This is a genomic window from Caballeronia sp. Sq4a, assembly GCF_023170545.1.
Classification (GTDB): Bacteria; Pseudomonadota; Gammaproteobacteria; order Burkholderiales; family Burkholderiaceae; genus Caballeronia.
In genome coordinates this window covers 2,656,123-2,710,245 of sequence record NZ_CP084250.1, presented here as the reverse complement: position 1 = coordinate 2,710,245, position 54,123 = coordinate 2,656,123, and the positions used below count along the sequence as shown (strand labels likewise).

Below are 54,123 nucleotides of genomic sequence, written 5' to 3'. Positions count from 1 at the left end.
GGCGGCATTCTGATGATCGCGACGCTCGTGATCGTCGTGAATCTGGTCGTCGATCTGTTGTACGGCGTGTTGAATCCGCGCATTCGCCATACTCGCTGAGGAAACATGATCCCCTACGCTCACACTTGTTCGCTGCCCCCCAAGGGGGCGCATGCCTCATTTGAGGCGGTTCGGCGCGAGGCATAACGAATGGCTGACGTTCAAAACAATATCCCGCCCGGCGCATTGACGCCGCCGTCCGGCCGCATGGTCGCGGCGCGCGAGTTCTGGGCGAACTTCTCGCGCAATCGCGGCGCGGTCGCGGCCGGCATCATCGTGCTCGTGCTGCTGTTCATCGCGATTTTCGCGCCGTTGATCGCGCCGCATAGCCCGATCGAGCAGTATCGCGACTACGTGAAAATCCCGCCCGCATGGCTCGACGGCGGCAACCGCATGTTCCTGCTCGGCACCGACGAAGCGGGCCGCGACATTCTCTCGCGCCTCATGTACGGCGCGCGGCTGTCGTTCTGGATCGGCTTCGTGTCGGTGGTGCTCGCGCTCATTCCGGGCGTCGTGCTCGGGCTGATGGCCGCGTTCTTCCACTGGCTCGACACGCCGATCATGCGCGTGATGGACGTGCTGCTCGCGCTGCCGTCGCTGCTGCTGGCGGTGGCTGTCGTCGCGATCATCGGGCCGGGGCTCGTCAACACGATGCTCGCCATCGCCATCGTCGCGCTGCCGGGTTACGTGCGTCTCACGCGTGCGTCCGCGCTCGGCGAATTGCAGAAGGAATACGTGACGGCATCGCGCGTGGCGGGCGCGAGCACCGCGCGGCTCATGTTCTCGCAAGTGCTGCCGAACTGCGCCGCGCCGCTCATCGTGCAGGCGACGCTCGGTTTTTCATCGGCGATTCTGGATGCCGCCGCGCTCGGCTTTCTAGGCCTCGGCGTGCAACCGCCCGCGGCGGAATGGGGCGCCATGCTCGCCTCGGCGCGCGATTACATCGAAAGCGCATGGTGGATCGTGACGATGCCCGGCCTCTCGATTCTCGTCTCGGTGCTCGTCATCAACCTGCTCGGCGACGGGCTGCGCGACGCGCTCGATCCGAAACTGAAACGGATGGCATGACATGACCGATCTACTGACTATCCGTAACCTGCAGGTGACGTTCGGCGGCACGCAAGCGGTCGATCGCATCAATTTATCCGTGAAGCCGGGCGAAGTGGTCGGCGTCGTGGGCGAATCCGGCTCGGGCAAGAGCGTCACGATGATGGCGCTGATGGGCCTCATCGATCATCCCGGCAAAGTCACCGCCGATCAGATCACCTTCGACGGCCACGACCTGCTGAAGGCATCGGCGCGGGCTCGCCGCAAGATCATCGGCAAGGATATTGCGATGGTCTTTCAGGACGCGCTCACGAGCCTGAACCCGAGCTACACCGTCGGCTATCAGATCAAGGAAGTGCTGCGACTGCACGAAGGCTTGCGCGGCGATGCGCTGAACAAGCGCGCTCTCGAACTGCTCGATCAGGTCGGCATTCCTGACGCGAAGAACCGCATCGACACGTTCCCGCATCAGATGTCGGGCGGCATGAATCAGCGCGTGATGATCGCGATGGCGGTCGCGTGCAATCCGAAGCTCCTGATCGCGGACGAACCGACCACCGCGCTCGACGTGACCATTCAGGCGCAGATCATGGAACTGCTCGTGCGCTTGCAGAAGGAACGCGGCATGGCGCTCGTGCTGATTTCGCACGATCTGGCGGTCGTGTCCGAGGTCGCGCAGCGCGTCGCGGTCATGTACGCGGGCGAGATCATCGAGACGAACCACGTGCCGGCCATTTTCAGCGAGCCGCATCATCCGTACACGGAGGCGTTGCTCGCCGCGATTCCCGAGCACAGCCGCGGCGCGGCGCGGCTCGCTGCGCTGCCGGGCATGGTGCCGGGCCGCGACGACCGGCCGAGCGGCTGTCTGTTCGCGCCCCGCTGCAAGTATGTGGTCGATGACTGCTGGAAGGGCAGGCCGCATCTGTATCAGCTCGACGCGCGCGATGCCGCCGTGCGCGCGCGCTGCATCAAGCCGCTGAATGTGGCGCAGGAAGTCGCGCAGGCGGTGCGCGCCGAACGCGAGGCGCAGATTGTCGAGGAGGGCGCGCGATGAACGCCGTACCGAAGGAGAAGACGCAGGACATCGTGCTCGCCGCCGACCGGCTCACGAAGCACTACACCGTAAAGCGCAGCATGTTCACGCAAGGCACGGTGAAGGCGCTCAACGGCGTGTCGTTCGAATTGCAGCGCGGTCGCACGCTCGCGGTCGTCGGCGAATCCGGCTGCGGCAAGTCCACGCTCGCGCGCCAATTAACGATGATCGAAGCGCCCACGTCCGGCCGGCTGCTGATCGAAGGCGAAGACGTCGCGGGCGCGAGCAAGGCGAAAATTGCGGAACTGCGTCAGCGCGTGCAGATGGTGTTTCAGAACCCGTTTGCCTCGCTGAATCCGCGCAAGACCGTCGAGCAGACGCTCGGCGAGCCGCTCGCGATCAACACGAAGCTCTCGTCGACGGAGCGCGCCGAGCGCATCGCGCAGATGATGCGCACGGTCGGCTTGCGGCCCGAGCACGCGTCGCGCTATCCGCACATGTTTTCGGGCGGGCAGCGTCAGCGCGTGGCGATCGCGCGGGCGATGATTCTCGATCCGCAGATCGTGGTCGCGGACGAACCCGTGTCGGCGCTCGATGTGTCGATTCAGGCGCAGATTCTCAATCTGTTCATGGATCTGCAGCAGCAGTTCGGCACGAGCTACGTGTTCATTTCGCACAACTTGTCGGTGGTCGAGCACATTGCCGACGATGTGATGGTGATGTATTTCGGCGGCATTGCTGAACTGGGCGACAAGAAGACGATCTTCGCGAATCCGCGACATCCGTACACGCGCTCGCTGATGTCCGCGACGCCCGCGATCTTCGAGGAAGACCGGCGCATCAAGATCAAGCTGCAAGGCGAGATGCCGTCGCCGCTCAATCCGCCGTCGGGCTGCACGTTCCATCAGCGTTGCCCGTATGCGATCGAGCGGTGCCGCGTCGAGGAGCCGGCGCTGCGGGTGGTCGATGGCCGTCAGGTCTCGTGCCATCGCGCCGAGGAGGTCGGTGAAGGCGACGCCTGAATCGCAGGCGGCGCGGCCGGTCGCTGACCGGGCGCGCCGCGTTGCATCGAGTGCGGCGGCGCTCGCGGTCTGCGCGGCGCTGTGGGTCGCGGCGTTGTTTGCTCGCGCGCGATGCATGGTTCTGGCATGGACGATGGCGGCCGCAATCTGCGCCGTCGTTTCACCCGCGAGTTTCGCCGTCACGGGATCGCGTGCGCCGCCGGGCGGCACGCCGCAACCCGCAGGCGAAGCCAGCGCGACCGACGTTCCGGATCCGCCCGCGCAGCCGTCGCGCGTGGATCGCAGCAACGGCACCACGGCGAGCGGCCCCGTGCGCGCGCAGCCGCCGCACATGCCGTTCTACGTCGCGACGAAGGGCGCGACGACGCTCTACGTGCTCGGCACGCTGCACGTCGGTTTCGCGAGCGACTATCCGCCCGAGCAGCCTTTCCGCCAGCCCATTCTCGCGGCGCTCTATGCGTCGCCGACCCTCGCGCTCGAAATCTCCCCGGACGAACTGCTGTCGTCGCAAGACGACGTGAACCGCTATGGCATGTGCCATAGCGAATGCCTGATCGACTATCTGCCGGATTCCATGTGGAAGAAAGTCGAAGCGCGCATGCGCAGCAATCCGGCGGCGCTCAAGGAACTGCGGCATACGCGGCCGTGGCTCGCGTCGATGCTCATCGAAACCTACGACACGCTGAAGGCCGGCTTCCAGAGCGAGTACGGCACCGAGGCGCAATTGCAGAACGTCTATCTGCGCGTGCGCGGGAAGATCGTCGGATTGGAAACGTTGAACGAGCAGATTTCGACGTTCACGCGACTCAGCTCCGCGCAGCAACGCGAGATGCTCGCGGAAGATCTGGTGCAGACGCCAGCCGAGAACATCGCCGACGTGAAGGAGCTGCATCGGCTATGGCGTATTGGCGATGCCGACGCGCTCAAAGCCTGGGACGACGCGAAAAGCAGCAAGCTCGCGCGGTCGAAGGCGCTCGCCGCGCAAGTGGACAACCGCGTGGTCTACGAGCGCAACCGGCGCTTCGTCGCGCGGATGGTGCAGCTCGCCGCGCCCGACAAGCCGGTGTTCGTGGCCATCGGCGCGCTGCATCTCGGTGGGCCGCGCGGCGTGCTCGAGTTGCTGAGAAAGCGCGGGTTCGTGGTCGCGCCTTCCTGACACCCAAGCGCGACCGCCGCATCAGATGAACATCAGCCAGTTCAGCAAGAAGATGTTCACGATCAGCAACGTCAGCGCGGTGGGCACCTGCACCTTGATGACCGCGTTCTTGTCCGGCAACTCCAAAAGCGCGGCCGGCACGATGTTGAAGTTCGCGGCCATCGGCGTCATGAGCGTGCCGCAGTAGCCCGAGAACATGCCGATGGCGACCATCGTCGCGGGATTGCCGTGGAACACGCCGACGAGAATCGGCACGCCGACGCCGCCCGTCATCACCGGAAATGCGGCGAAGCCATTGCCCATCACCATCGTGAAAAGCGCCATGCCGATGCAGTACACCGCCACCGCGACGAGCCGGTAATCCATGTTTACGTAAGCCGTCGTGACGTGCGCGACCGCCTTGCCGACGCCCGCATCCGAGAACACCAGCCCGAGCATGCCGAGCATCTGCGGCAGCACGGCGGCCCATGAAAGCGCGTCGATCAGGCGGCGCGTTTCGCGCATCGACTGGCCGACGGTATCGCGCGTCATCACGCACGCCACCGCCAGCGCGATCACGCAGCCGATGCCGAAGCCGATCAGCGTCACGTTCTTCAGTTCGATCAGCGGCTTGCCGCCGAACACGAGATGGCTCGCGCCGAGCGTGAGGATCACGGTGACGACGGGAATCGTCAGCGCGGGCACGAAGAGCTTGTTGCCGAGACGCATGGCGCTCTGGCGGCGCGTTTCCTCGGAGAGCATCTTGGGCTTCGCGCCGGTGACGCCGCCGAAGCCCGCGATCAGCGCCATCGCCACGACCAGCACGCCGACGACCGACACCGGCAGCCAGTCGCCGATCAGAAAGATGAGCGCATAGACGAGCCAGAACGTGCCCGCCGACAGCCGCCGCGGATGCGACTTGTCCGTGAGAATCATGCCCGCGACGACCACGAGCACGATGCCGACGAGATAGAACAGATAGTTGATGGTGAGCGTCATGCCTTTTCTCCCGCGACGTTGCGCGTCAGTGCGTCGAGTTCGCGCGTCAGTCGGCGGTCGAGCAGCCACAGCCGGAAACCGTGGATCAGGAACGCGCAGATGGCCGTCGGGATGCCCCAGACGGCGACGTGCATCGGTTCGACGACGATGCCCGCTTCCTTCAGGAACGTGACCATCAGCACGATCGCGCCGAACGCCACGAAGATGTCTTCGCCGAAGAAGAGGCCCACGTTGTCGGTCGCCGCCGCGTACGCGCGCAGCTTGAAGCGCACGGCGTCCGAGAGCTTGCCGTGACGCGCTTCGGTCGCGCCTTCGGCCATCGGCGCGAGAAGCGGCCGCACCATCTGCGGATGACCGCCCAGGCCCGTCAGCCCGACCGCCGCCGTCAGCTCACGCACGAGCAGATAGACGATCAGGAGACGCCCGGCCGTCGCCGCGCGAATGCTCGAAATCCAGATCTGCGCGCGCTCGCGCAGCCCGTGGCGTTCGAGCAGGCCGATCACCGCGAGCGGCAGCAAAATGATGAGCGGAATGTTGCGCGTCTTCAGAAAGCCGCTGCCGATGGCCGTGAGAATGCGCTCGGGCGGAAAGTGCGCCGCCAGGCCGGTGACGATCGCGGCGGCGGCCACGATCAGCATCGGATTGAAACGCAGCACGAAGCCCACGATGATGACGGCCACGCCGATGAGCGGCCATAAGTTGACTGCGGTTGCCATGAGATCTCCAAACGGTTTGTCGATTCAAACATCGCGCCTCGATGCGGGCGCGTGGTGACAGCGAACGACTATCGGCTCTTGCGGCCGCTTGCTAAAACGCCCCGGCAAGGCGGGGCGTTCGATGCTTCAATGAAGCTCAGGCGGCTTGAGCGGCGCGAACGCCGATGCCCGCATCCGCCAGCGCGCCGCGAATGCGCCGGGCGAATGCCAGCGCGTGCTCGCCGTCGCCGTGCAGGCAGATGGTCTGCGCGTTGAGCGGCACCCAGTCGCCCGAGACGGCCTGCACGCGCTGGTCGCGGACCATCGAGAGCGTGCGTTCGAGCACGGCGTCTTCGTCGTCGAGCAGCGCGCCCGGCTCCTTGCGCGGCACCAGCGAACCGTCCGCGCGATAACCGCGATCCGCGAACACTTCTTCGATGGCGACGAGCCCCGCGCGCCGGGCCGCATCGATCAGGCCGCTGTTCGCGAGACCGAAGACGAGCAGCGACGGATCGAAGTCGCGCACGGCGGCGGCGATGGCATCCGCGATGTCCGGCGTCCTGGCCGCCTGGTTGTAGAGCGCGCCGTGCGGCTTTACGTGCGCGATGCGCCCGCCTTCCGCCTTCGCGATAGCCGCGAGCGCGCCGAGTTGATACAGCACGCCCGCGTAGATTTCGTCGGGCGGCAGGTCCATTTCCTTGCGGCCGAAGTTCTCCGGATCGTGAAAGCTCGGATGCGCGCCGATCGCGACGCCCTTTTGCACCGCCCAGCGCACGCAGTCGCGCATGGCAGTCGCGCCACCCGCATGCCAGCCGCACGCGATGTTCGCGGAGCTGACGAGGTCGAGCAGGGCTTCATCGGAGCCGCAGCCTTCGCCGAGATCGGCGTTCAGATCGATCTGCATGATGATGTCGTTTGAAGTAGTCGTTGCGTTGGGTTGTCCTTCATCGCCCGATGCGTTCTTCGTGCATCGCGATGGCCGTTTCCACCTGGCTCACGTACTGGCGTTCTTCGGCGAGCGCGTGGCGCGCTTCCTCCACCGATGTCTCGACGAAGCGCACGCCGCCGTTCAGCCGCACTTGGGCGAGCTTCCACAAGTCGGCCTTGATGACCGCGCCGATCTTCGGATAGCCGCCCGTGGTCTGCGCGTCGCCCATCAGAATGATCGGCTGGCCGTTCGGCGGAACCTGAATCGTGCCGGGCAGCACCGCGTGCGAAAGCAGTTCCGTCTTCGCGCGGCGTTCCAGCGGCGTGCCCGCGAGCCGGAAGCCCATGCGGTTGCTGTTCGGCGTGATGGTCCATTCGTCGTCCCAGAAGTCGCGCTGCGAATCGTCGGTGAAGCTCGCGTACTCCGGGCCGCGCAGCACGCGGATCGGCGCGGCCCACGCGAGGCCGGGCGCGTGGCGGCCGCGACGCGCGGGTTCATCGACGAGAACGAACTTGCACCACGCGGGCGCTTTCACGCCGAACGCGGGTTCTTCCGGCGAGAACGCGATGCCTTTGTGCGGCTGCGGCACGCCCACCGGCAAGCGGTCGCCGTCGCGCAGCGCGCGTCCGCCGAGTCCGCCGAAGCAGGCGCCGAGATCGGTGCTGCGCGAGCCGAGCATCGGCAACACGTCGATGCCACCCGCGATGCACACGTAGCAGCGCATGCCGCGCTTGGCCGCCCGCAGCGTCAGTTCCTGGCCCGCGCGAACAGGCAGGCTCCACCACGAATAGACCGGCACGTCGTCGAGCGTCGCGCCGAAGTCCGTGCCCGTGATGGCGATGCGCGTCGCGCGCTTGAAGCGCAGCACGGTCGGCCCGAACGTCACTTCGATGCCCGCCGCATCCGGCCGGTTGCCGACGATGCGATTGCCGATTTCGAGCGACAGCGCATCGAGCGCACCGCCCGAACTGACGCCGAGATGCCGATAACCGGGGCGGCCGAGATCCTGCACCGACGAGAGCACGCCCGCGCGAATCACGTCGATCATGCGCGCACCTCCACGGCGATAAAGCGCACGCGGTCGCCGGGCTGCATCAGCGTCGGCGGATTGCGAGTCGGGTCGAAGAGCTTCACGTCCGTGCGGCCGAGCAGTTGCCAGCCTCCCGGCGAGGTCGCCGGATAGATGCCCGTCTGCGCCCCGCCGATGCCGACCGATCCCGCCGGCACTTCGAGGCGCGGCTCGCGGCGGCGCGGCATGTGCAGCGCGGGATCGAGCCCGCCGAGATAGGCGAAGCCCGGCTGGAAGCCGAGAAAGAACACGATGTATTCGGCTTGCGTGTGACGCTTCACCACTTCATCGACCGACAAGCCGACGTGCTCGGCCAGCGCCGCGAGGTCGGGGCCGTCGTCGCCGCCGTAGCGCACCGGAATGTCGATCTGCGTGCCTTCGGTGTCGGCGTGGCCCGCGACGTCCCATTGCGCGTCGAGTTGCGCCGCGAGGCTGTCGTAGTCGGCCTCGAGCGGATCGAACACGATCGTCAGATTGTTCATGCCCGGCACGACTTCCACGACATGCGGCAGCAGGCGCGCGTAATCCGCGAGCGTCCAGATGCGGCGCTGGCAGTCGATCGTGGCGGGCGGCGCGACGTCGCAGACGAGCGCGCTTTCGCCGAGCGGATAGATTCGTGGTCTGGTCATGCGTTCGAGTGTGTCCTTCGAGCACGGCGGCGTTTTCGTGGGAGACCGCTTTCGCCACGCCGTCTCGGAATGTTACATTGTCAATAAATTATCAAGAAATTATCAATACGCGTTTGTCTGGAGTGTGGCGCGAACGCATTGCGCTACACTGCGACGCACTTTTCTACGGTCATCGCCATGTCGCGTCAGCCAACCAAGATCGTGTCGTCCGAGCACCTCGTCTCCGAAACCAGCGCGGAACTGTCCGAATTCGAGTACGCGCTCATCATGGCGAGCAACGCGTTCAACCGATGGATGGTGCGCTGCATGTCGGCGGCGGGCGCGAAGGACATGACGGCGGTGGAAGTGTCGCTGCTGCATCACGTGAACCATCGCGACCGCAAGAAGAAGCTCGCGGATATCTGCTTCGTGCTGAATATCGAGGACACGCATGTGGCGACCTACGCGCTCAAGAAACTCGTGACGCGCGGCTATGTGACGAGCGAAAAGGCCGGCAAGGAAGTGTTCTTCACGACGACGCCGGCGGGGCGCGAGTTGTGCGGCAAGTACCGCGAAGTGCGGGAAAGCTGCCTGATTTCCGCGCTGCGCGAAAGCCGGCTGACCAACGAACAGATCGGCGAGGCGGCGCAACTGATGCGCAACGCATCCGGCCTTTACGACACCGCCGCGCGCGCGGCGGCGTCGCTCTAGGCGCGACTCAGTAACGCGCCGCTTCGGTGACGATCGCATCGAGCGGCATGTCGTGCGATTCGCGCGGCAGGGCGCCGAGCTTGCCCATTTCGTACGCTATGCCGATGGTCGCGGGCTTCTTCGCGACCGGCCACGCGGCGAGCGTGCGGTCGTAATAGCCGCCGCCGTAGCCGAGGCGGTATCGGTCCGAATCGAACCCGACGCACGGCACGAGCAGCAATTCGGGCACCACGACTTTCTCTTCTTCCGGCACCGGAATGCGATAGCGGCCCGGCTTCATCGGCGATTGCGCGTGCCATGCGTGAAAGGCCATCGGCGCATGCGGCTGCACGACGACGGGCAGCGCGGCCTCGCGATCATCGTCCGATGCGAGCCAATCCGCGATGACCGCGCGTGCGTCGAATTCGCCCGCCACCGGCCAGTAAAAACCGATGCAGCGGACCGCGCGCTCATCGAGCAGCGCGCGCAACCGCTCGGCCAGCGCCGCGTTGCGCGCCGCTTGCGCCGGGTCTTCGGCCTGCGCTTCTCGGCGCGCGAGCAGCGTGGCACGCAGGGCGCTTTTCGGCTCCGCGCGGACAGGTTCCGCGCAAACGTTGCGTGCTATGCTTTCAACCGATCTTTGGACCACCTCGCGCTCCAGTAATAACGATGTCAAAACGCTTCAACCGAGTATATCTTGCGGTCGGTTACGCCCTTGCCGCCGCGACGCTCGTCGCCTGCGGAACGGCCTCGGCCGTGCGCCCGGACGCCGACTTTTCGCCGTCCTCCGACGACCGCGTCTTCATGCAGTTGCGCGAGGCGGCCCGGGCGAACGACGCCGGCCGTGCCGCCGCGCTCGCCGCGCAAATTCCGAATTATCCGGCGCCGGGTTACGTCGAATACTTCACGATCAAGCCGCAGCTTTTCGATGCGCAAGGCCACGCGCGCCCGGACGCGCCCGACGCGCCGGTGCTCTCGTTCCTGCAACGCTACGACGGTCAAGCCATTGCCGACCGCATGCGCAACGACTACCTCGTGGTGCTCGGCGGCCGGCACGACTGGCGCAACTTCGAGCAGCAATATTCCCGCTTCGTGCTCAACGACGACACGCAGGTCAAATGCTATGGGCTCGAAGCGCGGCAGTCGCGCGGCGAGAACATCGCCGAGGCGGCGCGCGCGCTGCTCGTCGATCCGAAATGGTACGGCGACGGCTGCGTCGATCTGATCGCGGCGCTCGCGGAGTCCGGCCAGTTCACGAGCGACGACATCTGGCAGCAGATCCGCCTCGCCTACGAGCAGAACTACACGACGACCGGCGCGAATATCGTCGATGCGCTCGGCCAGGAACGGCCGAAGCCCGAACTGCTCGACAACGCCGTCAACAAGCCGCCGCTGTATCTCGCGCGCGGCGTCATGCCGAACACGCCGGCGCATCAACTGACGCTGCTCGCGATCACGCGCCTCGCACGCAACGATCCGGCGATGGCCGCGGCCACGTTCAGCTCCGTCGCGCCGAGTCTCACGCCGGCCGAGCGCGCGATCGGCTGGGGCACCATCGGCTATCAGGCGGCGTTGAAGCGCATGCCGTCGGCGGCGGACTGGTATCGGCTGTCGGCGAATGCGCCTTTGTCGAATCCGGCGTACGAATGGCGCACGCGCAGCGCGCTGCTCGCGGGCGACTGGAACATGGTCCGCTGGTCCGTCGAGCAGATGCCGCCGACGCTGCGCAGTCAGCCCGCGTGGGTCTACTGGCATGCGCGCGCCGTCAAGCAGGCGGGCGACGCGGCCACGGCCAATCAGGAATTCCAGAGCATCGCGGATCAATACAACTTCTACGGCCAGCTCGCGCTGGAAGAACTCGGCCAGAAGATCACGCTGCCGCCGCGCACGACCGTCTCGGACGCCGAGATCGCGCAGATGCAGTCGGTGCCGGGCTTCGCGCTGTCGCAGCGTTTCTATGCGCTCAACATGCGGCTCGAAGGCAATCGCGAATGGAACTGGCCGCTGCGCAGCATGACTGACCGTCAGTTGCTTGCCGCCGCGCAATATGCGAAGCGCATCGAGCTGTACGACCGCACGGTGAACACCGCCGACAAGACGAAGACCGAGCACGATTTCACGCTGCGGTATCTGTCGCCGTTCCGCGAGATCGTCGAGCGCGACGCGCAAAGCACCGGGCTCGACACCGAATGGGCCTACGGTCTGATTCGCCAGGAATCGCGCTTCATCATCAACGCGCGCTCGGAAGTGGGCGCGGGCGGCCTCATGCAGTTGATGCCCGGCACGGCGCAACTCGTCGCGAAGAAGATCGGTCTCGGCTCGCTGTCGCGCGCGCAAATGAACGACATCGACACCAACATTCTGCTCGGCACGAACTACCTGTCGATGATCTACAATCAGTTCGACAACTCGCCGGTGCTCGCCACCGCCGGCTACAACGCCGGTCCAGGCAGGCCGCGCCAATGGCGGCAGGATTTGCGCGCGCCGGTCGAGGGCGCGGTTTTTGCTGAAACCATTCCGTTTTCCGAGACGCGCGATTACGTGAAGAACGTGCTGTCGAACACCGTGTATTACGCGGCGCTGTTCGAAGGCCGTCCGCAATCGCTGAAGGCGCGGCTGGGTTATATCGCGCCGTAAGCGCGCTTCACGCCACGCCGCGCTCGGCCATCCGTTCATCGGAAGCACGCGCGGCGGCTCGTCCTTACCTCGTAGCCCCGCATTCGTCAGCGCAAGCGGACAGCCGCGACACAAGAGGCGAACATGCAACATCAGAACGTGGCGATCATCGGCGGCTCCGGCTTTATCGGCAGCCATCTCGTCAACGCGCTGGTCGATCTCGGCAAGAACGTGCGAATTGCGACACGGCGTCGCTCGAACGCCGCGCATCTCACGTTATTGCCGGTGGACGTGCTCGAAACCGATGTCCACGATCCCATCAAGCTCGCCGCGTTCGTCGCGGAAGCCGATGCGGTCATCAATCTCGTCGGCGTGCTTCAAGGGCGGCGCGGCGATCCGTACGGCCCCGAGTTCGCGCGAGCGCATGTCGAACTGCCGCGCAAGATCGTCGCGGCGTGCGCGGCGAAGGGCGTGCGCAGACTCATTCATATGAGCGCGATCGGCGCGGACTCCGAAGGTCCGAGCATGTATCTGCGCTCGAAGGGCGACGGCGAGAAGCAGGTCCGCGAGTCCGGCCTCGACTGGACCATTTTCCGCAGTTCGGTGGTCTTCGGTCCCGAGGACAATCTGCTCAACCAGTTTGCGTTTCTGGAACGGCTCTTTCCGGTGATTCCGCTCGCCTGCGCGGACGCGGAATTCCAGCCGGTTTTCGTCGGCGATGTCGCGAAGGCCATCGTCAACGTGCTCGACCTCGACGCCGCGAACCGCATGGTCTACGAACTGGCGGGCCCCGCCGTCTATACGCTCGCGGAACTGGTGCGCTTCGCGGGCGCGACCATCGGCAAGCGTGCGCGCATCGTCAAGCTGCCGGAGAGTCTCGGCCGTCTCCAGGCGATGACGCTGGAAATGGCGCCCGGCGAACCGCTGATGTCGCGCGACAACCTCGACTCGATGAAAACGCCGAGCATCGCGAGCGGGCCGCTCGCGCCGGAACTGGGCATCGGCGAGCCGGCGAGCATCGAGGCCATCGCGCCGCTGTATCTGACCGGCATGTCGCCGCGTTCGCGCTTCAATACTTTCCGCGCCACGGCGCACCGTTGATTTCGGACCGCATGAAACTCGTTATCGGCGACAAGAATTCGTCTTCCTGGTCCATGCGTCCCTGGGTGCTGCTCAGGCATTTCGGCATTCCGTTCGATGAAGCGCTCATCCGGCTCGGCCAGCCCGGCACCAAGGCGAAGATTCTCGATGTGACGCCGTCGGGCAAAGTGCCGTGCCTCATCACCGATAGCGGCGAGACCGTGTGGGATTCGCTCGCGATCATGGAAACGCTTGCCGAGCGATATCCGCAGCATGCGCTCTGGCCACGCGATGCCGCCGCCCGCGCGCATGCGCGCAGCATCAGCGCGGAGATGCATGCGGGCTTCGCCGACCTGCGCCAGAACATGCCGATGCAGATCGCGACGCGCGAGCCCGGCATCGGCGCGACGCCCGGCACGCTCGCGGATATCGCGCGGATCGATGCCATCTGGACCGGCTGTCTCGCGCAATCGGGCGGGCCGTTCCTGTTCGGCGATTTCTGCATAGCGGACGCGATGTTCGCGCCCGTCGTCATGCGCTTCAACTCGTATGCGCCCGCCATCAGCGAAGGCGCGCGCGAGTACGCGGCTCGCGTGACGGCGCTGCCCGCCGTGGCCGCCTGGATCGATGATGCAAGGAAGGACAACGCGCGATGAATATTTACGCGGTAGGCGGCGCGATTCGCGACGCGTTGCTGGGCGTGCCGGTGGTGGACCGCGATTACGTGGTCGTCGGCGCGACGCCCGAGCAAATGGTCGCGCAAGGGTACAAGCCCGTCGGCAAGGACTTTCCGGTATTTCTACATCCGGTGACGCACGAGGAATACGCGCTCGCCCGGACCGAGCGCAAGACGGCGGCGGGCTATCACGGCTTTCAGTTCTACTATTCGCCGGATGTGACGCTGGAGGAAGACCTGGCGCGCCGCGATCTGACGATCAACGCGATGGCGCGCGAGGTCAACGCGGCAGGCGAGTTGACCGGTCCGGTGATCGACCCATTCGACGGACAGAGCGACCTGAGCGCAAAGCGTTTCCGGCATGTGGGCGATGCGTTCATCGAAGATCCGGTGCGCATACTTCGGCTCGCGCGATTTGCGGCGCGCTTCGCGGATTTCACCATCGCGCCGGACACGGAAGCGTTGATGGAGAAGATGGTCGAAGCCGGCGAAGTCGATGCGCTCGTTCCCGAGCGCGTGTGGCAGGAGATTTCGCGCGGGCTGATGGAAAAGCGGCCGTCGCGCATGTTCGAGGTGCTGCGCGGTTGTGGCGCGCTCGCGCGGATTCTGCCGGAAGTGGATGCGCTCTGGGGCGTGCCGCAACGCGCCGATTATCACCCGGAAGTCGACACGGGCGTGCATGTGATGATGGTGGTCGACTATGCGGCATCGCAGGGCTATGCGCTGCCGGTGCGCTTCGCCGCGCTCACGCACGATCTGGGCAAGGCGACCACACCGGACGATATCTTGCCGCGGCATCTCGGGCATGAGGGACGCAGTGTCGATTTATTGAAGCCGTTGTGCGAACGCTTGCGCGTGCCGAACGAATGCCGCGATTTGGCGCTGCTCGTTGCGCGGGAGCACGGCAATATTCATCGCGTGATGGACATGGGCGCGGCGGCGCTGGTGCGGCTTTTCGAACGCACCGATGCGCTGCGCAAGCCGGCGCGCTTTGCCGAGGCGCTACAGGCGTGCGTCGCGGATGCGCGTGGGCGGCTGGGGCTCGAGCAGAAGGAGTATCCGCAGGCGGAGCGGCTGCGGGAGGCGCTTGTCGCGGCGCGGTCGGTCGATGCGGGGGCTGTGGCGCAGCGGTTCGCGCATGAGCCTTCAAGGATCAAGGATGCGGTGCATGAGGCGCGGGTGGAGGCGGTCGGGAGCGTGTTGAGCGGGGGCCGCTCGGGGGCGCTTTCTTCTTCTTGAACGTTGGGTTTGTGTTGGGGATCGGTGCGCTTCTTTCTTTGTGGAACGAAAGGAAGCGGCAGAAGACCACAAGCGCCATTGCGGAGCTAGCCCCGCCGCGCCGCGCCGAAACGCAAACAATCAAAGCGCCCGCGCAATCAAAGAAAGCAGAATAGAAATCACGACCGTGGACATAAACGGAAACGAATACTCCCGCCCAAAAATCCGCAAAGTAAAATCCCCGGGCAACCGCCCGATGCCAAACTTCCTAAGCCAAGGCATCGACCCGGAAAGAATGGCAAGCGCGATAAACGTCGTGACTACCCAGCGAATCATGACCGCAGCCTCATAACGCGTGCGAACGATCGCCCGCAGCGAATGCATCGAGCGTCCCTTCGATGCCGCGCGAAAACGCGATCACCTTGAACAGCTCGCCCATCTCCGCCTCCGAAAGCAGCTTCTGCACCGCGTTCGCCGCAGGAAGAAATCGCTTCACATCCGCAGGATCGAGCGCGCTGAGAACATCGGTAATGCCGGCATTCATCAGAAACCGCGCCTGCGACGTGAATCCAAGCAAATCCGCGCCCGTTTCCACGCCGGCCTCCGCGATGCCCGTGAACTCGACGTGCGCCGTCAAATCCTGCAATCCAGGATAAAGGAACGGGTCCGCATGCGCGCGATGCCGGTAATGACACATCAACGTGCCCGTCGCGCGCTGGGCGTGATAGAACTCGCGCCGCGGAAAGCCGTAGTCGATGAAAAACGCCGCGCCGCGCGTGAGCATCGTGCAAACCGTCCTCGTGAACGCGAGCGCCGCCTCGTGCGTCTCCGTCAGATATTCGGTGAACGGCTCGTCGTCGTTCGCTTCGTCGATGGCCGCGTCGATCAACTCGATCTGTGCATCCGGCGTGACCGCGCGATCATCGAAAGCGAAGCCTTCGTTCTGAACCACCACGCCGCGCTCGTGCCACGCGCCCAGCTTGCGCACGACGAGGCGCACCGGCATCGCGTCCAGCACTTCGTTGCCGACCACCACGCCTTCGAACGCATCGGGCAGCGCGTCCAGCCATTCGACCTTCGCGGCCTGAGCAGGCGCTTGCGCTTCAATCGTCGCGCGCTGACGCTCGCGCAGTTCGCCGGAGAGATCGACGATCGCGTAACCGTCGATCTCCACGCCGAGGTCGGGGAGCGCCGTCAGCAAACCCGCCGCGAGCTTGCCCGTGCCCGCGCCGAATTCCATCACGCGCCGCGTGCCGCTCTCCTGCAAAGCCTGCGCGATGGGGCGCGCAAGCGTCGTCGCAAAGAGCGGCGACAACTCGGGCGCGGTGATGAAGTCGCTGCCATCGTCGGCGCGGCGGCCGAATTTCATGGCGCCGCCGCTGTAGTAGCCGAGGCCGGGCGCGTAAAGCGCGAGTTCCATGTACTGGTCGAACGGCAGCCAGCCGCCCGCCGCCGCGATGCGTTCGCGGATCACTTCGGTCAGCGCGGCCGATTGCGCGAGCGCGTCCGGGCCGGGAGCAGGTAAACTATCGGTTGGTCGATTCGGATTCATCCCAGTATTGTAAATGAGCGCCTCCACGCCGCTTTCTCCCGCCAATTCGCCGTCTTCGGGCGTGAATGCGCCGCTCTCGTCGGCGTCATCCACGCAGCGCAAGCGCGCCGTGCTCGTGACGGGCGCGGGAAAGCGCATCGGGCGGGGCATCGCGCTGGAATTCGCGCGGCAAGGCTGGGACGTCGGCGTGCATTACGGCCGCTCCGAGCAGGAAGCGCGTGAAACCGTGGCGCACATCGAATCGCTCGGGCGGCGCGCGGTCGCGCTAAACGCAGATCTCGGCATCGAAGCCGAAGTCGCGCGGCTCGTGCCAGCGTGCGTCGAAACTTTCGGCGCTTTGCATTGCGTCGTGAACTGCGCATCGCGTTTCGATGAAGACACCGCCGCCGACTTCGGCTACGCGAAGCTCATGCAGATGACCGCCGTCAACGTCGCCGCGCCGCTCACGCTCGCGCGCACGCTGCACGAAGCCACGCCCGATGCCGCCGAAGACGACGAATCGCTACGCGCCGTCGTCATCAACGTGCTCGACCAGAAGCTCTACAACATGAACCCGGATTACCTGTCGTACACGCTGACGAAGGCGGCGCTCGACACGGCCACCGTCGCGCTCGCGCAGGCGCTCGCGCCAAAACTGCGCGTGGTCGGACTCGCGCCGGGCCTCACGCTGATCTCCGCCGCGCAGACGCCCGAATCGTTCGAAGCGGCGCATCGCGTGACGCCGCTCAGGCGCGCATCGACGGTTGCGGACGTGGCGCAGGCGGCGTGCTATCTGGCGAACGCGCACGGCGTGACGGGCACGACGCTCGTCGTCGATGGCGGCCAGCATCTCGTGCCGAGCCCGCGCGACGTGATGTACATGATCGGCGCCGAGAAATCCTGAAACGCGCCACGTATAACTATTGGATAACGCCATGCTTGCCGCACTTTCTCATCCCCGGCTGACCGATTGCCGGCGGCTCTTTCTGCGCAACTACGAAGTGCGCATCAATATCGGCGTGCATGACTTCGAAAAGCGCGGCGAGCAGCGCGTGGTGTTCAACGTCGAGCTGTTCGTGCCGCTCGCGCTGTCCACGCCCGTCGCGGACAAGCTCTCCGAAGTCGTCGACTACGACTTCATGCGCTCGACCATCGCGGCGCGCGTGAATCGCGGCCACATTCACCTTCAGGAAACGCTGTGCGACGACGTCGCCGCCGCCTTGCTTGCGCATCCGAACGTGCGCGCGGTCGCGGTATCGACGCAAAAGCCCGACGTCTATCCCGACTGCGACGCAGTGGGCGTCGAAGTCTTTCGCATCAAAGAGGAACGAGCATGAACGCGCGTGAAGCCATGGAACACGCAGAAGAGCAAAAGCCCGCGCGCGAGGCGTTGACCAAGCGCCAGCAGAAGGAAGCGTACGAGAACAACAAGCTCTTCAAGCGGATCGTGCGTCAGGTCGGGCAGGCGATCGGCGACTTCAACATGATCGAACAGGGCGACAAGGTCATGGTCTGCCTGTCCGGCGGCAAGGACAGCTACGCGATGCTCGATATCCTCATGCGCCTGCGCGAGCGCGCGCCGATCGACTTCGACATCGTCGCCGTCAATCTGGATCAAAAGCAGCCCGGCTTTCCCGAGCACGTGCTGCCCGAGTATTTAGCCAAGCTCGACATTCCGTTTCACATCGAGAATCAGGACACGTACAGCATCGTCAAGCGGCTCGTGCCGGAAGGCAAGACGACGTGCTCGCTGTGCTCGCGGCTGCGGCGCGGCATTCTGTATCGCGTGGCGGGCGAACTGGGCGCGACGAAGATTGCGCTCGGGCATCATCGCGACGACATTCTGCAAACGCTTCTGCTCAACATGTTCTACGGCGGCAAGCTGAAGGGCATGCCGCCCAAGCTGCAATCCGACGACGGCAAGAACGTCGTGATTCGTCCGCTAGCCTACGTGAAGGAAACGGACCTTGAAAAGTTCGCCGAACTGCGAGAATTCCCGATCATCCCGTGCAATCTGTGCGGCAGCCAGCCGAACCTGAAGCGCGCGGAGATGAAGGCGCTCATTCGCGAGTGGGACAAGCGTTTTCCGGGGCGCGTCGAGAACATGTTCAATGCGCTCTCGAACGTGGTGCCGTCGCATCTGATGGATCCGGCGCTCTTTCCGTTCGCGAGCCTGCGCGCCACCGGCGAGGCCGATCCGCAAGGCGATATCGCGTTCGACGAAGAACCGTGCGCAAGCGAACCGTGAGCATCGCGAAACGCCATTTCAATTGTTCAGTTCGACGATCTGTGAAAGCCTGTAGAACGAGACGCGGCGCGGCTTCCGCGGGCGTTTTCGAAAAAGTTCGCATGCTATATTGGCGCGACCTGAACCCTGCAAGACTCAAGCGATGAACATCGTGATCCTGGCTGCCGGCATGGGCAAGCGCATGCGCTCCGCCCTGCCGAAAGTCCTTCATCCTCTGGCGGGCCGGCCGCTTCTCGCGCATGTCATCGACACGGCGCGCACGCTGTCGCCCACGCGCCTCGTCGTGGTGGTCGGACACGGCGCCGAGAAGGTGCGCGAAGCCGTCGGCGCGCCGGACGTGCAATTCGCCGTGCAGGAGCAGCAGCTCGGCACGGGGCACGCCGTGCAGCAGGCGCTGCCGCTTCTGGATGCCTCCGTGCCGACGCTCGTTCTGTACGGCGACGTTCCGCTCACGCGCGCCAGCACGCTGAAGCGTCTGCTCGATGCCGCCGGCAGCGAACGCTACGGCGTGTTGACCGTGACGGTGGACGATCCGACCGGCTACGGGCGCATCGTGCGCGACGCGGGCGGCGCGGTGCGAAAGATCGTCGAGCAGAAAGACGCGAGCGACGCGGAGCGGCGCATCACCGAGATCAACACGGGCATCGTCGTTTCGCCGACGCGCACGCTCGAACAATGGCTCGCGTCGCTGAAGAACGACAACGCGCAAGGCGAGTTCTATCTGACGGACGTGGTCGAGCGCGCGATCGAAGCGGGCGTCGAAGTCGTCACCGCGCAGCCGGACGCCGAATGGGAAACGCTCGGCGTGAACAGCAAAGTGCAACTGGCCGAACTGGAGCGCATTCACCAGCGCAACGTCGCGTATGCGTTGCTGGAAGCGGGCGTGACGCTCGCCGATCCTGCGCGCATCGACGTGCGCGGCACGCTGGAATGCGGCGCGGACGTGACCATCGACGTCAATTGCGTGTTCGAAGGCCGCGTGACGCTTGGCGACAACGTGAGCATCGGGCCGAACTGCGTGATTCGCGATGCGTCGATCGGCGCGGGAACGCGCGTCGAGGCGTACACGCATATCGAAGGCGGCACGGCCGGCGCGAACGTCGTGCTCGGACCGTACGCGCGGCTGCGTCCGGGCGCCGTGCTCGGCGACGAAGCGCACGTCGGCAATTTCGTCGAAGTGAAGAACGCCGTGATGGGCCGCGGCTCGAAGGCGAATCACCTCACGTATATCGGCGATTCGGATATCGGAGCGCGCGTGAACGTGGGCGCGGGCACCATCACCTGCAATTACGACGGCGCGAACAAGCATCGCACCGTGATTGGCGACGACGTGTTCATCGGCTCGGATACGCAGCTCGTGGCGCCGGTGCGCGTCGGACGCGGCGTGACCATCGCGGCGGGCACGACCGTCTGGAAGGATGTCGGCGAAGGCGAACTGGTGCTGAACGAGAAGCGCCAGGTCAGCAAGACGGACTACATCCGGCCCACCAAAAAGAAAGTGTGAAGCGCGCGAGGCCGGGCCGGAGGGCTCGGCTTTTTTTCATTGTGCGTTCGGTTTTGACATCAAAGGAATAACGACATGTGCGGAATTGTCGGCGCGGTTGCGCAACGGAATATCGTCTCGGTGCTCGTCGAAGGATTGCGGCGGCTCGAATATCGCGGCTACGACTCGTGCGGCGTGGCCGTGCTGAGCAACGGCGAGCCGCGCCGGGCGCGCAGCGTCGCGCGCGTGTCGGATCTCGACGCGCAAGTGCGGGAAACGGGCATCGGCGGCATGACGGGCATTGCGCATACGCGCTGGGCGACGCACGGCGCGCCCGTCACCGACAACGCGCACCCGATCTTTTCGCGCGATACCGTCGCGCTGGTGCATAACGGCATCATCGAGAACTACGAGTCACTGCGCGCGATGCTGCGCGACAAGGGCTACGAGTTCGTGTCGCAGACGGATACCGAAGTCATCGCGCATCTGATCCACAGCATGTATCGCGGCGATCTGTTCCAGACCGTGCGCGAGGCCGTCAAGCAACTGCACGGCGCATATGCCATCGCGGTGATGCACAAGGATCAGCCGCATACGGTCGTGGGCGCGCGCCAGGGTTCGCCACTCGTCGTGGGCGTGGGCGAAGGCGAGAACTTTCTGGCATCGGACGCGCTCGCGCTTGCCGGCAGCACGGACCGCTTCGCGTTTCTGGAAGAAGGCGATGTCGTCGAGATTTCGCTCGATGGCGTGAAGATCGCCGACCGCGACGGCCTGCCCGCAGAGCGTGAAGTGCGCGTCGTGACGGCTTACGGCGGCGCGGTGGAACTCGGGCCGTATCGTCATTTCATGCAAAAGGAAATTTTCGAGCAGCCACGCGCGATCACGGACACGATTCCGCAAGCCGACAGTTTCGAGCCGCGTCTCTTCGGCGATGGCGCAGCCGACGTGTTTTCGGGCATCGACAGTCTCCTGATTCTCGCGTGCGGCACGAGCTACTACTCGGGGCTGACGGCGAAGTACTGGCTGGAATCCATCGCCAAGATTCCGACGCAAGTCGAGATTGCGAGCGAGTATCGGTATCGCGAGTCGGTGCCGAATCCGAAGGCGCTGGTCGTCGTGATCTCGCAGTCGGGCGAAACCGCCGATACGCTCGCCGCGCTCAAGCACGCGCAATCGCTCGGACACGCGCATACGCTCGCCGTCTGCAATGTCGGGACGAGCGCGATGGTTCGCCAGACGGAACTCGCGTTTCTGACGCACGCGGGGACGGAAATCGGCGTGGCGTCGACCAAGGCGTTCACGACGCAGCTCGTCGGGCTGTTCGTGCTGGCGGTGACGCTGGCGAAGATGCGCGGCCGCGTCGATGCGAAGCAGGAAGCGGCGTATCTCGGTCAGTTGCGTCACTTGCCGGCGGCGTTGAATAGCGTGCTGGCGCTGGAGCCGCAAATCATCGCGTGGTCGGAAGAGTTCGCGCGCAAGGAGAACGCGCTGTTCCTCGGGCGCGGGCTGCATTACCCGATCGCGCTCGAAGGCGCGCTGAAGCTGAAAGAGATCTCGTATATCCACGCGGAAGCGTATCCGGCGGGCGAACTGAAGCATGGGCCGCTCGCGCTGGTGACGGAGGCGATGCCGGTTGTGACCGTCGCGCCGAACGACGCGCTGCTGGAGAAGCTGAAGTCGAACATGCAGGAAGTGCGGGCGCGTGGCGGCGAGCTTTATGTGTTCGCGGATGCCGATACGCGCATCGTCAGCGAGGATGGGATTCATGTGATTCGGATGCCGGAGCACTACGGGGCGCTGTCGCCGATTCTGCATGTCGTGCCGCTGCAGTTGCTCGCGTATCACACGGCTTGCGCGCGGGGTACGGATGTCGATAAGCCGCGGAATCTGGCGAAGTCGGTGACGGTGGAGTGAGTTGGTAGCGTCGGCTCTCTAGCTCGAAAGCGCCTCTTCGGAGGCGCTTTTTTTCTGCCCGACAACTATGTCGCTGTGGACAACCCTGTGACCACCGCACAGCGAAACCTGTTCGCCGTTTCTGCATAAGTCTGCGCCCCGTCGGAGGCGCTGAAAGTTGTCCTCTCGTCGCGCCGTAAACTGCGCTGCCATACCGAAGTTGTTTACTTCGCAAGTGTCTGAAGCGAAACGGGAGAAGCGGGTTATCCACTGTTTCAAGTGAGGCTTGTTAACTACTACCACGTATACATATGCGATTCTTTTGTTTACTTAGACGCGTGGTTGGGCTGCTGAGAATCGAGGCTTGTAGCAAAGAAGCGGGAACGGCACAAAAGTAAGACGTCGTATGACAGGTAGGCCGCAGAGGCGCCGTGCAATGGCGCGGATGCGGGTTAACTCGGCTGGTCTAACGCACATCAATGACGGTACGCTAGATAAGACGTCAGACAACTGAGCCCCAGCCGCCAACATCCGGAAGCGCGCAGCCACCTCAAGGAGGCACCATGCCGTCGTCGACCCCGTACCAACCGTTGCCCAACGCCTTCAGGACTTCACTACGCGCCCGCGAGAAGCTCATCGGCTGCTGGGCGTCGCTGGCCAGTCCGATCGTCACGGAACTGCTCGGCGTCGTCGGCTTCGACTGGATGCTGCTCGATGCCGAGCACGCGCCCAACGACACGCTCACACTCATCCCGCAACTGATGTCGCTCAAGGACAGCGTGAGCGCGCCGGTCGTGCGGCCGCCCGCGAACGAGCCCGTCGGCATCAAGCGGCTGCTCGATGCCGGCTTCGTCAATTTCCTGATTCCGTTCGTCGATAGCGCCGCCGACGCCACGCGCGCGGTCGCGGCGACGCGCTATCCGCCCGAAGGGATTCGAGGCGTGTCGGTCGGGCATCGCGGGAACCGCTACGGCACGGTCGCAAACTACTTCAAGATGGCGAACGACAATATCAGCGTCGCCGTGCAGATCGAGAGCCGCGCAGCCGTCGATGCCATCGACGAAATCGCGGCCGTCGACGGCGTCGATGCGCTTTTCGTCGGTCCATCGGATCTGGCCGCCGCGTACGGTCAGCTCGGCAACGCAAATCATCCGGACGTGCAGGCGGCCATCGCGCATGTCTTCGAGCGCGCGCACGCGGCCGGCAAGGCGAGCGGCATTCTCGCGCCCGTGCAGCAGGACGCCGAGCGCTATCTGTCGATGGGCTGTACGCTCGTCGCAGTGTGCGCCGATCTCGGCATGCTCAGAAACGCGGCGCAGGCCGTGAAAAAACACTTCATCGCAGAATAGGGCGCGAGCGGCACGCTCGCCCGACTGGAACCCGAATAAAAGGAGCAGATTCATGACGACGAAAGCAGGCTTCATCGGACTCGGCATCATGGGGCATCCCATGGCGGCGAATCTCGTCAAGAACGGCGTGGAGCTAGCCGCGTTCACGCGCAGCGGCGTGCCGGCCGAGCTGACGCAAGCAGGCGCCACCGCGTGCAACAGCCCGGCAGAAGTGGCCGAGAAAGCCGATATCGTGTTCCTGATGGTGCCGGACACGCCCGATGTCGAGCGCGTGCTCTTCGGCGAGAACGGCGTCGCGCAATCGCTGCGCGCCGGTCAGATCGTCGTGGACATGAGCTCGATCTCGCCGATCGCGACGCGCGAGTTCGCCGCGAAAGTTCGCGAGCGCGGCGCGGATTATCTGGATGCGCCCGTGTCCGGCGGCGAAGTCGGCGCGAAAGCGGCATCGCTCACGATCATGGTCGGCGGCGCGCAGGCCACGTTCGACAAGGTGAAGCCGCTGTTCGACATGATGGGCAAGAACGTCTCGCTGATCGGCGATGTCGGCGCGGGACAGGTCTGCAAGGTCGCGAATCAGGTGATCGTCGCGGCGACCATCGAGGCGGTCGGCGAGGCGCTCCTGCTCGCGTCGAAAGCGGGCGTCGATGCCGAGAAGGTCCGCACGGCGTTGATGGGCGGTTTTGCGTCGTCGCGGATTCTCGAAGTCCACGGCGAGCGCATGACCAAACGCACGTTCAATCCGGGCTTCCGGATCGAACTGCATCAGAAGGATTTGAATCTGGCGCTCTCGACGGCGCAATCGCTCGGCGTCTCGCTGCCGAACACGGCGACGTGCCAGGCGCTCTTCAACGCGTGCGCGGCGCACGGCGGCAAGGCGTGGGATCACTCGGGCATGGTGCGGGCGCTCGAGCTTCTGGCGAACCACGAGATCGGGCAGGGAGCGAAGTAAGGGCGCTCCGGTTCGCGGTGTCCGCCCGATTCGCGCGCCGCGGGTCGGCGCTCGAAGCGTCGGCGAAAGCGGGGCCGTGCGGCACCAAGCGCCCGCCTGATTGCTGGCGCGCCGCAGGTCTGACCGAAACTACGACACTACGACAACGAGCGGCGTCGCCTCGCGCGTCGACCACGCCGTCGCGCTACTCCCCGCTACGCCGCTTTGTTCAACCGCTCGATGAGCGCCATCGCGGCGGCAGGATTAGCGGCCTTGTGTCCGCTGATGACGTAGAGATAAACATCGCGCGCCGACGCCTTCGACGGCGCCTTGCCGACCATCTGCAAGTCCTCCGGCGCCCCGCCCGCCGCCCATTCCGTTGCGCGCGCGGCCCAGCGATCGAGCGCCGCCTTCGAGTAGCCGAGCTTCTGCTTTTCGGTCGTGCCCATGATGCGCGCATACACGAACGGCGCGGTGATATCCGCGATCTGCGGATAGTCGGAATCGCCCGCCACGACCACCGCGATACCGTACTTTTTCAGCAGCGCGACGAACGCGGCATCGGCGAAACTCTCGTGCCGCACTTCCACGGCGTGACGAAGCGCGCGGCCTTCGACGGTGGCGGGCAGCAGCTTCAGGAAGCGCTCGAAGTCCTCGGGATCGAAGTGCTTTGTCGGCGCGAACTGCCAGTTGATCGCGCCGAGCTTGTCCTGCAATTCGAGCACGCCGCTCGCAAAGAACCGTTCGATGGAATCGCCCGCTTCGGCGAGCACCCGGCGATTCGTGGCATAGCGCGGCGCCTTCAGCGAGAACACGAAGTCGTCGGGCGTTTCATCGCGCCATTTGGCGAACGTGTCCGGCTTCTGCAAACGGTAGAACGTGCCGTTGATCTCGATGCTCGTGAGCGCGCGGCTCGCGTATTCGAGTTCGCGCTTGTGCGTGAGACCTTCGGGATAGAACGTGCCGCGCCACGGCTCGAAATCCCATCCGCCGATACCGACACGAATGCGTGCCGCGTTCTCCGTCTTCTTCTTCGCCGCCATCGGGCCTCTCCGGTCTCATGCAAGATCGCTGGATGACACGAGTGTAGCGAACCCTCGGCGAACCGGCATGTAAGCGGCACGAGCGTGCGCCGCGCGGCTTGGCGCTATTTGCGACCGACGAGATAACTCACGCCTTGCGGCCCGTATTGTTCGGAATGCTCGACGTTGGCCGGCAGATGAAAGACATCGCCCGCGCGATACAGCCGCGCCTCGCCGCCGACGCGCAAGGTGATGTCGCCTTCGACGATGAGCGCCTTCGCTTCGAACGGATGTGCGTGTATGTCGAGCGAGACGTCCGGTTCGCGCGTGACCGTCACGACTTCGTGAAAGCCTTCGGCGGAAAGCTGGGCGAGAAATGCATCGCGATGCATGAGGGCGGTCTCGGCTGGGAGAGTGAGAAGGGGCGCGTCCGCGTGGACGGAAAGAGGCGCCCTCGATGCACCGAAGCTAACGCAAGCGTTCGTCAGTTGCCGAAGAAGATGTCGCACTGCGGGCCGCGCGTGCACGGCTTCGAGATCGGGTCGCGGCGCGTGGCGGCCGAGCCCATATCGCTGCGCGTGGAGGAAACGCCGCCGTAGGACATGTCGCCGGTCTGGCTCTGGGTGTCGGCGGACTGCGTCCACGTGTCGGGCGTGGCCTGGCCCGGCACCTGTGCGGTCCGATAGTAGCTCTGCTGCGCCGAGGCGACGCCCGCGGTAGCAAGCAACGAGGCGGCGACGGCCGCCATGACGAGACGTGATTTCATGTTGTGCTCCTTGATAGTGACGCGCTGGCGCGCGGGCCGCGCATCGGTATCGCGCGGTGGCGGCGCTGGCGCAATGACTCGCGGCACGGTGTCATGTCGCTGCATCGCGCTCAGCAACCTGCGCGCCGCACGCAATTCAAGTTATAGGCCGCGTTTCTGCAATGAACAGCAGATTCGCTTATACGCTCGCGATCCGGTCGGCGACATGACGCGACGCAGGCGCGCGCGACATGCACCGTGTACGCGCCGCGCCGCGCGGCCCTAGAATGCGAGCATCCACAGTCACACGGAGCGCGCCATGACCGTCACCATCTATCACAACCCGAAGTGCGGCACCTCGCGCAATACGCTTGCGCTGATCCGCAACGCGGGCATCGAGCCGAACGTCGTCGAATATCTGACGGCGCCGCCGAGCCGCGAGACGCTCGTCGCGCTGATCGCCCGTTCGGGCCTCAGCGTGCGCGAAGCGCTGCGGGAAAAGGGCACGCCGTACGCGGAACTCGGACTCGACGATCCATTGCTCAGCGACGATCAACTCATCGACGCGATGCTCGCGCATCCGATCCTTATCAACCGGCCGTTCGTCGATACACCGCTCGGCGCGCGGCTGTGCCGTCCGTCGGAACTCGTGATCGACCTGCTGCCGTCGCCGCAGAAGGGACCGTTCGCGAAGGAAGACGGCGAAGTGATCATCGACGAGACCGGCAAGCGCGTCCGCTAGCGCTCCATGCCGTTACGTCGCGTTACCTTTATGGCATCGCTGTTGCACCTGTGTCAGGCGTCGCTCTCTAGACTGCATCTGACTCACACGGCACTCGGTGCAGGGAGGAAAGCGAAATGAACAAGAAACTTCTTGGTACGGTTATCGGGCTCGCAGGCATGGCGGCGCTGGCCGCGTCGGCTACGGCGTCCGCGCACGTCGATGTCGCAGTGGGAATCGGCGTGCCGGCCTACGGGGTGCCTTACTACGCGCCGGCGCAGCCGGTGTACGTGCAGCCGGCTGTGCCCGTTGCCTATGGATACGGCTACGGCTACGGCTATGGCAATGGCGGCGACCGCTGGCGCGAGCGCGAATGGCGTGAGCGGCGCGAATGGCGCGAGCACGAATGGCGGCGCGAGCGGCGCGAAGAGCGCTGGCACGATCGCCACGGCTGGTAATGCAAGACGCTACGGGATGACGCGGCGGGCCGAAGGGTTCGCCGCGTTTTTTTTTGCGGCGCGCCGGCAGTCCTTCCTGCAAGCCGCGCCAATTTTGACGCGCTAACGTAGCGGACCCTGCACTCGATACCACGCCATGAGCCATCCACCGAAATTCTCGATGATCGACGGCGCGCCGACGCCTGTTGGCCCGTTCTCGCACGCGGCTGAAGCCGACGGCTGGGTGTTTCTCACCGGCCAGATGCCGACCGATCCCGACGACGACAGCGCGCCGCTGCCCGAAGGCGTCGCGGCACAAACGCGGCGCGTGATGAACAACCTGATTCTCGTCTTGACCGGCCTCGGCCTGACGCTCGATCACGTCGTGAGCGCGCGCATCTTCCTCACGGAATTCAAGCGCGACTACGACGCGATGAACGCCGTCTACCGGTCGTATTTCCTGCCGAAGCCGTTGCCGGCGCGCACCTGCATCGGCGTGACCGGGCTCGCGCGCGATGCGCTCGTGGAGATCGACTTCATCGCGCGGCGGCCTTGATGGTGCCGTCTGCGCGGCTCACTTGCGGGCTTTGGACGCGTCCACCCAGCGAAACGTGAGATTGATGCGCTCGCCGCGCGCGCCCGGCTCTTTCGGCACGCGATGCACCCATTCCCGTTGCGTGCGTCCGCGCATCACGAGCAGGCTGCCGTGTGTCAGCGAGAGCGCGTGGGTGGCGTGCGTGCGCGCGTGGCGGAATTCGAATGTGCGCGTCGCGCCCAGACTGACCGATGCGATCACCGGCTCCGGCCCGAGCTCGCGCTCCTTGTCGGCGTGCCAGCCCATGCTGTCCTGCCCGCCGCGGTATCGGTTGATGAGCACGCTGTTGAAGCGGGCGCCGCACGTGGCCTGCGCGGCGTCGCGTAACTGCGCGACGGCGGGCGTCCACGGCTGCGGCACGTTGCGGATGCCCGAATAGACGTACACCGCGTCGGGCTCGCCTTGCCACGCGGTGAGGCGCGGCAGCGGCACGCGGCCGCCCGGCGTGTTCATGGTGTCCTGCTGCCAGCGCACTTCGTCGATCAGCGCGGCCATCAGGTCGGAGCCGGCGTCCGCGTCGATCCAGTCCGGATGCCACGCGATATCGGGCTTGGGAATGTCGTCGAAGAGATCGAACATGGCAGTGCGGGCGCAGCCGAAAGAATCACGATAGCAGAGCCGTCGCGCGGCGGCATTGCGGTCTCTCCCTGTCCGACCGTGCCGCATGTGCTACAGTCGGCCGACTATCTCATTAAGATGCGAAGACTGCGCATGACTTTCAACGCCGAAACGAATCACGGCGCGCTCGGCCGCCGTATCCTCCTCGTCGATGACAGCGCCGATGCGGCCTTCGCCCTGTCGATGCTGCTGGAGGCGCTCGGCCACGAAGTGCGCACCGAGTCCGACGGCGTGTGCGCGCTCGACTCCATCGACGACTTCCGGCCGGACGTCGTGGTGCTGGACATCGGCTTGCCGGGCATGAACGGGCTCGACGTGGCGCGCGAGATGCGCAAACGCGATGCGACCCGCGACGCGCTTCTGCTCGCGCTCACCGGCTACGGCAGCGCGGAAGACCGGCAGACCGCGCTCGACGCCGGCTTCGATCATCATCTGACCAAGCCGGTTTCCATCAACGATCTCGAGGCGCTGCTTACGCGTCCCTGATTTGCGCCCCTGAGTTGCGCTTCAATCCGCGATACGCAGCTTCGCCATATAAGGCAAGTGATCGGAGAGCCACGCGGTATCCTGCGTCGGCACGATCCACTGCACCGGCTTCAGACCGCGCACGAACATCTTGTCGAGCGCGAGCGCCGGCGAGAACGCCGGAAAGGTGCGCCCCGATTCACCGAGCATCGTCGCCACTTCGTTCATGCCGAGTTCGCCGAATAGCGGTACGGAATCGTTGCGCCAGTCGTTGAAATCGCCCGCCAGCACGAGCGGGCCTTCGGGCGCTTCCTTCGCGATCCAGTGCGCGATCCAGTTCATCTGACGCAGCCGCGCGGCGCGCGTCAGCGCGAGGTGCGCGCACAAGAGCGTGATCGCGTGTCCCGCGAACGTCGCGCGCGCGACGAGCAGCCCGCGCTTTTCGAACCGATGCGCCGAGATGTCCCAGCGTCCGGACAGATCCAGCGGATGCGGCGAAAGGATCGCATTGCCGTGCCGCCACGACGGCTTGAAGACGTTCGGGCCGAGCGCGATCTGCAATTCGAGCGCGGTGGCGATTTCGGTGGCCTGGCAATGCCAGACATCGTCGAGCGGCGCGGAAAGCGGCTTGCCGAAGCCGCTTGCGAGCACCGGCTGCGGCAGCCGCCGCGCCATGGCTTCCTGAAGAAAATAGACGTCCGCGTTGGTGGTCTGCACCCAGCGCTGCATGGCGTTCCATGCGCGCAGGCCGAGTGGCGAGCGACCCTTGTGCAGATTCCAGCTCACCGCCGTGAAATCCGGCGTGACCGCATTCGCGGACGGTGCTGGCGGAAGATGTTCTGGATTTCGCATGCGTTCGTTTTTGTGTGCGTGGTGCGCCGGCTTACTGCGCCGGCGCTGACGAAGCCAGGCTCGCGCGCACCCGGTACAGCAGCGACGGATTGCTGTCGATGATCTGCCACTGCGCCCATTCGCCCGGTTTCAACACGAGGCCGGGATGCGACGCGGCCACCTGACGCGGCGTCGGCGGCACCTTGCAGCCCGAGGCCGACGTCTGAGAGGTGTCGCTTTCCAGCGTTTCCTGCGCCTCGATGGCGAGCGTGATGTCGTCGGCGCTCGCGTGTGTCGGCGAAACAGTGAGCGTGCGTTGCAGGTCGATATCGCCGGCCGGTTTGTCCGCGCAACCGACGCGGTTCTGCACGATGTTGTGATGCGTATCGGTTTTCGCCTGACCGACGTTCGTGGTGGCAGAGAAAGAGTCGATCTGCTGGCCGTCGCGCACCACTTGCAACTCCCAGTTGACCGGCTGCGGCGTGCTCTGCGCAAAAGCGCCGTGGCTCGCGGCGAGACACGCGCAGGAGACGAGCGCGGATCGGATGAGACGCGGAAATGCGATGCGATTCGTTTTAGTCATTGAAAGCTTCTCCGGCGCTCGGGCTAATCGGATGGCAGCCGACGCGCGCACTCACACGGCGCGGCGGCCGCCGAACGCGTGTTGCCCGGCGACTTCGTTCTGACAAGACGGACGGGGCGCGGTTCGGCGCATCAACGGATCATGTGAGGCCGCGTCCCGTCGATTCCAACCTCGCGGCTTGATGAGCACGTTCTGAACCCGCCCGCCGCGGCATCGCGACGATGATACTCGCGTGCGCGGTGCACGCTCCGCTTTCTCAAAATTGGCAGCAGACGCCCGCGACTGCTCGCTTGCGCGTGATTCTTTCATCGATACACTGAACTCGTCGAAGCGAAAAAAGACGGGGTGCGACATGACGACGGCCGTGGTCAAACAAGAACTGGCAGTGGCGTCGTTCAGCAAGGTCTACAGTCTCGACGACGTCGAGACTGCGCTGAACGATCTCTCCGAGGGCGCGAGCGAAGCCTTGCGCGCAACTTACGAAAAGATGCTGAAGGTGGGCAACCTGCGCTTCTGCGTGAAGCCTAACCGCATGCCTTCCATCGACGATCTCGCGGCATCGCTGCCGAATTTCGAGGAACCGCTCGACGATATCCGCAAGCAGATCGCGCTGTGCCTCGAAACCGAAGACCGCCTCGAACTCATGCCGATGCTGCTGCTCGGCGAGCCGGGCATCGGCAAGACGCATTTCGCGAAGCAGCTCGCGCGGCTGCTCGGCACGTCGTGCCACTATGTCGCGATGAGCTCGCTCACGGCCGGCTGGATTCTCTCCGGCGCGTCGTCGCAATGGCGCAATGCGAAGCCGGGCAAGGTCTTCGACGCGCTCGTGAACGGCAGCTACGCGAACCCCGTGATGACCGTCGATGAAATCGACAAGGCCACCGGCGACACGCAATACGATCCGCTCGGCGCGCTCTACGCTTTGCTGGAACACGATACGGCGCAGAGCTTCATCGACGAATTCGCCGAGGTGCCGATCAACGCGGGCAATGTCGTGTGGATCGCCACGGCCAACGACGCGCGCGCGATTCCCGAGCCGCTTCTCAACCGCATGAACGTGTACGAGATTCCGGCGCCGGACCGCGACGGCGCGCGGCGCATCGCGCAGGCCATCTACGCGGAGATTCGCGAGGCGCACGCGTGGGGCAGCCGCTTTCCCGAAACGCTCGGCGACGCGCCGCTCGATGCGCTCACGCAGGCGTCGCCGCGCGGCATGCGGCGCGCGATGTTGAACGCGTTCGGCAACGCGCGCATCGACGGCAGACACCATGTCGAGGCGCGCGACATCGAACTGGACCGGCAATCGCGCCGCAAATTCATGGGCTTCTAATCAGCCGCGGTTTCGCGATTCGCGCGAAACGCCGTCGAACCGCGCTATTTTCAGCATCTGGCGGCCAGATTCTTGCCTTTTTCCGAATTGCACCGGAAAACGCTGCTCGCTGCGTGCGTTATTGTGCGACGCGCAATAATCCCGCACGTAGAATAGGTCGCATCGAGAAGGCGCGGGAAAGGACATGGATCGGATCGAATGCGTGGTAATCGGGGCGGGCGTCGTCGGGCTCGCCATCGCGCGGGCGCTCGCATTGCGCGGGCGCGAAGTGATGGTGCTGGAAGCGGGCGAAGCCATCGGCATCGGCACGAGTTCGCGCAACAGCGAGGTGATACACGCGGGCATCTACTATCCGCGCGGCTCGCTGAAGGCGGAACTGTGCGTGCGCGGGCGCGAAATGCTGTACGCGTTCTGCGAGGCGCACGGCGTGCCGCACCGGCAGTGCGGCAAGCTGCTCGTCGCCACGGCGCGCAATCAGATTCCGCAGCTCGCGGCGATCGAGCAGAAGGGCGTCGAGAATCGCGTGGAAGGGCTCGTGCGAATCAGCGGCGCAGAAGCGAAGGAAATGGAACCGCAACTGCAATGCGTCGAAGCGGTGTATTCGCCGCGCACGGGCATTGTCGATAGTCATCAGTACATGCTCGCGCTGCAAGGCGACGCCGAAAATCATGGCGCGGGAGTGGTGTTTCATACGCCGGTTGTGAGCATCGAGGCGCGCGAAGGCTGCTTCATCGTGGAGACGGGCGGGCAGGCGCCGGCGCGTTTCCGGGCGTCGTATCTGATCAACAGCGCGGGGCTGCATGCGAACGACATCGCGCGGCGCATTCGCGGCCTCGACGACCGACACGTGCCGCCGCTCTACTTCGCGAAGGGCAACTACTTCAGCGTGAGCGGACGCGCGCCGTTCGAGCGCCTCATCTATCCGATGCCGAACGAAGCGGGACTCGGCGTGCATCTGACGATCGATATGGGCGGGCAGGCGAAGTTCGGCCCCGACGTGGAATGGGTGCCGTCGATCAACTACGACGTCGATCCGCGTCGCGCCGATTCCTTCTATGCAGCCATTCGCGCGTATTGGCCCGGCTTGCCCGACGGCGCGCTGCAACCGGCGTACGCCGGCATTCGGCCGAAGCTCTCCGGTCCCGGCCAGGCGGCGGCGGATTTCATGATCCAGGGCAAATCGGCGCATGGCGTGCCGGGGCTCGTGAACCTGTTCGGCATGGAATCGCCGGGGCTGACGGCGTCGCTCGCCATTGGCGAACGGGTCGCCGACATGTTGCGCTGAGCGTTCATTAACGCTTATCTCCGACATTTGTCCTCATCGAAACGCTTGTGTGTTGTTATGCTCGGGCATCGCCGTCGTGAGAACGGCGCTTTCCCCCAATACAACATGGAGCGAGTCACCATGAAGACATCCCGTCGCACATTTCTGATGACGAGCGTAGGCGTTGCGTCGACGCTCGCGCTCGGCTCGCGCGTCGCTTTCGCCGATGCGCCGAAGGTCGAGGAAAGCGATCCGACCGCGCAGGCGCTCGGCTACAAGATGGACGCGAGCAAGGTCGACAAGGCCAAGTTCCCGAAGTACGCAGCGGGCCAGGATTGCGGCAATTGCCAGTTCTATCAGGGCAAGGCGTCCGATCCGTTCGCGCCGTGCCCGATGTTCGGCGGCAAGCAGGTCGCCGCGAAGGGGTGGTGCAGCGCCTACGCGAAGAAGGCCTGACCTAGAACCGACGACCACGACGAAGCGCGCCCGGCTGCGAAGCCCGGCGCGCTTTTCTTCGTTGCTTGTCGCTTGATAAGGCCACGCGCGGTCTTTACACTCGCCAAGGAAAAAATATCCCGGCCGCGCAAGCCCGGCGCCGATCGATCAATCTACAGGGATTTGCATGGCAGACAGACCATTAAATGCGCGCGCGGTAAGCGCGGCGGTGATCGGCAACGCGTTGGAATGGTACGACTTCGTCGTATTCGGCTTCATGACGGTGGTGATCGCGCGGCTCTTCTTCCCGAGCGACAACGACTACTCGTCGATTCTTCTCACCACGGCCAGCTTCGGCGTGGCCTTCGTGATGCGGCCCGTGGGCGGCATCGTGCTCGGGCTGTACGCCGACCGCGCCGGGCGCAAACCGGCGCTCACGCTCGTGATTGCGCTGATGACGCTCGGCATTCTGCTGTTGGCGATTGTGCCGCCTTACTCGGCCATCGGCATCGGCGCGCCCATTGTGATCGTCGTCGCGCGGCTGTTGCAGGGCTTCTCGGCGGGCGGCGAGTTCGGCAGTTCCACCGCGCTTCTGATCGAGGCGGCGCCGTTCTCCAAGCGCGGTTTCTACGGCAGCTTCCAGATGGCGAGTCAGGCGGCGGCGCTCTTGCTCGGCGCGGTCGTGGGCGCGGCGATCTCGCGCGGGCTGTCGCCGCAAGCGCTGGAGTCGTGGGGCTGGCGCGTGCCGTTCATCATCGGGCTCGTGATCGGGCCGATCGGCTTGTATATCCGCCGCAACATGTCGGACACGGAAGCGTTCATGCACGTGAAGAAGACCGCGCGCCGCGCGACGCTCGGCGAGGTCTTCCGCACGCATGGCCGTGAAGTGCTGTGCGGTCTCGGCGCGGTGATCGCGCTGACGGTGACGGTCTACGTGCTGATCGCGTATCTGCCGACGTTCGCCGTCAAGCAACTCAAGCTGCCGTACGGCCAGTCGTTCACGGCGCTGATCGTCGGCAATCTGCTGTTGACGGTGCTCTCGCCGGTGGCGGGCGCGTGGTCCGACCGCATCGGACGCAAGGCGCTCACGCTGTGGTCGCTCGGGATCACGCTCGTCATCATCTATCCGCTCTTCGCGTGGCTCGCGGCGGAGCCGAGCGTGATGCGTCTCGTGATCGTGCAGGCCGCGCTCTCGATCGTGCTGTCGGGCTACTACGGGCCGTTCGGCGCGCTGCTCTCCGAGCTGTTTCCCGCGCACCTGCGCTCGACCGGCCTTTCACTCGCATACAACATCGCGGTGATGATCTTCGGCGGCTTCGGGCAATTCATCGTGACGTGGCTCATTCGCGTCACTGGCTCGCAACTCGCGCCGACGTTCTATGTGATGGGCGGCGTCGTGCTCTCGCTGATCGCGGTGGCGGCGATTCCCGCGACGCGCCACGCCGACGTCGACGAAGCGCGCGAATTCACTCGCTAGGCGGCATTGCATGAAAGTGATCGAAAGCGGCAAGTTCACGGCCGAGCGCGCGTGGGGCGCGCTCGATATCTGCGTGATGAACGGCACGTCGTGCCGTCTGCACTGGACGGATGCGCCGTACAAGTGGCACGTGAATGACGGCGAAGAGGTGTTCGCCGTGATGGACGGCGTGGTGCGCATGCACGTGCGCGACGCAGAAGGCGAGCGCACGCTGACGCTGAAGGCGGGCGATATCTTCCACGCCCAAGCCGGCGACGAGCATTACGCCGAGCCGGTCGGCGCGGCGCGCATTCTCGTGATCGAGAAAGAAGGGAGCGTCTGAGCGAGGCTCAGCGCGAAAGGCCCGCTGCGACCAGCAGTTCGGCGAGCGCTTCGGTCATGCCGCCTTCGTGCGTTTCGGCGCGTTCCTTCAGTTGCTTCACGAGCTTTTCGTCGAGCTTGCACGCAAAGGGGACGAGGCCTTTCGCCTGATCCAGCTTGCGCTGCTCGCGTCGGTCGGCTTTCGGCGCATCGGCCGCGCCCACGCGTGCGCGCCCGCCTTGCTTGAGATCGTTGGCAAGTTTGAACGCCTTGTTTTGTTCCAGCTGGAATTTGTTCACGTAATGCTCCGGGGCCGCAGTGTCGATGGAGCCGTATTGTACTGGCCCGGCTGCGGCGCTTGCCCGTGCTCGCTTCAAGCCGGACCGGTTTCCGCCATCGCGTCGATGCGCGCGCGCATGCGCCGCCAATGCGAGCCTTCCCAGAACACGCGCCGGCAGACATCGCAGGTGACGAAGCGCGTGTGGCGTTCGCGCACGCCGTCGGGGACACGGCCGTCGACCTCGTCGGGCGCGGCGGCGCGCAGCGGCGCGTTGCACATCAGGCACAGGCGGAACGCGCGCACATGGGCGGCGAGATTCAGCCGGTCCGCGATCTCGCGCCATTGTTCGTCCGGTTGCAGCGCGCGCACGTAGCAGCCGTGCAGCACGGTGCGGCGCTTGAGCAACTCACGGTCGCGGGTGAGCACGACGCGCGATTCTTCGTGCGCGAGGCGCTCGATTTCATCGTCCGGGAAGTTGTTGTCGTAGCGCGTGTCGAAGCCCGCGAGCCGCAGCAGTTGCGCGAGCCCGCCGAGATGCGCGTCCGCGATGAAGCGCACATTCGCCGGCTGCAAAGGCGGGCGCAGCAACGAGCCACCATCCGCGACATCGGGCGGCGCGTGGCCCGCCGGATACACCTCGATGCAATCGCCGGGCTGGATCTGCGCGTCGAAGCCAGCGGGCACGCCGTTACGCACGATCAAGCCGACTTCGGTGTGCGGCACGCCGAGCGCTTCGATCATGTGCTTCGTCGACGATGTCGGCGGGCACGCGCACTCGAACGTTCGCCCTCGCTGCGGCCGGGCGAGGAAGTCGTTCAGTTCATCGTGAAAATGAAAGCGCGCGTTGACCATGCGAGCAAGTATGGCATTGCGCGCCGCTGCGTGCTGCCGGGCGATGTGCTCTACTGGCGCACGGCCGCGCGCCGTGGGCGCGACGGGAACTCAGTGAAAGGAGCACAGGCAATGGATATCGGATTCATCGGATTGGGCGAGATGGGCGGCGCGATGGCGAGCAACGCGCTGAAGGCGGGGCACTCGGTGCGCGTGTGGAACCGCTCGCGCGAGAAAACCCGGGCATTGGCGGACCAGGGCGCGTCCGTGGTCGATACGCCGGAGCAGGCGTTCTCCGGCGATGCCGTGTTCTCCATGCTCGCCGACGACAACGCGCTGCGCTCCGTTCTCGTCGAAGGCGGCTTGCTCAAGCATGCGTCGAAGGGCCTCGTGCACGTGAACATGGCGACGATCTCGACTGCGCTCGCCGTCGAACTCACGCAGTTGCACGCGCAGCACGGCGTCGGCTATGTGGCGGCGCCGGTGCTCGGCCGCCCGGATGTCGCTGCGGCGGGCAAGCTCAACATTCTCGCGGCGGGCGCGGACGCGGACATCGAACGCGTGCAGCCGGTGCTGGATGCAATGGGCCAGAAGACGTGGCGCGTCGGCCAGCAGCCGGAGCACGCGAACGTGCTGAAGCTCGCGGCGAATTTCATGCTCGGCTCGGCGATCGAAACCTTCGGCGAAGCGGCGGCGCTCGTCACGGGACACGGCATCGAGGCGCAGACCTTCCTCGATGTCATCACGAACTCGCTGTTTCCGGGCCCGGTGTACCAGGGCTACGGGAAGATGATCGCGGAGCGCCGCTATGAACCGGCGCTCTTCAAGGCGCGTCTCGGGCTGAAGGACGTGCGCCTCGCGATTGCAGCCGGCGAAGCCGTGAACGTGCCGTTGCCCGTGGCGAGCGTGGTGCGCGATAACCTCGTCGATGCCCTCGCTCACGGCGACGGCGAGAAGGACTTCGCGGTGCTGGGGCAAGTGGCGGCGCGGCGCGCAGGACAGTGATTTCCAGACGAGAAGACGCGGCATAATCGCAGTCCCGCTCTTCTTAGGTAGACCGCAATGAGTCTGCATGTCTGGTGGATGTTCGTCGCCACGGTGTTTGTCATATCCGCGATTCCGGGTCCCAACATGCTGCTCGTGATGACGCACGGCGCGCGTTTCGGCCTGCGCCGCTCCGTCGCGACGATGGCCGACAGTCTGAGCGCGCTCGTTTTGATGCTGTCGGTATCGGCGGCGGGGCTCGGCGTGTTTCTCGAGGCGTGGCCGCGTTTCTTCGATGCGCTGCGCCTCACCGGCGCGGCGTATCTTGTCTGGCTCGGCGTGAAGAGCTGGCGCGCGAAGGCGAGCGCGGTCGAGGTGCGCGACGAAAGCGGCGGCGCGCGTGCTCGGTCGACGGGGCCATCGGCGCTTTATCGCAACGGCTTCCTCGTTGCAGGCAGCAATCCGAAGTCGATCCTCTTCGCGGCGGCGCTGCTGCCGCAATTCATCGACGCGGCGCGGCCCGTGCTGCCGCAGTTCGCCGTGCTCGTCGCGACGCTCGCGGTGATCGAGGTGAGCTGGTTCACGGTCTATGCGGGCCTCGGCGCGCGCATCGGCGAGAAGCTGAAAAGCGCGGCGGTCGCGCAGGCGTTCAATCGGCTGACGGGCGGCCTGTTCGTCGGCTTTGGCGCGATGATGGCGCTGCTGCGGCATTGAGCTTTCACCGCCGATGTTATGTGCGCTAGCGCTCGAAGCGTCGAGCGAACGGGCGCACAGTTTGCTCGATTTGTGTTGGAGTTTGATTCGATGCCGAACATACGCGGGCAGGCGAGCGATGGATAGTGGCCTCGGGCATCGGTCTTATGTTTGCGGCGAAACCGTTCGCAGGCTCGTGTTTGGCGGAGCAGTTTGGGCGGACTTCGATAAGGTTCGCGCTGCAGCGGGCGGCAGACCGCGCGTTGGGAAATGCCGAGACGCTGAAAGCGCCTGATGCTTTCCAGCGCACGCCGTGTCTGCGCTTAACGGGTTAGCCGCGGCGCACGCGGTTTGCGAGAGCCGCGATGCATGGACTCGCTGCGCGTGCGTAGGCGCGGACTGTGAGGCGTTGGTTTCGGACGGAGTTGAGTTGCGGAAAACGGCGGAACGGGATGCATGGGGCTGCACGGAAGGCTAAAGCCTAAGTACGGCCGACCGCGAACCAAGCACTACAACCCTGACTGCGGCCGACCGCGAAGCATGAAGCAGCACGAAAAGCGAAAGCTCTAAGAGGCGTTAACAGAATGACTTTTGCAGCTGCCGCCAGCATATGATGCAGCAAGCGATTTTGAGGAAAGCCTCGTGTATGAAAGCGAGCCGTTCGAAGCGGATGCGCAGTCGGCGGAAGTTGTGAAGCCACGAAATGGTCCGCTCCACGACCCAGCGTGTTTTGCCCAGCCCGCTTCCATGAGGCTGACCGCGTCGAGCGATTTCGGTTGCAATGCCGGCGGCATGCAGTGGACGTCGGTATTTGTCGTGGTCGTAGCCTCTGTCGCCCTGAACGACCCGAGGCTTCGATAGCGGTCTGCCACGCTTGCCGCTGATGGGCGGAATAGCCTCGACCAGCGATTGAAGTTGAGTGACGTCGTTTCGGTTGGCGCCGGTCAGTATCACCGCAAGCGGGATACCCTGGGCCTCGGTGATGAGATGGTGCTTTGAACCGGGTCGCGCGCGGTCTGTGGGATTCGGTCCTGTTTTTGACCTGAGCCCACAGCGCGGATTGAGGAGGAATCGACGATGACGCGAGACCAGTCGATTTGGTCGGCTGCGCGCAATCGCGCAAGCAGCACCTCGTGCAACTGCTCCCAGACGCCGGCGGCCTGCCAGTCACGCAAACGACGCCAGCAACTCATGCCACTGCCGCAGCCCATCTCGCGAGGCAATAGGTCCCAACGCAGGCCCGTCTGTAAGACGAAGAGGATGCCCGTGAGCACCGCACGATTATGGAGCGGCCTGCGCCCTGGGTAACGGGTTCGTCGTGGGTTGGGCGGGGGCAGCAGCGGTTCAATGAGTGCCCACAGTTCGTCGTCGAGTATCGGCTTGGCCATGTCCTTTTCGTCGTCGAAACAATGAAAAGGTTAACAGCATTCATCGAGAGTTAACAGCCCCTTCGCTCATTTTGTTAAGGCTTCTAAGTGCCGCCCGACCGGGATGCACGGAGCTGCAAAAAAGGCCGAACCCCCAACGCGGCCGACGGCGATGCATGAAGCAGCACAAAGGCCAAAGCCCTAAGCGCAGCCGACCGCGATGCATGGAGCCGCACTAGGACCAAAGCCCTAAGTGCGGCCGACCGCGATGCATGGGACCGCACGAAGGGCTAAAGCCCTAAGCGCAGCCGACCGCGATGCATGGGACCGCACCAGGGGCTAAACCCTAACTGCGGCCGACCGCGATGCATGAGACCGCACTAAGGGCTGAAGCCCTAACTGCGGCCGACAGGAGACACGGATGCAAGCGAAGATTTCAGGCGTCGCGCTCGCCGCACTTTATTGCGGTGTGCTGACGACCGCGACCGCCGCCCGCGCCGACGATACGCCGAGCCCTTGCGATGCGCTCAAGCACATCGTCGCGGCATCGCCGACATTCTCCTCGCTCACGGCCAGCGACGGCCGGCCGCTCGCGTTGCCTTACGGCGACGACGCGCAGTGCGCCGCCTCGCAGGCGAACTATCGCTGCACCTGGACGCCCCACGCCGGCTCCAGCGCCGACGCGCTGCAAGGCGTGGCTGCGGACATCGCCTCGTGCCTGCCGGACGCGACGCACGATCAAAACTCGCCCGCGCGGCAGCATTTCTATCTCGGTGCACGCGGCGCGCGCACGGAAATCACGGCGGCATCAGCCGGTTCCAACAAGCTGAAGCTCGAAATCTCCGCCAACCGGTGAGGCCATCATGACCAAGCGCATCCTGATAGCCGATGACGACGACGACGCGCTCGCCGGCCTCGCGAATCTGCTCAACGGCATGGGTCACGAAGTGGCGCTCGCCGCCAACGGCGCGCAGGCCGTGGAGGTGGCCGCGCAGTTCGCGCCCGAAGTGGTGATTCTCGATCTCGGCATGCCGCTCGTCGACGGCCTCGCCGCCGCGCGGGCGCTGCGCGAGTCGCCGAATGGAGCCGCGATGCTGCTCGTCGCGCTAACCGGATGGGGCCAGCCGCAGCATCGCGATATGACGCTGGAAGCGGGCTTCGACATCCACCTCGTCAAACCTATCTCGGCGGATCAACTGCAATTCATCCTGTCGATGACACAGCCCTAAGCACGCTTGTTGCAACGCACCAAATTTCTTGGTATAGTGGTTCCTGTCTCCTCCATGTCTCCACTGATATGGATTCAGCCCGCCGACCTAGGCGGGCTTTTTTTCGTCCGTCGGTTTCGTGTTGCGGCGCATGAAAAAGCCGGCCCGCAGGCCGGCTCGTCCTCGACACGGTGTCTGAATCAACGCCTTCAGCGCGCCAGCCCCGTCGTTTCGTCGGCGCCGATGGCGAGGTTCATGCACTGAATCGCCGCGCCCGACGCGCCTTTGCCCAAATTGTCCAGCCGCGTCACGGTGACAAACCGCTCGTCGTTGCCGAACACGAAGACGTCGACGCGATTCGTGTCGTTGCAGGCTTGGGCGTCGAAGAAGCCGTTGTCCAGATTGCTGTCCGCATCGAACGGCATCACGCGCACGAACGGCTCGCCCGCATAGTACTCGGCGAGCATGTCGCGCACGTCCTGCGGCTTGGCGGCGCGCGTGAGCTGGTCGGGCGAGAAGTACGTCGTGACCGCGAGACCCTTCAGGAACGGTCCGACGATCGGCGTGAAAATCGGCGCGCGCGACAAACCGGTGCGCACGGACATTTCCGGCAGATGCTTGTGCGTCAAGCCGAGCGCGTAGGCGCGCGGGCTATTGAGGCGCACGTCGTCGCCCGCTTCGTATTCCGCGATCATCTTCTTGCCGCCGCCGCTGTAGCCGGTGATCGAATAAGCGTGCGCGTGGAAATCGGCCGGCACGAGCCCGCCCGCGACGAGCGGCTGCATGGACAGCACGAACGCCGATGCGTGGCAGCCCGGCACCGCGATGCGCTTCGCCGTGCGCAGCCGTTCACGCTGCGCGCGCGAAAGCTCGGGCAGGCCGTAGGCCCAGTCGTCGTGCGTGCGGAAGGCGGTGCTCGCGTCGATCACGCAGGTCCGGTCGTTGCCCGGCTCCACGAGCGAAACCGACTCGCGTGAGGCGACATCCGGCAGGCACAGGAACGTCACGTCCGACGCGTTGATCAGGCGGCGACGCTCCTCGACATCCTTGCGCTTCGCCTCGTCGATGCGCAGCACTTCGATGTCACGGCGCTGCGACAGATATTCGAAAATCTTCAGGCCGGTGGTGCCTTCCTGTCCGTCGACAAATACTTTCGTGGTCATCTCGATCTCGCTGGTTCGTGGCCGCCGCGCGTGCGCCGCCGCAAAACCGCCATTTTAAGTCGATTTCGCGACCGGTTGATGTCGATTCCTGCGCAGAATTCAACGGCAACGTCCTTGGCGGATTAGCAGGGTTATCGAAGCGGCGCACGCTCGCAGACTGAGGAGAGAAGCCGGGCAGCGCAGCATTTTTACCCCGGCGCGGCCCGGTTCGTAACGGTCGGTGGCACGCGAAGCGTACGCATCGTCGATCCGGACGGGCGCGTCCGCGGAATCAGGAGACTAGCCGCCGAACCCCGCGCGGCTGCCGCTGACGCGTCACGACGCGACCGGCGCCGCTTCCGATGCGCCCGGACGGTCCGCCCACCGCGCGGCGACGGCGGCGATGCGCGCGCCGAAGGTCTTCGCCGTCTCGATATCACCGGGCGGCGGCGCTTCTTCCGGCGACGCATCCGCGGGCGCTTGCGTGAGCAGGCCCGTGAAGCCGCCGACGAAGTTCAGGTCGTTGCGCGTGGCCGCTTTCGTGTTCGACGGCATCAGGCCCGCGCCGACCCAGATCATGCCGTGCTGCATCGCCAGCGTGACGAAGTAGGAAATGGTCAGGAACTTGTCGCCGTTCATGTGCGCGGAGTTGGTGAAGCCCGCCGCGATCTTGTCTTTCCACTTCTGCTCGAACCAGGGCTTGGAACTGGCGTCGGCGAATTTTTTGAAGTCGGCGGACGGTCCGCCCATGTAGGTCGGCGCGCCGAACACGATGGCGTCGGCGGCTTCGAGCTCGGCCCAGGCGGCGTCGTCCATCTCGCCGACGGGCATCAGCTTGCCGTTCGCGCCGGCGTCGGTTGCGCCGGCGAGCACGGCTTCCGCGACTTTCTTCGTGTGACCGTAGCCGCTGTGATAGACGATGACGATGTTCGGCATGATTCCCTCTAGCCGCGCGTGGCGGCGCGCGCGAGCGACGCGCGTGTTGCATGGTGAGCGGCGGTCGTGTCCGGATGCGTTATTCGCGGCGCTGCAAGGCGCACAGCGCGGCCGAAACCTGGACGCATGGACGCAGTCAGTCTAGCGCAGCCGTTTTCCGTGCTACCGGGGCTACCGCACGCTCACATGCACGCGGCGAAACAATCGCGCGGGGCTATCGTCCGACGGAAAAGGTCAGTTGCGCGCTGGCGATGGCGGTCGCGCGGATTTCGTGATCGAACATGAGCGCGGGCGTGCCCTGACGCAGGCGCAAGTCGTCGCTATTCAGCGCGTACACGGTCACGACGTAGCGATGCGGCTTGCCGGGCGGCGGGCAGGGGCCGCCGTAGCCGTCCGTGTCCCAGTCGTTGCGCGCCTCGACCGCGCCGACCTTGCGCAGCGCGCCCGAGGCGCTCGCATTCGCCGGCAAGTGCGTCACGGTCGGCGGAATGCCGGCGACGGCCCAGTGCCACCAGCCGCGCCCCGGCGCATCGGGATCGAGAATCGTCACGGCGAAGCTGCGTGTCTGCGCCGGTGCGCCGCGCCACGAAAGCTGCGGCGAGCGGTTGCCGCCCTTGCAATCCGAATCGTTGAAGAGCAGTTCGTGCCCGATGGTCTTGCCCGGCGCCAGTTCCGGGCTCGTCACGGAGAAGACGTCCTGCGCGGCCGCGCCGCGCGCATGACACAGCAGCGCCGCCGCGCTGGCGACGCCGAGCGTAAATGCAGCGACAGCGTGACCGGAACGCACGATCCGACATGCGAGGCGCATGGCTGACTCCTGGCAGCGGCTGGAACCCATATAGCAGCGTTTCGCCGGCTGCAACGATGTTTTTTGTCTCAGTGATGCGCTTCGTAGGAGGTTGCAGTTTAACATTGCAACAAAGCATTAAAAGCTTGATCCTTGGGCCAAACCTATGGCGCGAAATCAGTCGTCTTTCTTTGTGCGCGCGGCTGATGGTGAAGACTCAAACTCGTAGATCAACATATGAACCATTTGAACTTGATTCGCGTGGCAGTCAGTCGACCGGATTTGGGAGAAGAATAAATGAGCCAGCGAATTCAGGTCATCATTGCAGACGACCATCCTGTGATTTTGTTCGGCGCCGCGCAGGCGCTCAGCAAGTTTCCGGAAGTCGATGTCGTTGGCCAGGCGCGTCAATCCACCGAACTCGTCCAGCTATTGCAGAAAACGCCGTGCGACGTGCTGGTGACGGATCTCGCCATGCCCGGCGGTTCATACGGCGACGGCATGCCGCTCCTCGGCTACATCGGCCGCCAGTTTCCGAAAGTGCGGCTCGTCGTGCTGACCATGCTCGAAAATCCGGCTTTGCTCAAACGTTTGCGCGAAGTCGGCGTCGTGTCGATCATCAACAAGGCCGACGACATGAACCACATCGGTTGGGCCATTCAGCATGTGATGCGCGGGCAGGAATATCTCGGGCCGTCGGTGAAGGCGGCGCTCGACAGCATGGGCATCGGCGCGTCGGGGCAGCAGCGCGGCGTCATTCTGTCGAAGCGCGAACTCGAAGTGGTGCGCCTTTTCGTGTCCGGCATGACCATCACGGAAATCGCGGGGCAACTGCGGCGCAGTATCAAGACCATCAGCACGCAGAAGAACACGGCAATGCGCAAACTCGGCATCGAGCGAGATTCCGAGTTATTCCAGTACGCGCAAAGCAACGGATTAATGAACCTCTCTGCCTATACGGGCGACGGTACACTGGAAGATTCGCCGCTGCCGGATTCCAAATCCTTATAGACGCCAATCTTCCAAAATAAAAAAGCCGCTGACTCAAATCAGCGGCTTTTTGTTTTAATCGCCTGACAGCAACGATTAATTATTGCGGCGTGGCAGTGGCGCCGCCGTGCGCGGCCGACCATTCGGCCGGCGCATGCAGAAACTTCTCGACTTCATCGAGCGTCTTGGTTTCGAAATAGCCCTGTTCCTTCGCGACCCGCAACACGTCCCACCACGTGGCGAGCGCGTGGAGATCCACGTCGATGTCCTTCAGAACGGACACGCTCTCCTTGAAGATGTTGTAGTGGAAGAGCACGAAGCAGTGGTTCACCGTCGCGCCGGCCGTGCGCAGCGCGTTGATGAAGTTGATCTTGCTGCGGCTGTCCGTGGTCAGGTCTTCGACCAGCAGCACGCGCTGGCCTTCAGTCAGCAGACCTTCGATCTGCGCGTTGCGGCCGAAGCCCTTCGGCTTCTTGCGCACGTACTGCATGGGCACCATCAGACGGTCGGCGATCCACGCGGCAAACGGGATGCCGGCGGTCTCGCCGCCCGCGACGGCGTCGATCTGCTCGTAGCCGACATCGCGCAGAATGGTCGCTTCGGCCATTTCCATCAGGCCGCGACGCACGCGCGGATACGAAATCAGCTTGCGGCAGTCGATGTACACCGGGCTCGCCCAGCCGGACGTGAAGATGAACGGTTTTTCCGCGTTGAAGTGCACCGCCTGCACTTCGAGCAGCATCTTGGCGGTGGTGTCGGAGATCGTCTGGCGATCGAAGCCTGTCATGGGCGAATCCTTGGACTGATGTGGCGCTTCTGGAAGCGGAAGGCGGCCGCGAGGGCCCTGGCGCATGAACCGGACGCCGACGAGCCGTCTTTCGAAGGGCTGTCCGGCGTTTTTCTGCGCGCGTGTCGACGGGACCCGGCGCTGAAAGCGCCTGCGTTGTCCCATGCACAGCTAACCCGCGATTTTACCCGAGCCTGCGCGGCGGGGCGAGCAGCGCGGCGGCACGCGTCCCGAGCGACTTTTTTCCGGTTGTGACGGCGGGCCGCTCGCCAGTACACTCGCCGCGCCTTCCGATTCATTTTCGCGATGAGACCCGCTTCCCGCCCGACCGATTCTTCCGATTTGCCTGCTCCGTCGCCTCGCCACGCGTGGCATGCGCTCGCCGCATCCGTGCTCGGCTACGCGATGGACGGCTTCGACCTGCTGATTCTCGGCTTCATGCTTCCCGCGATCGCTGCCGACTTGCACCTGACGCCCGCGCAATCCGGCGCGCTCGTCACGTGGACGCTCGCGGGCGCGGTGGCGGGCGGCGTCGTGTTCGGCGTGCTGTCGGACTACTTCGGGCGCGTGCGCATGCTCACGTGGACCATTCTGGTGTTCGCCGTCTTCACGGGCCTCTGCGCGCTCGCACGCGGATACGGCGACTTGCTGTTCTATCGCACGATGGCGGGCGTCGGGCTGGGCGGCGAGTTCGGCATCGGCATGGCGCTCGTCGCGGAAGCGTGGCCCGCGCGACAGCGGGCACGCGTGTCGTCGTATGTCGGGCTCGGCTGGCAGCTCGGCGTGCTCGCCGCAGCGCTCCTCACGCCGCTACTTCTGCCGATGATCGGCTGGCGCGGCATGTTCGCCGTCGGCTTGCTGCCGGCCGTCGTCTCTTTTCTGGTGCGGCGGCGCGTGGCCGAACCTGCGCTTTTCACCGCGCGCCGCACCGAAAACCCCGCGCGCAAGTTGCCGCTGAAGCGCCTGTTCAACAATGCGCGGACCGCGCGCGCGAGCCTCGGCGTGATCGTGCTGTGCTCGGTGCAGAACTTCGGTTATTACGGGCTAATGATCTGGCTCCCGAGCTATCTGTCGAAAACGTTCGGCTATTCGCTCACGAAGTCCGGCGTCTGGACGGCCGCGACCGTGCTCGGCATGGCGCTCGGCATCTGGCTGTTCGGCATCGCGGCCGATCGCTTCGGACGCAAGCCCGCGTTTCTCGCGTATCAGATCGGCGCGGTCGCCATGGTCTTCGTCTATTCGAATCTGACGAGCCCGGCCGCGCTCCTGATCGGCGGCGCGGCGATGGGCGTGTTCGTCAACGGGATGATCGGCGGCTACGGCGCGCTGATTTCCGAGATCTATCCGACCGAAGCGCGCGCCACTGCGCAGAACGTGCTGTTCAACATCGGGCGGGCGGTCGGCGGACTCGGGCCGGTCGTGGTGGGCGCGCTCGCGGCGCGCTATACGTTCGCGGTGGCGCTCGCGTTTCTCGCCAGCATCTATCTGCTGGATGTCGCCGCGACCCTCTTTCTGATCCCCGAAAAGCGCGGCGCGGAACTCGACTGAAAGGCGCGGCGCGCCTCTTCTTCCGACGAAACGCACGCCCAGCAACGCTTCCGCATGAAATGCTGCGTCGCGCCATTTGGGATACGCGGTGTACACTGAACAGCCAAAAACAAGGCTCCGTTCGCCCGCTTCATCCCTGCCGGGCGGCACGCTGCGTCTATCCGACGCGCCGGGTGACTAACAACATTGGTCCATCGATTCACATCCCGCCCACAGTGCCGAGCGGCCGCCGGCTGTGAACCCTGTTCAAAAAATTTCTAACGTCTCAGGCTAATCATGGACGAACAACTGAAGCAAAGCGCTCTCGCGTATCACCAGAATCCGCGTCCCGGCAAGATTTCCGTCACGCCGACCAAACCGCTCTCCAACCAGCTCGACTTGTCGCTCGCGTATTCGCCGGGCGTCGCGGCTGCGTGCATGGCGATCTACGACGAACCGCTCGACGCGCAGAAGTACACGTCGCGCGCAAACCTCGTCGGCGTGGTGACGAACGGCACGGCCGTGCTCGGCCTCGGCAACATCGGACCGCTCGCGGCCAAGCCGGTCATGGAAGGCAAAGGGTGCCTGTTCAAGAAGTTCGCGGGCATCGACGTGTTCGACATCGAACTGAACGAGACCGACCCGGACAAGCTCGTCGACGCCATCGCGATGCTCGAACCGACGCTCGGCGGCATCAATCTGGAAGACATCAAGGCGCCGGAATGCTTCTACATCGAAAAGAAGCTGCGCGAGCGCATGAAGATTCCCGTCTTCCATGACGATCAGCACGGTACGGCGATCATCGCGTCCGCGGCCATTCTCAACGGCCTGAAAGTGGTCGGCAAGACGCTCGACAACGTGAAGCTGGTCTGCTCGGGCGCGGGCGCGGCGGCGATCGCGTGTCTGGACCTGCTCATCGATCTCGGCCTGAAGAAGTCGAACACGATCGTCGTCGACTCGAAGGGCGTGATTTACGAAGGGCGCGGCAATCTAGATGCGTCGAAGGAGCGGTATCAGGCGAGCACCGACGCGCGCACGCTCGGCGACGCGATGCACGGCTGCGACGTGTTCCTCGGCTGTTCGAGCGCGGGCGTGCTCAAGCCGGAAATGGTCGCGACCATGGCCGACAAACCGCTGATTCTCGCGCTGGCGAATCCCGAGCCGGAAATCCGGCCGGAAGAGGCGAAGAAGGTGCGCCCGGACTGCATCATCGCGACGGGCCGTTCGGACTATCCGAACCAGGTCAACAACGTGCTGTGCTTCCCGTTCATCTTCCGTGGCGCGCTCGACGTCGGCGCGACGACCATCACGGAAGAGATGAAGCTCGCGTGCGTGCGCGCGATCGCGGAACTGGCCGAAGAAACCGATCAGGGCGATGAAGTCGCAAAGGCGTACGAAGGCCACTCGCTCGAATTCGGTCCGGAGTATCTGATTCCGAAGCCGTTCGATCCGCGTCTCATCATCAAGATTGCGCCGGCTGTCGCGCAAGCCGCGATCGATTCCGGCGTCGCCACGTGCCCGATTCAGGACATGGACGCGTATCGCGAGACGCTCGGCGCGACCGTGTACCGCACCGGCATGGTGATGCGCCCGGTGTTCGCGGCGGCGAAGGCCGCGCCGGCGCGCATCGCGTTTGCGGAAGGCGAGGACGAGCGCGTGCTGCGCGCCGCGCAGTTCGTGCTGCTGGAGAAGATCGCGAAGCCGATCATCATCGGGCGGCCGGCGGTCGTCGAAATGCGGCTGCAGAAGATGGGCTCGAAGCTGAAGCCGGGCGTCGATTTCGAGATCGTGAATCCGGAAGACGATCCGCGCTATCAGAAGAGCTGGCAGGCGTATCACGAGATCGCCGCGCGTCAGGGCGTGACGCCGGAAAGCGCGAAGGCGGCGCTGCGCAAGTTCAACACGCTGATCGGCGCAATCCTCGTTCATACGGGCGATGCGGACGGCATGATCTGCGGTCTCATCGACACGTATCAGGATCACCTGAAGTTCATCGATCAGGTGCTCGGCAAGGCGGAAGGCGCGGACAACTTCGCGGCGATGAATCTGCTGATGCTGCAAGGACGCAATATCTTCATCAGCGACACGTACGTCAACGAATTGCCGACGCCCGAGCAACTCGCCGACATGACGATTCTGGCGGCGCGCGAAATCGAGCGATTCGGCATTCAGCCGAAGGTGGCGCTGGTGTCGAACTCGAACTTCGGCAGCGTGCCGAGCGCATCGAGCAAGCGCATGGCGGAAGCGCGCAAGCTGATCGCGGAACGCGCGCCGGATCTCGAAGTCGATGGCGAAATGCACGGCGATGCGGCTTTGTCGGAAACCGTGCGTAAGGCGGCGTTCCCCGGCACGACGCTTTCCGGCGAAGCGAATCTGCTCATCATGCCGAACGTGGAAGCGGCGAATATCACGTACAACTTGCTGAAGATGGTGAGCGGCGAGGGCGTGACTGTCGGGCCGTTCCTGCTCGGCGCTTCGAAGCCGGTTCATATTCTGACGCCGGCGGCGACCGTGCGGCGCATCATCAATATGACGGCGGTGGCGAGTGCGAATGCCAGCGTGATGAAGGCGAAGTAACGCGGGTTTAGCGTAGAAGTAATGGACGGCGATTCGGGAGACTGGATCGCCGTTTTTTTTTCGATGGCGTCTTATTTTGAACGGTCGAATCTCTACGGTCTCTCCCGTGATTCAATTGGGGATACGAATCAAAGAATGGAGCAGTCGTTGGAGATCATCGTTGAAACGTTCCGTGCGCGGCGCGAGAACTCGGCGTCACCCGTGCGCGTGCGTCCGCTAGCAGGTCAAGGGTTGAGCACCGACCTGCGCGTCGAATGCAGCAAAAGCATGCGTGCGCAGTATCCGATCGGTACGCTGTTTCGCCTGGACGTGAGGTTGATTCATCGTTTGGGAACGCCGTTGCTGTACGCGCATCACGCAGCGCCGTTCGAGCGAGTCGGCCTCGACGAAGCCTTCCGATTCATCGACACCATGTTCGGCAGCGCGAACGCATCGAAATAAAAAAGGCGATTCGCTTTCGCGAACCGCCTTCGAGCGTGAAGCGGCGAGATTCAAGCCACCTGCCGCTTCTCCCCACCTTCATTGGAACGCCACCGCGCCAGCAGCTTTTCCCACTTCACCTTCGCCGCCTTGACGTTGTTCTCCTTGATATGCCCATAACCGCGCATTGAATCAGGCAGGCTCGCGAGCTCGATCGCCAGCGGCAGCTTCTGCGGCGTCAATCCAGCGATCAGTTCCTTGATCAGCGCCTCATACTCGCCGATCAACGCGCGCTCCATCTTCCGCTCCTCCGTGCGGCCGAACGGGTCGAGCGCCGTGCCGCGCAGGAACTTCAGCCGCGCGAGCACGCGCATCGCGGACATCATCCATGGACCGTACTGCTTCTTCACCAGATGCCCATGCGCGTCCTTCTTCGAGAAAGACGGCGGCGCCAGATGCATCTTGATCTTCCAGTCGCCTTCGAAACTGCTCTTCACCTTTTCGATGAACGCCGGATCGGCATAGAGACGCGCGACTTCGTACTCGTCCTTGTAGGCCATCAGCTTGTGCAGATTCTTGGCGACGGCCTCGGTCAGCAGATAGTCGCCGACGCCAAGCTCAGCCTCCGCCGCGCGCACTTGCGCGACGAGCCGTCCATACTGCGCGGCGTAGGCGGCGTTCTGATACTTCGAGAGATAGTCGAGGCGCTTGTCGATCAGCGCATCCAGCGCCTTCGGCGTATGCAGCGCGATGACCTTGCTCGGCGTCGCATCCTGCGTCCCTTGCGCGAGCCGCGTGACAGCCGGGAGATCGTGCGCGGCGCGGCGGCCCCATTCGAACGCGGCGAGATTCTTCTCGACCTGCACCGCGTTCAGCTCGATGGCGCGCACGATCGACTCATGCCGCAGCGGCACCCAGCCCATCTGCCACGCATAGCCGAGCACGAACGGATTCGTGTAGATGGCATCGCCCATCAGCGCGACGGCGAAGCGGTTCGCATCGACGAGCGCGACATGCTCGCCCGCGGCCGCGCGAATATCGGCTTCCGCGCTCGCGCCCGGGAAGCGCCAATTCGGATCCTTGATGAACGCGGCGGTCGGCGTCTGCGCGCTGTTCACGACCACGCGCGTGCGACCCGGCTGCATCCGCGAGCCGCATTCGTCGCTTGCCGTGACGATCGCATCGCAGCCGATGACGAGATCCGCCTCGCCCATCGCGATGCGCGTCGCGTGAATGTCGGTCGGGCGGTTGGCGATCTGCACGTGGCTCATCACGGCGCCGCCCTTCTGCGCGAGGCCGGTCACGTCCAGCACGGTGACGCCCTTTTGCTCCAGATGCGCCGCCATGCCGAGCAGCGCGCCAATCGTCACCACGCCCGTTCCGCCGACGCCCGTCACCAGCACGCCGTACGGCCGGCCGATGTCGGGCAACTCCGGCGTCGGGACGGGCGGCATCGCATCGCCGGCCACGCTCGTCGCCTTCGGCTTCTTCAACTGGCCGCCTTCCACGGTCACGAAGCTCGGGCAGAAGCCGTTCAGGCAAGAGAAGTCCTTGTTGCACGTAGACTGGTTGATCTGCCGCTTCGTGCCGTATTCGGTGTCGAGCGGCTCGACCGACAGACAGTTCGACTTCACCGAGCAATCGCCGCAGCCTTCGCACACGGCCTCGTTGATGACAACGCGCTTCGCCGGGTCCGGATACGCGCCGCGCTTTCTGCGGCGGCGCTTTTCGGTGGCGCAAGTCTGGTCGTAGATCAAGATGGACGTGCCGGGAATCTCGCGCAACTGGCGCTGAATGTCGTCCAGCTGGTCGCGATGATGCACGTCGATGCCCGGCGCGAGGCCGACGTCCGGCGTGTATTTTTCCGGCTGATCCGTGACGATGACGATCTTCGCCGCGCCTTCCGCCGCGAGCTGATGCGTGATCTGCGGCACGGTCAGCACGCCATCGACCGGCTGGCCGCCCGTCATCGCGACGGCGTCGTTGTACAGAATCTTGTACGTGATGTTGACCTTCGACGCGATCGCCGCGCGAATGGCGAGCAGGCCGGAGTGGAAGTACGTGCCGTCGCCGAGATTGGCGAACACGTGCTTGTCGTTGGTGAACGGCGCTTGCCCGACCCACGCCACGCCTTCGCCGCCCATCTGGCTGAATGTGCTCGTGTTGCGGTCCATCCAGACCGTCATGTAGTGACAGCCGATGCCCGCCATCGCACGCGATCCTTCCGGCACGTTCGTCGACGTGTTGTGCGGACAGCCGGAGCAGAACCACGGCTTGCGCTCCGCTTCGACGCGCGGCCGCGCGAGCGCCTTTTCCTTCGCCTCGATCACGGCGATGCGCGCCGCAATGCGCGCGCGCACGTCGGCGGGCAGGTCGAACTTCGCGAGCCGCGCGGCAATGGCCTTCGCGATGATCGCGGGTGAAAGCTCGTAGTGCGCGGGCAGCAGCCAGTTGCCCATCGGCACGGACCATTCGCCGCCCGCGCCGTCTTTTTCGTCGAACTTGCCGAAGACGCGCGGACGCTGCGCATCCGGCCAGTTGTACAGTTCTTCCTTGATCGCGTATTCGAGAATCTGGCGCTTCTCTTCGACGACCAGAATTTCCTTGAGGCCGCGCGCGAATTCCTGCGCGCCTTGCGCTTCCAGCGGCCACACGCAGCCGACCTTGTACAGCCGAATGCCGATCTGCGCGCACGTTTCATCGTCGAGGCCGAGATCGGTCAGCGCCTGACGCACGTCGAGGTACGCCTTGCCGCCCGTCATGATGCCGAAGCGCGCGTGCGGCGCATCGATCTCGATGCGATCCAGCTTGTTCGCGCGCACGTAGGCAAGCGCGGCGTACCACTTGTAGTCGAGCAGACGCGCTTCCTGCACGAGCGGCGTATCGGGCCAGCGGATGTTCAGGCCGCCGTCGGGCATCGCGAAATCGGTCGGAATCACGATTTGCGTGCGATGCGGGTCAATATCCACCGACGCCGACGATTCCACCACGTCGGTCACGCATTTCATCGCGACCCAGAGGCCCGAGTAGCGGCTCATCGCCCAGCCGTGCAGGCCGAAGTCGAGATATTCCTGCACGTTCGACGGAAACAGCACCGGCAGCCCACACGCCTTGAAGATGTGCTCGGACTGGTGCGCGAGCGTCGATGACTTCGCCGCGTGATCGTCGCCGGCGAGCACGAGCACGCCGCCGTGCTGCGACGATCCGGCCGAATTGCCGTGCTTGAAGACATCGGCGGAACGGTCGACGCCGGGGCCTTTCCCGTACCACATCGAAAAGACGCCGTCGTACTTCGCGCTCGGGTAGAGGTTGACTTGCTGCGATCCCCAGACGGCGGTGGCCGCGAGATCTTCGTTCACGCCCGGCTGAAACACGACCTGATGCGCGGCGAGATACTTCTTCGCCTTCCAGAGCGACTGGTCGAGACCACCGAGGGGAGAACCGCGATAGCCGGAGATGAACCCGGCGGTGTTGAGACCTGCGGCTCTGTCGCGTTCTTGTTGGAGCATCGGCAGGCGAACCAGCGCCTGGATGCCGCTCATGTACGCGCGGCCGCGTTCGAGGGTGTATTTGTCGTCGAGCGTGACGGATTTCAGCGCGGCTTCTAGCGAAGCTCTTTGTTCTGCGTCTAGCGGGGCGTTCATTCTGTGTGCTCCTCCACCCGAGTTTGGGATCGCCAAAGCATGATTCGGGCCGTTGCGTCTTGTGAACGCGCAGGCCGGGACTTCAAGTTTGCCGATGCCCGCGCTTTCGAGACAGTGGTACAAACCCGTTAAAAAATCCTCACTTAGCACCAGTTTGCGTCAAAACGTTGAAGCGCGGCGGGGAACGTCGAGACGTTTGTTACAGGGTGTAAATGTGACCGATGCGCGGAACCCACGGTCGTGGCCCTGTCTAAACGGGCGCTTGCGCAGTTTCGCGCGCACGGTTTTCGAGAGCGCGGAACGGCGGGCAGCCGTACACACGCAGTCAGAAGGAGAAAAGAATGAAGCAACGCCACATCCAGAGTTTCCTGATGGTCTCGGCGGCCTTTTTCGCGATCAGCGCGCCGATGGGCGGCGCGCGGGCGAACGGCACGCCGTTCGGGGCCACGTCGGTTCCGCCCGTCGCGCAAGTGCGCACGCAGACGCCGCAGATGCGCGGCAGCGAGCGCCGCGACTCCGAGCGCAGCAACGACGAGAACGCCGCCTGAAAGCATCGCTAGGAAACGAAAGGGACATGAACGCTGCGTTCATGTCCCTTTTTTGCGCCTTTTCGGTTGTTAGGCGCTCGTGTCCTTCAACACACCGCGCCGCATCTGATCCAGTTCGATGGATTCGAACAGCGCCTTGAAGTTGCCCTCGCCGAAGCCCTGATTGCCCTTGCGCTGAATGATCTCGAAGAAGATCGGGCCGATCTGATTCTCCGTGAAGATTTGCAGCAGGATTTCGTCGCGCACGCCGTCGATCAAGATCTTGCGCTTTTTCAGTTCCGCGACCGATTCG

General features: G+C 64.7%; 57 protein-coding genes and 1 pseudogene (2 of these 58 cut by a window edge). 35 read left to right on the top strand and 23 right to left on the bottom strand.

Going from position 1 to position 54,123, the window contains the following annotated elements; translation table 11 throughout:
* The 5 genes from LDZ24_RS12945 to LDZ24_RS12925 all read left to right on the top strand — a co-directional run.
* Window positions 1–99: the 3' end of an ABC transporter permease subunit gene (locus LDZ24_RS12945; protein ID WP_175938496.1), read on the top strand. Its footprint begins 912 nt before the window's first position; the window shows 99 of its 1,011 coding nt (coding positions 913–1,011); its start codon lies off the left edge, out of view; it ends in the stop codon at window positions 97–99.
* 90 nt (window positions 100–189) lie between these two features.
* Window positions 190–1,107 carry an ABC transporter permease subunit gene (locus LDZ24_RS12940; protein ID WP_248320691.1) on the top strand — a complete coding sequence of 306 codons (918 nt, stop codon included), beginning with the start codon at window positions 190–192 and terminating at the stop codon, window positions 1,105–1,107.
* A gap of 1 nt (window position 1,108) precedes the next feature.
* Window positions 1,109–2,140: an ABC transporter ATP-binding protein gene (locus LDZ24_RS12935; RefSeq protein ID WP_206467201.1), complete on the top strand. Its 1,032-nt coding sequence runs from the start codon at window positions 1,109–1,111 to the stop codon at window positions 2,138–2,140.
* Window positions 2,137–3,141 carry a peptide ABC transporter ATP-binding protein gene (locus tag LDZ24_RS12930; RefSeq protein WP_175938490.1) on the top strand — a complete coding sequence of 335 codons (1,005 nt, stop codon included), beginning with the start codon at window positions 2,137–2,139 and terminating at the stop codon, window positions 3,139–3,141. The genes LDZ24_RS12935 and LDZ24_RS12930 overlap by 4 nt, the downstream gene beginning before the upstream one ends.
* Window positions 3,086–4,297, top strand: a complete 1,212-nt coding sequence (locus tag LDZ24_RS12925; RefSeq protein ID WP_371747352.1) for a TraB/GumN family protein — start codon at window positions 3,086–3,088, stop codon at window positions 4,295–4,297. The genes LDZ24_RS12930 and LDZ24_RS12925 overlap by 56 nt, the downstream gene beginning before the upstream one ends.
* A gap of 21 nt (window positions 4,298–4,318) precedes the next feature.
* Here the strand turns inward: LDZ24_RS12925 and LDZ24_RS12920 are convergent, their stop codons facing one another.
* The 5 genes from LDZ24_RS12920 to pxpB all read right to left on the bottom strand — a co-directional run bounded on the left by LDZ24_RS12920 (window position 4,319) and on the right by pxpB (window position 8,596).
* Complete coding sequence (locus LDZ24_RS12920) at window positions 4,319–5,275, bottom strand: DUF979 domain-containing protein (RefSeq protein WP_206467199.1); 957 nt, start codon at window positions 5,273–5,275, stop codon at window positions 4,319–4,321.
* Window positions 5,272–5,991: a DUF969 domain-containing protein gene (locus tag LDZ24_RS12915; RefSeq protein ID WP_248320690.1), complete on the bottom strand. Its 720-nt coding sequence runs from the start codon at window positions 5,989–5,991 to the stop codon at window positions 5,272–5,274. The genes LDZ24_RS12920 and LDZ24_RS12915 overlap by 4 nt, the downstream gene beginning before the upstream one ends.
* Window positions 5,992–6,127: 136 nt before the next feature.
* Entirely contained in the window at window positions 6,128–6,874 is a 747-nt protein-coding gene (gene pxpA, locus LDZ24_RS12910) for a 5-oxoprolinase subunit PxpA (RefSeq protein WP_248320689.1), read from the bottom strand.
* Window positions 6,875–6,914: 40 nt separating this feature from the next.
* Window positions 6,915–7,946 (bottom strand): biotin-dependent carboxyltransferase family protein, encoded by a 1,032-nt coding sequence (locus tag LDZ24_RS12905; RefSeq protein WP_248320688.1) that lies wholly within the window; start codon window positions 7,944–7,946, stop codon window positions 6,915–6,917.
* Entirely contained in the window at window positions 7,943–8,596 is a 654-nt protein-coding gene (pxpB, locus tag LDZ24_RS12900; RefSeq protein WP_248320687.1) for a 5-oxoprolinase subunit PxpB, read from the bottom strand. Before pxpB ends, LDZ24_RS12905 begins: the two co-directional genes overlap by 4 nt.
* Before the next feature lie 177 nt (window positions 8,597–8,773).
* On the opposite strand from pxpB, the gene LDZ24_RS12895 reads away from it, so the two are divergent.
* Window positions 8,774–9,286, top strand: a complete 513-nt coding sequence (locus LDZ24_RS12895) for a winged helix DNA-binding protein (RefSeq protein WP_175938477.1) — start codon at window positions 8,774–8,776, stop codon at window positions 9,284–9,286.
* Between the two features lie 7 nt (window positions 9,287–9,293).
* On the opposite strand, the gene LDZ24_RS12890 is transcribed toward LDZ24_RS12895, so the two are convergent.
* Window positions 9,294–9,926, bottom strand: coding sequence for a 5-formyltetrahydrofolate cyclo-ligase (locus LDZ24_RS12890; protein ID WP_371747421.1), 633 nt, complete (start codon window positions 9,924–9,926; stop codon window positions 9,294–9,296).
* Between the two features lie 8 nt (window positions 9,927–9,934).
* Between LDZ24_RS12890 and LDZ24_RS12885 the strand changes: the two genes are divergently transcribed.
* The 4 genes from LDZ24_RS12885 (at window position 9,935) to LDZ24_RS12870 (ending at window position 14,876) form a co-directional block, all read left to right on the top strand.
* On the top strand, window positions 9,935–11,902 hold the full coding sequence (locus LDZ24_RS12885; protein WP_248320685.1) for a lytic transglycosylase domain-containing protein: 1,968 nt from the start codon (window positions 9,935–9,937) through the stop codon (window positions 11,900–11,902).
* A gap of 123 nt (window positions 11,903–12,025) precedes the next feature.
* Window positions 12,026–12,982, top strand: a complete 957-nt coding sequence (locus LDZ24_RS12880) for a complex I NDUFA9 subunit family protein (protein WP_206467196.1) — start codon at window positions 12,026–12,028, stop codon at window positions 12,980–12,982.
* Between the two features lie 11 nt (window positions 12,983–12,993).
* Window positions 12,994–13,617: a glutathione S-transferase family protein gene (locus LDZ24_RS12875; RefSeq protein WP_248320684.1), complete on the top strand. Its 624-nt coding sequence runs from the start codon at window positions 12,994–12,996 to the stop codon at window positions 13,615–13,617.
* Window positions 13,614–14,876 (top strand): multifunctional CCA addition/repair protein, encoded by a 1,263-nt coding sequence (locus LDZ24_RS12870; protein WP_248320683.1) that lies wholly within the window; start codon window positions 13,614–13,616, stop codon window positions 14,874–14,876. Before LDZ24_RS12875 ends, LDZ24_RS12870 begins: the two co-directional genes overlap by 4 nt.
* A 120-nt stretch (window positions 14,877–14,996) precedes the next feature.
* On the opposite strand, the gene LDZ24_RS12865 is transcribed toward LDZ24_RS12870, so the two are convergent.
* Both LDZ24_RS12865 and LDZ24_RS12860 read right to left on the bottom strand, forming a co-directional pair.
* Window positions 14,997–15,191, bottom strand: coding sequence for a DUF2905 domain-containing protein (locus LDZ24_RS12865; RefSeq protein ID WP_175940549.1), 195 nt, complete (start codon window positions 15,189–15,191; stop codon window positions 14,997–14,999).
* A gap of 10 nt (window positions 15,192–15,201) precedes the next feature.
* Complete coding sequence (locus LDZ24_RS12860) at window positions 15,202–16,407, bottom strand: class I SAM-dependent methyltransferase (RefSeq protein WP_248320682.1); 1,206 nt, start codon at window positions 16,405–16,407, stop codon at window positions 15,202–15,204.
* Between the two features lie 13 nt (window positions 16,408–16,420).
* Here LDZ24_RS12860 and LDZ24_RS12855 point away from each other — a divergent pair, with 13 nt between their 5' ends.
* The 7 genes and pseudogenes from LDZ24_RS12855 to LDZ24_RS12825 all read left to right on the top strand — a co-directional run.
* Window positions 16,421–17,290 carry an SDR family oxidoreductase gene (locus LDZ24_RS12855; protein WP_248320681.1) on the top strand — a complete coding sequence of 290 codons (870 nt, stop codon included), beginning with the start codon at window positions 16,421–16,423 and terminating at the stop codon, window positions 17,288–17,290.
* 31 nt (window positions 17,291–17,321) lie between these two features.
* Window positions 17,322–17,723 carry a dihydroneopterin aldolase gene (locus LDZ24_RS12850; protein ID WP_175938461.1) on the top strand — a complete coding sequence of 134 codons (402 nt, stop codon included), beginning with the start codon at window positions 17,322–17,324 and terminating at the stop codon, window positions 17,721–17,723.
* Window positions 17,720–18,634 carry a tRNA 2-thiocytidine(32) synthetase TtcA gene (gene ttcA / locus LDZ24_RS12845; protein ID WP_248320680.1) on the top strand — a complete coding sequence of 305 codons (915 nt, stop codon included), beginning with the start codon at window positions 17,720–17,722 and terminating at the stop codon, window positions 18,632–18,634. Before LDZ24_RS12850 ends, ttcA begins: the two co-directional genes overlap by 4 nt.
* 142 nt (window positions 18,635–18,776) lie before the next feature.
* Window positions 18,777–20,138 (top strand): bifunctional UDP-N-acetylglucosamine diphosphorylase/glucosamine-1-phosphate N-acetyltransferase GlmU, encoded by a 1,362-nt coding sequence (gene glmU, locus LDZ24_RS12840; RefSeq protein ID WP_248320679.1) that lies wholly within the window; start codon window positions 18,777–18,779, stop codon window positions 20,136–20,138.
* 75 nt (window positions 20,139–20,213) lie between these two features.
* Complete coding sequence (glmS, locus tag LDZ24_RS12835; RefSeq protein WP_175938455.1) at window positions 20,214–22,031, top strand: glutamine--fructose-6-phosphate transaminase (isomerizing); 1,818 nt, start codon at window positions 20,214–20,216, stop codon at window positions 22,029–22,031.
* 542 nt (window positions 22,032–22,573) lie between these two features.
* Complete coding sequence (garL, locus tag LDZ24_RS12830) at window positions 22,574–23,359, top strand: 2-dehydro-3-deoxyglucarate aldolase (protein WP_248320678.1); 786 nt, start codon at window positions 22,574–22,576, stop codon at window positions 23,357–23,359.
* 16 nt (window positions 23,360–23,375) lie between these two features.
* A pseudogene (locus LDZ24_RS12825) lies at window positions 23,376–24,308 on the top strand (2-hydroxy-3-oxopropionate reductase); the annotation flags it as partial.
* 194 nt (window positions 24,309–24,502) lie between these two features.
* On the opposite strand, the gene LDZ24_RS12820 reads toward LDZ24_RS12825, so the two are convergent.
* From LDZ24_RS12820 to LDZ24_RS12810, 3 genes are all read right to left on the bottom strand, one after another.
* On the bottom strand, window positions 24,503–25,330 hold the full coding sequence (locus LDZ24_RS12820; protein ID WP_248320677.1) for a DUF72 domain-containing protein: 828 nt from the start codon (window positions 25,328–25,330) through the stop codon (window positions 24,503–24,505).
* A 104-nt stretch (window positions 25,331–25,434) separates the two neighbouring features.
* Window positions 25,435–25,701, bottom strand: a complete 267-nt coding sequence (locus LDZ24_RS12815) for a cupin domain-containing protein (protein WP_248320676.1) — start codon at window positions 25,699–25,701, stop codon at window positions 25,435–25,437.
* Window positions 25,702–25,793: 92 nt separating this feature from the next.
* Window positions 25,794–26,075, bottom strand: a complete 282-nt coding sequence (locus tag LDZ24_RS12810) for a hypothetical protein (RefSeq protein ID WP_248320675.1) — start codon at window positions 26,073–26,075, stop codon at window positions 25,794–25,796.
* Between the two features lie 298 nt (window positions 26,076–26,373).
* Here LDZ24_RS12810 and arsC point away from each other — a divergent pair, with 298 nt between their 5' ends.
* The 3 genes from arsC (at window position 26,374) to LDZ24_RS12795 (ending at window position 27,768) form a co-directional block, all read left to right on the top strand.
* The gene (arsC, locus tag LDZ24_RS12805; RefSeq protein ID WP_175938337.1) at window positions 26,374–26,796 is read left to right on the top strand and encodes an arsenate reductase (glutaredoxin); all 423 of its coding nucleotides are present in this window, start codon (window positions 26,374–26,376) and stop codon (window positions 26,794–26,796) included.
* A gap of 116 nt (window positions 26,797–26,912) precedes the next feature.
* Window positions 26,913–27,233, top strand: coding sequence for a hypothetical protein (locus tag LDZ24_RS12800; RefSeq protein ID WP_248320674.1), 321 nt, complete (start codon window positions 26,913–26,915; stop codon window positions 27,231–27,233).
* Between the two features lie 136 nt (window positions 27,234–27,369).
* The gene (locus LDZ24_RS12795; protein WP_248320673.1) at window positions 27,370–27,768 is read left to right on the top strand and encodes a RidA family protein; all 399 of its coding nucleotides are present in this window, start codon (window positions 27,370–27,372) and stop codon (window positions 27,766–27,768) included.
* Between the two features lie 18 nt (window positions 27,769–27,786).
* Here LDZ24_RS12795 and LDZ24_RS12790 read toward each other — a convergent pair whose 3' ends face one another.
* Entirely contained in the window at window positions 27,787–28,386 is a 600-nt protein-coding gene (locus tag LDZ24_RS12790; RefSeq protein ID WP_248320672.1) for an alpha-ketoglutarate-dependent dioxygenase AlkB, read from the bottom strand.
* Window positions 28,387–28,518: 132 nt separating this feature from the next.
* Between LDZ24_RS12790 and LDZ24_RS12785 the strand changes: the two genes are divergently transcribed.
* Complete coding sequence (locus tag LDZ24_RS12785; RefSeq protein WP_206467179.1) at window positions 28,519–28,911, top strand: response regulator; 393 nt, start codon at window positions 28,519–28,521, stop codon at window positions 28,909–28,911.
* Window positions 28,912–28,932: 21 nt separating this feature from the next.
* Here the strand turns inward: LDZ24_RS12785 and LDZ24_RS12780 are convergent, their stop codons facing one another.
* Window positions 28,933–29,742 carry an endonuclease/exonuclease/phosphatase family protein gene (locus LDZ24_RS12780; RefSeq protein WP_206467178.1) on the bottom strand — a complete coding sequence of 270 codons (810 nt, stop codon included), beginning with the start codon at window positions 29,740–29,742 and terminating at the stop codon, window positions 28,933–28,935.
* 31 nt (window positions 29,743–29,773) lie between these two features.
* Window positions 29,774–30,304, bottom strand: a complete 531-nt coding sequence (locus LDZ24_RS12775) for a hypothetical protein (RefSeq protein ID WP_248320671.1) — start codon at window positions 30,302–30,304, stop codon at window positions 29,774–29,776.
* Between the two features lie 352 nt (window positions 30,305–30,656).
* Here LDZ24_RS12775 and LDZ24_RS12770 point away from each other — a divergent pair, with 352 nt between their 5' ends.
* From LDZ24_RS12770 to LDZ24_RS12750, 5 genes are all read left to right on the top strand, one after another.
* Window positions 30,657–31,634 carry an AAA family ATPase gene (locus tag LDZ24_RS12770; protein ID WP_248320670.1) on the top strand — a complete coding sequence of 326 codons (978 nt, stop codon included), beginning with the start codon at window positions 30,657–30,659 and terminating at the stop codon, window positions 31,632–31,634.
* Window positions 31,635–31,818: 184 nt separating this feature from the next.
* The gene (locus tag LDZ24_RS12765) at window positions 31,819–32,919 is read left to right on the top strand and encodes an NAD(P)/FAD-dependent oxidoreductase (RefSeq protein ID WP_248320669.1); all 1,101 of its coding nucleotides are present in this window, start codon (window positions 31,819–31,821) and stop codon (window positions 32,917–32,919) included.
* Window positions 32,920–33,039: 120 nt separating this feature from the next.
* Window positions 33,040–33,354 (top strand): high-potential iron-sulfur protein, encoded by a 315-nt coding sequence (locus LDZ24_RS12760; protein WP_248320668.1) that lies wholly within the window; start codon window positions 33,040–33,042, stop codon window positions 33,352–33,354.
* A 166-nt stretch (window positions 33,355–33,520) separates the two neighbouring features.
* Window positions 33,521–34,810, top strand: coding sequence for an MFS transporter (locus LDZ24_RS12755; RefSeq protein WP_248320667.1), 1,290 nt, complete (start codon window positions 33,521–33,523; stop codon window positions 34,808–34,810).
* 10 nt (window positions 34,811–34,820) lie between these two features.
* A complete protein-coding gene (locus tag LDZ24_RS12750; RefSeq protein ID WP_206467172.1) occupies window positions 34,821–35,132 on the top strand; it encodes a cupin domain-containing protein in 312 nt (103 codons plus the stop codon).
* A gap of 7 nt (window positions 35,133–35,139) precedes the next feature.
* Here the strand turns inward: LDZ24_RS12750 and LDZ24_RS12745 are convergent, their stop codons facing one another.
* Window positions 35,140–35,409 (bottom strand): hypothetical protein, encoded by a 270-nt coding sequence (locus tag LDZ24_RS12745; RefSeq protein ID WP_175938313.1) that lies wholly within the window; start codon window positions 35,407–35,409, stop codon window positions 35,140–35,142.
* Window positions 35,410–35,483: 74 nt separating this feature from the next.
* Window positions 35,484–36,242 carry a Mut7-C ubiquitin/RNAse domain-containing protein gene (locus LDZ24_RS12740; RefSeq protein ID WP_248320666.1) on the bottom strand — a complete coding sequence of 253 codons (759 nt, stop codon included), beginning with the start codon at window positions 36,240–36,242 and terminating at the stop codon, window positions 35,484–35,486.
* Here LDZ24_RS12740 and LDZ24_RS12735 point away from each other — a divergent pair.
* Together LDZ24_RS12735 and LDZ24_RS12730 are read left to right on the top strand one after the other, a co-directional pair.
* Window positions 36,222–37,226 (top strand): NAD(P)-dependent oxidoreductase, encoded by a 1,005-nt coding sequence (locus tag LDZ24_RS12735; protein ID WP_371747351.1) that lies wholly within the window; start codon window positions 36,222–36,224, stop codon window positions 37,224–37,226. The two genes, LDZ24_RS12740 and LDZ24_RS12735, sit on opposite strands and share 21 nt — an antisense overlap.
* Before the next feature lie 57 nt (window positions 37,227–37,283).
* A complete protein-coding gene (locus tag LDZ24_RS12730; RefSeq protein WP_248320664.1) occupies window positions 37,284–37,919 on the top strand; it encodes a LysE family translocator in 636 nt (211 codons plus the stop codon).
* A gap of 555 nt (window positions 37,920–38,474) precedes the next feature.
* On the opposite strand, the gene LDZ24_RS12725 is transcribed toward LDZ24_RS12730, so the two are convergent.
* A protein-coding gene (locus LDZ24_RS12725) for an IS5 family transposase (protein WP_248320663.1) occupies window positions 38,475–39,286 on the bottom strand; the annotation gives its coding sequence in 2 pieces (ribosomal slippage) (window positions 38,475–38,938 and window positions 38,938–39,286; 813 coding nt in all).
* Window positions 39,287–39,686: 400 nt separating this feature from the next.
* On the opposite strand from LDZ24_RS12725, the gene LDZ24_RS12720 reads away from it, so the two are divergent.
* Both LDZ24_RS12720 and LDZ24_RS12715 read left to right on the top strand, forming a co-directional pair.
* Window positions 39,687–40,121 carry a hypothetical protein gene (locus tag LDZ24_RS12720; protein ID WP_248320662.1) on the top strand — a complete coding sequence of 145 codons (435 nt, stop codon included), beginning with the start codon at window positions 39,687–39,689 and terminating at the stop codon, window positions 40,119–40,121.
* Between the two features lie 7 nt (window positions 40,122–40,128).
* Complete coding sequence (locus LDZ24_RS12715) at window positions 40,129–40,494, top strand: response regulator (RefSeq protein WP_248320661.1); 366 nt, start codon at window positions 40,129–40,131, stop codon at window positions 40,492–40,494.
* Window positions 40,495–40,682: 188 nt separating this feature from the next.
* Here LDZ24_RS12715 and argC read toward each other — a convergent pair whose 3' ends face one another.
* The 3 genes from argC to LDZ24_RS12700 all read right to left on the bottom strand — a co-directional run bounded on the left by argC (window position 40,683) and on the right by LDZ24_RS12700 (window position 43,359).
* Window positions 40,683–41,636, bottom strand: a complete 954-nt coding sequence (gene argC, locus LDZ24_RS12710; protein ID WP_248320660.1) for an N-acetyl-gamma-glutamyl-phosphate reductase — start codon at window positions 41,634–41,636, stop codon at window positions 40,683–40,685.
* A 315-nt stretch (window positions 41,637–41,951) separates the two neighbouring features.
* A complete protein-coding gene (locus LDZ24_RS12705) occupies window positions 41,952–42,551 on the bottom strand; it encodes a flavodoxin family protein (protein ID WP_248320659.1) in 600 nt (199 codons plus the stop codon).
* A 214-nt stretch (window positions 42,552–42,765) separates the two neighbouring features.
* Window positions 42,766–43,359 (bottom strand): YbhB/YbcL family Raf kinase inhibitor-like protein, encoded by a 594-nt coding sequence (locus LDZ24_RS12700; protein ID WP_248320658.1) that lies wholly within the window; start codon window positions 43,357–43,359, stop codon window positions 42,766–42,768.
* 276 nt (window positions 43,360–43,635) lie between these two features.
* On the opposite strand from LDZ24_RS12700, the gene LDZ24_RS12695 reads away from it, so the two are divergent.
* Window positions 43,636–44,349 (top strand): response regulator, encoded by a 714-nt coding sequence (locus tag LDZ24_RS12695; RefSeq protein ID WP_248320657.1) that lies wholly within the window; start codon window positions 43,636–43,638, stop codon window positions 44,347–44,349.
* A gap of 79 nt (window positions 44,350–44,428) precedes the next feature.
* On the opposite strand, the gene LDZ24_RS12690 is transcribed toward LDZ24_RS12695, so the two are convergent.
* Window positions 44,429–45,115, bottom strand: coding sequence for an orotate phosphoribosyltransferase (locus LDZ24_RS12690; protein WP_175938293.1), 687 nt, complete (start codon window positions 45,113–45,115; stop codon window positions 44,429–44,431).
* Between the two features lie 306 nt (window positions 45,116–45,421).
* Here LDZ24_RS12690 and LDZ24_RS12685 point away from each other — a divergent pair, with 306 nt between their 5' ends.
* From LDZ24_RS12685 to LDZ24_RS12675, 3 genes are all read left to right on the top strand, one after another.
* Window positions 45,422–46,663 (top strand): MFS transporter, encoded by a 1,242-nt coding sequence (locus LDZ24_RS12685; RefSeq protein WP_248320656.1) that lies wholly within the window; start codon window positions 45,422–45,424, stop codon window positions 46,661–46,663.
* Window positions 46,664–46,939: 276 nt separating this feature from the next.
* Window positions 46,940–49,219, top strand: coding sequence for an NADP-dependent malic enzyme (locus LDZ24_RS12680; protein WP_248320655.1), 2,280 nt, complete (start codon window positions 46,940–46,942; stop codon window positions 49,217–49,219).
* 21 nt (window positions 49,220–49,240) lie between these two features.
* Window positions 49,241–49,660, top strand: coding sequence for a hypothetical protein (locus LDZ24_RS12675; RefSeq protein ID WP_248320654.1), 420 nt, complete (start codon window positions 49,241–49,243; stop codon window positions 49,658–49,660).
* A gap of 50 nt (window positions 49,661–49,710) precedes the next feature.
* Here LDZ24_RS12675 and LDZ24_RS12670 read toward each other — a convergent pair whose 3' ends face one another.
* The gene (locus LDZ24_RS12670) at window positions 49,711–53,283 is read right to left on the bottom strand and encodes an indolepyruvate ferredoxin oxidoreductase family protein (RefSeq protein WP_248320653.1); all 3,573 of its coding nucleotides are present in this window, start codon (window positions 53,281–53,283) and stop codon (window positions 49,711–49,713) included.
* Window positions 53,284–53,624: 341 nt separating this feature from the next.
* Between LDZ24_RS12670 and LDZ24_RS12665 the strand changes: the two genes are divergently transcribed.
* The gene (locus tag LDZ24_RS12665; RefSeq protein WP_248320652.1) at window positions 53,625–53,831 is read left to right on the top strand and encodes a hypothetical protein; all 207 of its coding nucleotides are present in this window, start codon (window positions 53,625–53,627) and stop codon (window positions 53,829–53,831) included.
* 69 nt (window positions 53,832–53,900) lie between these two features.
* Here LDZ24_RS12665 and hppD read toward each other — a convergent pair whose 3' ends face one another.
* On the bottom strand, window positions 53,901–54,123 hold the 3' portion of the coding sequence (gene hppD, locus LDZ24_RS12660) for a 4-hydroxyphenylpyruvate dioxygenase (RefSeq protein WP_248320651.1). The gene runs 878 nt beyond the window's last position; only the last 223 of its 1,101 coding nucleotides appear in the window; its start codon lies off the right edge, out of view — the gene reads right to left on this strand; the stop codon is at window positions 53,901–53,903.

Excerpts from the sequence above, each read along its gene's own strand:
- LDZ24_RS12690 (WP_175938293.1), bottom strand. The coding sequence starts at position 45,115 with ATGACAGGCTTCGATCGCCAGACGATCTCCGACACCACCGCCAAGATG.
- LDZ24_RS12730 (WP_248320664.1), top strand. The coding sequence starts at position 37,284 with ATGAGTCTGCATGTCTGGTGGATGTTCGTCGCCACGGTGTTTGTCATA.
- argC (WP_248320660.1), bottom strand. The coding sequence starts at position 41,636 with ATGACCACGAAAGTATTTGTCGACGGACAGGAAGGCACCACCGGCCTG.
- LDZ24_RS12870 (WP_248320683.1), top strand. The coding sequence starts at position 13,614 with ATGAATATTTACGCGGTAGGCGGCGCGATTCGCGACGCGTTGCTGGGC.
- LDZ24_RS12705 (WP_248320659.1), bottom strand. The coding sequence starts at position 42,551 with ATGCCGAACATCGTCATCGTCTATCACAGCGGCTACGGTCACACGAAG.
- LDZ24_RS12750 (WP_206467172.1), top strand. The coding sequence starts at position 34,821 with ATGAAAGTGATCGAAAGCGGCAAGTTCACGGCCGAGCGCGCGTGGGGC.
- LDZ24_RS12760 (WP_248320668.1), top strand. The coding sequence starts at position 33,040 with ATGAAGACATCCCGTCGCACATTTCTGATGACGAGCGTAGGCGTTGCG.
- pxpA (WP_248320689.1), bottom strand. The coding sequence starts at position 6,874 with ATGCAGATCGATCTGAACGCCGATCTCGGCGAAGGCTGCGGCTCCGAT.
- LDZ24_RS12740 (WP_248320666.1), bottom strand. The coding sequence starts at position 36,242 with ATGGTCAACGCGCGCTTTCATTTTCACGATGAACTGAACGACTTCCTC.
- LDZ24_RS12790 (WP_248320672.1), bottom strand. The coding sequence starts at position 28,386 with ATGTTCGATCTCTTCGACGACATTCCCAAGCCCGATATCGCGTGGCAT.
- LDZ24_RS12755 (WP_248320667.1), top strand. The coding sequence starts at position 33,521 with ATGGCAGACAGACCATTAAATGCGCGCGCGGTAAGCGCGGCGGTGATC.
- LDZ24_RS12700 (WP_248320658.1), bottom strand. The coding sequence starts at position 43,359 with ATGCGCCTCGCATGTCGGATCGTGCGTTCCGGTCACGCTGTCGCTGCA.
- LDZ24_RS12860 (WP_248320682.1), bottom strand. The coding sequence starts at position 16,407 with ATGAATCCGAATCGACCAACCGATAGTTTACCTGCTCCCGGCCCGGAC.
- LDZ24_RS12785 (WP_206467179.1), top strand. The coding sequence starts at position 28,519 with ATGACTTTCAACGCCGAAACGAATCACGGCGCGCTCGGCCGCCGTATC.
- LDZ24_RS12770 (WP_248320670.1), top strand. The coding sequence starts at position 30,657 with ATGACGACGGCCGTGGTCAAACAAGAACTGGCAGTGGCGTCGTTCAGC.
- LDZ24_RS12875 (WP_248320684.1), top strand. The coding sequence starts at position 12,994 with ATGAAACTCGTTATCGGCGACAAGAATTCGTCTTCCTGGTCCATGCGT.
- LDZ24_RS12895 (WP_175938477.1), top strand. The coding sequence starts at position 8,774 with ATGTCGCGTCAGCCAACCAAGATCGTGTCGTCCGAGCACCTCGTCTCC.
- LDZ24_RS12695 (WP_248320657.1), top strand. The coding sequence starts at position 43,636 with ATGAGCCAGCGAATTCAGGTCATCATTGCAGACGACCATCCTGTGATT.
- LDZ24_RS12715 (WP_248320661.1), top strand. The coding sequence starts at position 40,129 with ATGACCAAGCGCATCCTGATAGCCGATGACGACGACGACGCGCTCGCC.
- LDZ24_RS12880 (WP_206467196.1), top strand. The coding sequence starts at position 12,026 with ATGCAACATCAGAACGTGGCGATCATCGGCGGCTCCGGCTTTATCGGC.
- LDZ24_RS12940 (WP_248320691.1), top strand. The coding sequence starts at position 190 with ATGGCTGACGTTCAAAACAATATCCCGCCCGGCGCATTGACGCCGCCG.
- glmU (WP_248320679.1), top strand. The coding sequence starts at position 18,777 with ATGAACATCGTGATCCTGGCTGCCGGCATGGGCAAGCGCATGCGCTCC.
- LDZ24_RS12865 (WP_175940549.1), bottom strand. The coding sequence starts at position 15,191 with ATGATTCGCTGGGTAGTCACGACGTTTATCGCGCTTGCCATTCTTTCC.
- LDZ24_RS12885 (WP_248320685.1), top strand. The coding sequence starts at position 9,935 with ATGTCAAAACGCTTCAACCGAGTATATCTTGCGGTCGGTTACGCCCTT.
- LDZ24_RS12775 (WP_248320671.1), bottom strand. The coding sequence starts at position 30,304 with ATGACTAAAACGAATCGCATCGCATTTCCGCGTCTCATCCGATCCGCG.
- LDZ24_RS12925 (WP_371747352.1), top strand. The coding sequence starts at position 3,086 with ATGGCCGTCAGGTCTCGTGCCATCGCGCCGAGGAGGTCGGTGAAGGCG.
- LDZ24_RS12680 (WP_248320655.1), top strand. The coding sequence starts at position 46,940 with ATGGACGAACAACTGAAGCAAAGCGCTCTCGCGTATCACCAGAATCCG.
- LDZ24_RS12685 (WP_248320656.1), top strand. The coding sequence starts at position 45,422 with ATGAGACCCGCTTCCCGCCCGACCGATTCTTCCGATTTGCCTGCTCCG.
- LDZ24_RS12815 (WP_248320676.1), bottom strand. The coding sequence starts at position 25,701 with ATGCATCGCGATGCATTTCTCGCCCAGCTTTCCGCCGAAGGCTTTCAC.
- LDZ24_RS12810 (WP_248320675.1), bottom strand. The coding sequence starts at position 26,075 with ATGAAATCACGTCTCGTCATGGCGGCCGTCGCCGCCTCGTTGCTTGCT.
- LDZ24_RS12670 (WP_248320653.1), bottom strand. The coding sequence starts at position 53,283 with ATGAACGCCCCGCTAGACGCAGAACAAAGAGCTTCGCTAGAAGCCGCG.
- ttcA (WP_248320680.1), top strand. The coding sequence starts at position 17,720 with ATGAACGCGCGTGAAGCCATGGAACACGCAGAAGAGCAAAAGCCCGCG.
- LDZ24_RS12855 (WP_248320681.1), top strand. The coding sequence starts at position 16,421 with ATGAGCGCCTCCACGCCGCTTTCTCCCGCCAATTCGCCGTCTTCGGGC.
- LDZ24_RS12920 (WP_206467199.1), bottom strand. The coding sequence starts at position 5,275 with ATGACGCTCACCATCAACTATCTGTTCTATCTCGTCGGCATCGTGCTC.
- LDZ24_RS12850 (WP_175938461.1), top strand. The coding sequence starts at position 17,322 with ATGCTTGCCGCACTTTCTCATCCCCGGCTGACCGATTGCCGGCGGCTC.
- LDZ24_RS12665 (WP_248320652.1), top strand. The coding sequence starts at position 53,625 with ATGAAGCAACGCCACATCCAGAGTTTCCTGATGGTCTCGGCGGCCTTT.
- LDZ24_RS12795 (WP_248320673.1), top strand. The coding sequence starts at position 27,370 with ATGAGCCATCCACCGAAATTCTCGATGATCGACGGCGCGCCGACGCCT.
- LDZ24_RS12915 (WP_248320690.1), bottom strand. The coding sequence starts at position 5,991 with ATGGCAACCGCAGTCAACTTATGGCCGCTCATCGGCGTGGCCGTCATC.
- LDZ24_RS12930 (WP_175938490.1), top strand. The coding sequence starts at position 2,137 with ATGAACGCCGTACCGAAGGAGAAGACGCAGGACATCGTGCTCGCCGCC.
- LDZ24_RS12800 (WP_248320674.1), top strand. The coding sequence starts at position 26,913 with ATGAACAAGAAACTTCTTGGTACGGTTATCGGGCTCGCAGGCATGGCG.
- LDZ24_RS12720 (WP_248320662.1), top strand. The coding sequence starts at position 39,687 with ATGCAAGCGAAGATTTCAGGCGTCGCGCTCGCCGCACTTTATTGCGGT.
- garL (WP_248320678.1), top strand. The coding sequence starts at position 22,574 with ATGCCGTCGTCGACCCCGTACCAACCGTTGCCCAACGCCTTCAGGACT.
- pxpB (WP_248320687.1), bottom strand. The coding sequence starts at position 8,596 with ATGACCAGACCACGAATCTATCCGCTCGGCGAAAGCGCGCTCGTCTGC.
- LDZ24_RS12905 (WP_248320688.1), bottom strand. The coding sequence starts at position 7,946 with ATGATCGACGTGATTCGCGCGGGCGTGCTCTCGTCGGTGCAGGATCTC.
- LDZ24_RS12735 (WP_371747351.1), top strand. The coding sequence starts at position 36,222 with ATGAAAGCGCGCGTTGACCATGCGAGCAAGTATGGCATTGCGCGCCGC.
- glmS (WP_175938455.1), top strand. The coding sequence starts at position 20,214 with ATGTGCGGAATTGTCGGCGCGGTTGCGCAACGGAATATCGTCTCGGTG.
- arsC (WP_175938337.1), top strand. The coding sequence starts at position 26,374 with ATGACCGTCACCATCTATCACAACCCGAAGTGCGGCACCTCGCGCAAT.
- LDZ24_RS12765 (WP_248320669.1), top strand. The coding sequence starts at position 31,819 with ATGGATCGGATCGAATGCGTGGTAATCGGGGCGGGCGTCGTCGGGCTC.
- LDZ24_RS12780 (WP_206467178.1), bottom strand. The coding sequence starts at position 29,742 with ATGCGAAATCCAGAACATCTTCCGCCAGCACCGTCCGCGAATGCGGTC.
- LDZ24_RS12935 (WP_206467201.1), top strand. The coding sequence starts at position 1,109 with ATGACCGATCTACTGACTATCCGTAACCTGCAGGTGACGTTCGGCGGC.
- LDZ24_RS12820 (WP_248320677.1), bottom strand. The coding sequence starts at position 25,330 with ATGGCGGCGAAGAAGAAGACGGAGAACGCGGCACGCATTCGTGTCGGT.
- LDZ24_RS12675 (WP_248320654.1), top strand. The coding sequence starts at position 49,241 with ATGGACGGCGATTCGGGAGACTGGATCGCCGTTTTTTTTTCGATGGCG.